Origin of the sequence: Mailhella massiliensis (assembly GCF_900155525.1) — a bacterium.
Classification (GTDB): Bacteria; Desulfobacterota; Desulfovibrionia; order Desulfovibrionales; family Desulfovibrionaceae; genus Mailhella; species Mailhella massiliensis.
In genome coordinates this window covers 112,726-169,613 of sequence record NZ_LT706940.1, presented here as the reverse complement: position 1 = coordinate 169,613, position 56,888 = coordinate 112,726, and the positions used below count along the sequence as shown (strand labels likewise).

Here is a 56,888-nt window from a genome sequence, read left to right as displayed (position 1 = left end):
GGCGGCGAGGTCGAGATGCGTGTAGCGCTGCGTGGTGGAAATGCGGCTGTGCCCCAGAAGTTCCTGTACGGCGCGCAGATCCGCCCCGCCTTCCAGAAGATGCGTGGCGAAGGAATGCCGCAGGTCGTGGGGGGAGACGTGCTGCGGAATGCCCGCCTCCTTCGCTCTTTCCTCCAGAATGCGCGCGGCCTGACGGCGGTCCAGCCTTTTGCCGCGCCTGCCGAGAAAAAGCGCCCTTTCTCCGTGTTCGGGCGGAACCTCGCTTCGCGCCGAAAGCCATTTTTCCAGCGCGGCGATGCTGGTATCGCTGAGGGGAACCTGCCGCTGTTTGCCGCCCTTGCCCATGACGATGACATGTCCCGTCTGCGGCCGCATGTCGTTCACGTTCAGGCCCAGCGCCTCGGAAATACGCAGGCCCGAACCGTAGAGCAGTTCCAGAAGCGCCGTGTCCCTGAGGTGGAAAATGTCTTTGCCGGGCGTTTCCGCAGGAGGGGCAATGTCTTTTTCTGCGGGCGGCTCCTCAAGCAGCGCGAAGGTCTGGTCCACGTTGAGCATGGCCGGATGCCGCTGATCCTGCTTCGGGTTGCGTACCCCGGCGCAGGGATCGGATTCTATTTTGTGCAGTCTGTGCAGGTGCCGGAACAGGCTGCGCAGGGCGGAGAGCTTGCGCGCCATGGAGGAGCGGGCCATGTTTCTGCGGAAAAGGGAGGCGGAAAAGCCCTGCACCATCTGCCTTGTGATTTCCGAAGGACGCGCCAGAGTGGCCCCCATGCCGTGCAGGTAGGTTTCAAATTCCAGAATGTCCAGAGCATAGGCCCGCACCGTGGCTTCGGAGGCGCCTTTCTGAAATTCCAGCCAGGCCAGGAAGGCGGCCGGGCCGGGCGGCAGGGAAGCGGTGATTTCGGCAATGCGGTTCATGGGGCGGCCTCGTAGCGGCCGTCGGAAAGACGGCGTACCAGCTGTTTTACTTCCAGTATCATGAGCGCGGCACTGACGGCTGCGCTGGTCCATGTCCCTCTTTTTTCCTGTGCGGCATACAGAAGCTCATCCTGAAGAAGCGGCCCCCTGCGCAGAAGGGCAAGGAGTGTTTCCTCCTCTTCCGTAAGGGAGGACGCGGGAGATGTTTCCGTACGGGCGACGGGCCGCACGGTTCCGGGGCGGAGAGCCTGCGGCGCAGCCGGGCAAGGAGCTGCGCCATGCGCGGCGGCTCTTGTGTTTTTCCGTGTATCCGGCAGCGGTTTTTCTTCTGAAGGAAGGAGCTTTGGGGGCGATGACCTCTGCAGGGAATCTTTCAGGTGCGGAAAAAGATCGGCCAGAATGTCCGCCGCATGGAAAACGGGGCGAGCGCCTTCCAGCAGCAGTTTCTTCGTTCCTTCGCGGTACGGACCGCGGAAGGTGTCCGGCGAAGGAACGTAGACGTTTCTGCCCTGTTCCGCTGCAAGACGCGCCGTGATGGTGCTGCCGCTTGCAGGATGAACGGCCTCCACCATGAGCACCCCGAGGGAAAGGCCGCTGATGATGCGGTTTCGTACCGGAAAGGCTCCCGGTCCGGGCGAAGTTCCGGGAGGCATTTCACTGATGATGAGACCCCGTTCTGCAATGTGCCGGTACAGTTCTCTGTGCCTTGCGGGAAAGACCATGTCCACGCCGCCGGGCATGACGGCTATGGTGCGGCCCGGCCCGGAAAGGGCTGCTCTGTGGGCACGACCGTCCACCCCGAAGGCGAGACCCGAAACCACGGTGACGCCGGAGCGGGAAAGCTCCCCGGCCACGGCCGCGGCGGTATCGAGCGCGGCGGCGGAACTTTCCCTTGAACCGACGACGGCTACGCATGGCCCGGCCAGCAGGGAAAGGTCGCCTCTGGCGTAGAAAAGGGCCGGAGCGTCGGGCAGTTCCTTCAAAAGCGCGGGATAGCGCGCATCCGTCCAGAGGATGATGGAAGCGTCGAGCGTGCGCGCATTCTCCCATTCCGGTCTTGCCCGTTCCCGCCATGCGTTGCGCGCAAGCGTTTCCGCCTTCTGCGGGGGGATGCCCGCCTCCGGCCAGCGGGGCAGATTGCTCACCGCCGCGTAGGCCGAACCGAAATGCCGGAGCAGAAGGCAGGTGCCGCGGCTGCCGAGCCCCGCGCAGCAGCGCAGGGCCAGGGCGGCCCAGTATTCCCGCCGTCCGTCTTCGTCAAGAGCGGCGAGCCCGGAAGGCCGGTCCCGTCCGCCCGTCATGCGCCGCTGCTCCCTTCGGCCCGGAAGAGCCGCGCGGCCCGGGTCATGGCCTCCTGCGTCGCCAGCAGGTACACCACGTCTCCGGCGAGAAGAAGCGTCTGCGCGCTGGGATTGTTGTTGATTTCCTCTCCCCGCCGGATGCCTGCGGCCGTAACGTCGTGTTCCTTGCGCAGCGCGGCTTCCGCAATGGTTCTGCCCGCCAGGGGAGAGCCTTCCTCCACGGTATAGGCCTGAAGCTGAAGGTCGGGCAGGCTTTCCATGATGGAGCCGCCCATGTCCAGCCTGCGCTGCATACCGTAGTTTTCGCGGCGTATGGCAAAGACGTATTCGTCAATGGTCTGGCGCGGAACGAGATAGTGGTTGAGCACGCGGGCGAACACCTCCAGCGAGGTCTCGAATTCTTCGGGAATGACCTCGTTGGCTCCCACTTCCTTGTAGGAATTCAGATTGCCCAGAAAGCGCGTGCGCACGATGATGTGCAGCGAAGGATTCATGGCCCGAGCGTTGGCGATGATGGCGCGGCTTCCCGCCGGGTCGGAGGTGAGAATGGCGAGCGTTCTTGCCGTGGCCGCGCCGAGATGTGCGAGCACCAGGGGGAAGGAGGCGTCGCCGTGTCGTATGGGTTCCGTGTCGCGGAAGCGAGCCACGGTGTCGGGGTTCATTTCGGAAATGATGTAGGGAATGCCGCAACGCTTTGCGCCGTGCGCCATGATCTGCCCGCCGATGCCGAAGCCGATGATGATGAGGTGATCCTTGAGAAGCCTTCCGTCGCGGATGATGCCGGGGGCTGCCGCAGTTTCGTTTTCCGCTTCTTCTCCGGCAACCTCCGTCGTCTGCACGTCGGGTCTTTTCAGAATGATGCCCGCAGCCCGCGGTGCGATGCCGATGAGCAGGGGCGTGAGCACCATGGTCAGAATGCTGGCGGCGAGGAAGATCTGATAGGCGTCGTTGCCGATGAGTTCGAGTCCGAGGGCCGACTTGGCCAGAACGAAGGAGAATTCCCCCACCTGTGCAAGACTGAATGCCGCAAGCAGCGCCGTGCGCAGGGAGTATTTCAGCACGAGCACGGAGGGGACGGCCATGAGTATCTTGGCCGCGATGATCCCCGCCGCGCACAGGGCGATGACGGGCAGGTGGGAGAGGAAGAAGTTCACGTTGAGCAGCATCCCCACGGAAATGAAGAATATGCTGGAAAAGACTTCCTTGAAGGGCATGATGCTTTCCAGCGTGTTGAGGCTGTACTCCGACTCCGCCATCATGAGACCGGCCAGAAACGCCCCCAGCGCCAGGGAAAGCCCCAGCCATGAGGTCATAAGCGCCACGGCGAGGCAGAGGCCCAGCGTGGCCATGAGCATGAGTTCGCGGCTGCGCGTGCGCACGATGCTGAACATGAGGCGGTGCAGGATGAACTTGCCGAAGAGCAGAATGCCGCCGATGACGAAAAGCCCCTTGCCTGCGGCAAAGAGCATGGAATTCATGTCGAGCTCCAGGCCGCCTGCGAGCAGGGGAAAGATGAGCACCATGGGCACGATGGCGAGATCCTGAAAGATGAGCACCGCAAGGCAGACCTGCCCCTGAGGAGATTCGGTGAGCGCCTTCTGCTGCAGTATGCTCAGCACTATGGCCGTGGAGGAAAGCGTGACCATGCATCCGTACACGATGCCGAGCCGCGGCCCGCACCACCAGAAGGTGAGGGCGAAGACGAAGGCCGTGGTCAGAAGCACCTGGGAGGAGCCGCCGAGAAAGAGAGGCTTTTTCAGGCGTACCAGTTCCTTGCCCGAAAGCTCCATGCCTATGGTGAACATGAGGAAGGCCACCCCCACTTCCGCCATCATGTCCACGGCTTCCGGGCTGGGAATGAGCCCGAGGGCCGAAGGGCCGCACAGAACGCCGGTGAGCAGAAAGCCTACAATGGAGGGCAGGCGGAAACGGAGACAGGCGAGGACGACGATGATGGAAAGAATAAACAGTACGACGATTTCGTGGAGGATCAGTTCTTCCATGGGAATTCCATCCTGCGGGCCCTTCTTCGGAAAGGGGGAAAACGGCGGAAATTTTTCCTGCCGGAACCGGTATGATATATAGCGTTTTTTCAAAAGCCGCAACGGAGTGCGGCAAAGTGCGCTTCCGGGAGAGCTTTGGGGCGGCATGTACGGAACGCTTCATCCCGGCGGAGTATTTTTCCTCAGGAGGGAGTCTGCCGGTCTCTCTTGGTTTTGCCCGGAAACGGGAATGCGGAAGGGACAGGGTCTTTTAAGCGCGACGCGCGGTGGCATTTGTGCAGGAAGGAACATCCCGGAGGATTCGCGCAGGGGAAAAGGAAAAGAAGACGATGATTGAGCTTTTTTTATCATTTCATGTAACGGTATATTAATTTATGATAAAAATGTTTTTTACCAATGCAGTTTTTTTTATATTTTAATTTGTATGAAAACATCATCAGCCTGTACTGATAATTTTTTTTGTTGAAAAGTGGTAAAAAATATTGTTGTATTTATTGTTTTTGATATCGATATTTTTTATAATAAAAAATATATAGTTGTAAATGTATGGTTTATTGTGGCCTGTTGTTGACATGGTTCACCGGCGTGCTATGCTGAAAAGGCTTTTTCACATATTGTATTTTTTTATGATTCATTTTTTTAATGAGAAGTCGATGAAAAGGGTCCGAAGTGCCGCAAATTGTTGCGGCACAGGAAAATATCGTCATGCGGGGGCCTTCGGTTCATGTACGTTTTGAATATGGCGGACGTACATTTTTGTGAAAACGCAAACAATAATCGAAGGCTTGTCGCCGGGCAGGGACGGCGCGGGTTTCAAGCCCCCGCGGCGATCCGGCAGGGCATGGCGGCGGACGGGAAGCCCCTCACGGGGAGAGTACCTGAAACATGTAATTCTTGGAGGAGAAGATGATGCAGACGCAAGGTGCCATCGGGAACCTGCTGAACAGGTACAGGTCGGTTCTTAAAAAGTGTATCAGTTTTAACTTATTAAGCGCAATTCTCTCTCTCTCTCTCTCTCTCTCTCTCTCTCTCTCTCTCTCTCTCTTTCTCTCTCTCTTGGTAGGAACGGCGCAGGCTTCGCTGAACATTGATGACGGCGCAGACCTCGTTACCGTGAGCGGCGGCACGCTGGAAAGCGGAACGTACGCCACCGATAAGGATATGGTCATATCCTCCGGCAAGCTGGTGCTCGGCAGCGAAGACGATACCTCCGCCACCGTTTCCACAAAAGGCGACATGTCCATTACCGGCGGCGACCTGTCCGTACTCGCCAGCGGCACCAAGGTGAGCGGCGCGCTCCAGATGCGGCCGGACAATACCCGGGTGCCCGAGGTCGTTCCCGGCACCAACAATACCTTCATCCCCGACGACAATCCCGACCTTGTGCCCGGCGTGCAGACCGTCAGCGCCGGCGGCGCCATGAACATCAGCGATGTGAGCGTCAACGTGGGCGCCCCCCGCTACGGAGCGGACGGGCCCGCGCCGGCCGACATTGAAAAGAGCTGGGAAGGTTCCCGCCTCGATTTCAAGAGCGGCGGCGACATGACCATTACCGGCGGCGACTTCCGCGCGGCCAACATCACCTTCCCCATCAAGGATGAGGGCAAGGCGGCCCTGCGCTTCGAGTCCGCAGGCACGCTTACGCTGGAAGGCGGCACCTACACCTTTGAAGGCGCGCCCATGGGCAACCCCGCGCGCAAGAACTACGACGCTCCTTCTCTTGCCAGCTTCCAGGGCGCCGACAACCTCGTGGTCAACGGCGGCACCTTCGATCTGCGCACCGCCCGCGTGCACATGGGTTCGGAAAACGGCAAGGTCGTCATCAACGACGGTGATTTCAATATTCAGAACGACAGCGCCTACCCCGGCTGGACCACCTTCGACAAGGTCGGCACCGATGTCGTCATCAGGGACGAGGCCGACAACACGCATGACAAGTACGGGGTGTTCGCCTCTCTCGACCTGAGCGACAGCGAAGTGGAAATCAACGGCGGCACCTTCAACATCGGCAGGGAAGACAGCCCCTATTCCAGCGCCAACTACATCAATCTTGCCGGTAAGGAAGCCGTGTTCAACGGCGGCACCTTCAATGTTTACGGCGGCGCCAACTTCGGCAACAACAAGGCCGGGCTCACCATCAACGGCGGCACCTACAACATGATCAACGGCGGCTACTTCGGCGGCCGCAACACCGACGGCGCTTCCGTAACGGTCAACAGCGGCACGTTCAATTTCATAGGCAACGGCATGGCCTCGGTCATCACCGAAGCCGCCTACCTGGACAAGGATGCCTACAACAAGACCAGCCTCGACATCAACGGCGGTACCTTCAACTTTGAAAAGTACGACGACAGCACGCAGGAAACCGTATCGTTCGGCGGCTCCTATGCGCTGAACATTTCCGGCGGCGACTTCGTGCGCAAGGCCGACGGCGTGAATTCCGTCACCGCTTCCTTCGCCTCTTCCGGTCAGACCGGCGTGACGGCGGATGCCTCCGGCGACATCAACATCTCCGGCGGCACCTTCCGTACCGAGAACCCCGTCAACTACACGGCCGGCGTGGAGCTGGGACGTGACGACAACATCCGCCTGTACAATGCCAACGACGTGGTGGACGGCCTGTATCAGCTGCATACCGACGAGAGCGTGGAAGCCATCTTCGCCACCGGCGACGAAGCGAAGATAAAGGAAGCCTTTGCTCCCGCCCACAATCCCGACTACCTGCCCACCAAGGAAGAAGTGCTCACCGCTCTGCACGCGGCCCAGAACATCAAGGTGGCCATGACGCAGAAGGCCTGGGACTTCGCCGCTGCGGGCGACCTCAACGTGACCGGCGGCACCTTCGACTTCAACACGGTGAACCAGTCCTCCATGAGCGCGCAGGGCACCCTGAACTGGGACGGCGGCACCCTGATAGCTCAGGGCGGCGGCGGTTCCACCACGCTGGAAGGCAAGGAAGGCATCGTCATCAAGAGCGGTACCATCAGGAGCCTCGGCTATACGGAAGACGGCCCCTCCGCCCTGCAGTATGACTACCGCGGCCGTCTCGACCGCGACCGCTGGACCCTCGGCAAGTACCTGGTCCTGAAGACCGACGGCGACATCATCATCGGTGAAAAGGGCACGGCCGGGCCGGACGTCTACTACAGTGAAGGTATGCTCCAGTTCGCCAAGTCCTCGTCGGAATCCAAGGACCCCGGCACGCTGTACCTGAACAGCGGTACCCTTACGCTGGACGGCCAGTATCGTTCCACCCTGACCTCGGGCAACATGAACAGCGTCATCGACGGCGGTACGCTGAACATCATCACCGGCGATGCCATCAACCGCAACGGTCTGGACAGCGCCTCCATGTGGACGCTGCCCCTCGTCATGAAGAGCGGCGCCATCAATCTGTATAATGCGCAGATATTCTCCACCGGTACGGATATTGAAGGCGGCACCGTGACCATGCTGGGCGACAGCGCCCTTACCAGCAATACCGGCGTTCTCAACATCACCGGCGGCACCATCAACGTGGGCGAACGCTCCTACATCGGCGCCATCAAGGGCGACAGCAAGGAACTTTCTCCCTATCCCACCGCGAACGGCGCCATCAATATCAATAATGCGGCGTTGAACTTTACCGTGGCGCAGCCTGCCGAAGGCACGCTCCTTGCCGTGGGTACCGATATCGGCGGCATCTACAACACGGAAGCCGGCGCCGACATCACCATCGGCAACGGTACCACGTTCTCCTTCTCGGATGCGGCCATACTCGACGCCGGTACCTACACGGCCGAAGGCTTTGTGGAATCCGAAGCCGGCGCCGTGAACATGGAAGACTTCGCCGGTGAAAGCCTGTTCTACACCTACAACATCAACAAGATCGACGATTCCCACGCCACCTTGTCCCTGAACGTCAAGGATACGCGCGACGCCCTCGCCGCCGTTACCCGTAACAGCAACGTGCTCGACAACGCCCAGAACTTCCGCATGATGCTGCGCGAAGCTCAGGATGTGGCCAACGGCGCGCTTGCCGCGGCGTTCGCTTCCGAAAGCAAGGCGCTCGTTTCCGACACCCTGCAGCAGATGGCCAATGAAAGCGCCCTCGGCGGCATGTACGCGGCCCGCAATACCATGGACATGTTCCGCGGTCAGCTCGGTGCGGCGGGAAGCCTCGGCGCCGGTCTGAACAAGGTGGACCTCGACCACGGCAACAGGCTGTGGGTGAACGGCATGGGCAACTGGGCCAGCGTGAACAACAGCAAGGGCGTCCAGGGCTTCGACATCAGCGCCGGCGGCCTCGCTGCCGGTTACGACAGGCTGTTCTTCAACGACAGGGTGCGCCTCGGCGCGGCCATCGGCGGAGTGCACAGCAAGGCCCAGACCAAGGACGTGCAGAGCAAGACCGACGGCAACACCTTCCTTGCCGGCGTCTACTCCTCCATCAACTTCAATCCCTTCTTCGTCGACATGAATCTGGCCTACGGCCGCACCTCCAACGACATCGTCAGCAAGATCAACATGGCGGGCGTGAGCGGAAGCAACTCCGGCTCGTTCGACACCGATTCGCTGATGGCATCGGTGCTGGCCAGCTACCACCTGACCTTCAACGACGGCGCGACCGTCATGGCTCCCTACCTGGGCCTGGAATACTTCTATGCCCATCAGGACGGCTACACGGAACACGGCGCTCTCGACCGCCATGTGGACAGCCTGCATGACGACGTGCTGACTCTGCCCGTGGGTGTGACGTTGAAGCATACCTTTACCGGCGACAACTTCACCGTGACGCCGGAAATCGGTATCGCCTACGCGCGCGATCTGAACGAGTTCGATCCTTCGGTGCGCACCGGCTACGGCACGGCGACCAGACTCTCCGCCCACGGTGTGGATGTCGGCCGCGACGCGCTGCGCGTGAACGCCGGCGTGACCACCGCCATCGGCAACGATCTTGAAGTGTTCGCCCGTTACGGTCTGGAAAAGAGAGAAAACTACACCAACAACCAGGTCATGTTCGGCCTGCAGTTCAAGTTCTAGGGCTTTTTCCGCCTGAAGGCGGAGAAACGGTTCAACATCCGGCGGCGGCCGGCTCCGAAAGGGGCCGGCCGCTTTGCATGACGGAGCGTGTTGCCTGCAAAGCGAAGGGGCTCCCCTGTCATATCTTGTACGTCTTTTGAAGAGAAAAAGACGTATTTTCGTTATAGTCTTCTCTTTCTATTTACGAAAAAGACGCCTCTTCGTCGTGAGTAGAGTCACTTTGTTGCTCTCTTTCTCCTTTTTGACTAGAATGCGCCCCTGTTGCAACGTGTTCCGCCTTTTTGTCTGAACCGTGAAGGCTGTTTCAGACGGCATGAACATGGTTAAAATATTCGTCCGTGAGCCTGTAGAAGTCATGGCCCATGGCAAGGAGCGACAGTCATGAACATTGTTTCTTCCGTGGATGAGGTGCGTGCCCGGGTAAAGGCCTGGCGGCGCGAGGGGCTGAGCGTGGGGCTCGTGCCGACCATGGGATACCTGCATGAAGGGCATAAGAGCCTCATCGTGCGCGCCGTTGCGGAAAACGACCGCGTGGTGGTCAGCGATTTCGTGAATCCCACCCAGTTCGGCCCCGGAGAGGATCTGGCAAGCTACCCGCGCGACATCGAGGCCGACGCGCGTCTTTGTGAAGAGGCCGGAGCACATCTGATTTTTCATCCCCGGCCCGAAGACATGTACGCGCCGGATTTCTGCACCTGGGTGGACATGCGTTCGCTCAGCGAAACGCTCTGCGGCAGAACGCGTCCCATTCACTTCCGCGGGGTGTGTACGGTGGTGAGCAAGCTTTTCCACATCGTTTCCCCCGACAGAGCCTATTTCGGACAGAAGGACGCGCAGCAGCTCGCCGTCATCCGCCGCATGGTGCGCGATCTCAATTTCGATGTGGAAATCGTAGGCTGCCCCATCGTGCGCGAGGCGGACGGTCTGGCAAAAAGCTCCCGCAATACCTACCTGAGCGCGGAGGAGCGCAAGGCGGCCCTGGTGCTGAGCCGTGCGGTGTTCCTCGGCCGGGAGATGATGGAAAAAGGCGAGAGGGATGCCTCGGCCGTAGTTTCGGCCATGAAGGCCTGCATAGAAAAGGAATCTCTGGCCCGCATCGACTATGTGGATATGGTGGACGCCTTTTCCATGCAGCCCGTGACGCGTGCGGAAGGCCCGGTGCTCTGCGCCATGGCCGTGTATATCGGCAAAACGCGCCTTATCGACAACTTTTCCTTTGAAGGGTAGCCCATGCTTCTCAACATGCTGAAGGGCAAGATACACCGCGCCGTGGTCACGCAGGCCGAGCTGGATTATGTGGGCAGCATCACCATCGATGAACGTCTCATGGAGGAAGCCTGCATTCATGAATATGAGCAGGTGCAGGTGGTGGACGTGAACAACGGGCTCCGTCTGGAGACCTATGCCATCACCGGGAAAAGAGACAGCGGCGTGATATGCCTGAACGGCGCCGCCGCGCGCCCTTGCTGCAGGCTGTGCGGCGCAGTTCACCGTCATGCCGCTTCTGGCCTATGCCCTGGCCCGGTTCTTCGACCTGCCCGCCGATCTTGCGCTCGGCGTCATTCTGGTGGGGTGCTGCCCGGGGGGTACGGCCAGCAACGTGATCACCTACCTCGCCTGCGGCGATGTGGCGCTTTCCGTGGGCATGACCGCAGCTTCCACGCTCATTGCGCCTCTTCTTACGCCCATGCTCGTGTATGTTCTTGCGGGAAGCTGGGTGCAGGTTTCCTTCTGGGCCATGGTGCTTTCGGTGGTGAAGATCGTGCTTCTGCCCGTGGCCGCAGGCATTGCGCTGCGCCGCAGCGCAGGCAGGGCGGTGGATGCCGTGGCCGACGTATGCCCGCTTGTCTCCGTGGCGGGAATCGTGCTCATCGTGAGCGGCATCATTGCCGTGAATGCGGAAAAAATTGCGGGCAGCGGGGCGCTTGTGCTGCTTCTTGTATTTCTGCACAACGGAGCGGGACTTTTTCTCGGCCTTGCGGCGGCAAGACTGCTCGGCCTGGATTATGCGAAGGCCACGGCCGTTTCCATAGAAGTGGGCATGCAGAACAGCGGCCTTGCCGTGGCGCTGGCTGCCGCCAACTTTGCCGCCAATCCCCTCGCCACGCTCCCCGGCGCGCTCTTCAGCGCATGGCAGAACATTACGGGCTCGCTCTTTGCCTCCTGGCGGCGGAAGGGGCGGCAGAAAGAAGTTGAGGCCCCGCGCGCTTGAGGGTTATATTGACCGGAAAGGGAATTGCAGGCTGCTTCACGATGCGGGGCGGCCGTTTCGTCGTTACGGCGTGCTTTTGCGGTCCCGCGGGGGGGGGGCGGCGCTCCCGGCGTCACCGGGAAACGGCCGTGCCTCGGAAAGCGGGGAAAACTCCGCGTCGAACATTCAGGGGGAATATATGCGAAAGGCTTTCAGACAGGCCGACCGTGAGGCTCTCATCACGCTGGGTCTTTATGTGTTCTTTTTCGTATGGTGGACGGCGTTCGCCTTCGGCCTCGGCTCCGGCGACGTGGAGGACTACGGGTATGTGTTCGGACTGCCGGAGTGGTTTTTCTACAGCTGCGTGCTGGGGTACCCCGTCATGACCCTCATTCTGTGGGGGGTGGTGCGGCGCTTTTTTGCCGACATTCCTCTGGATGAGCCTGAGGACGGCCGAGACGGGGAGAAATCATGAACATCGCGCTCATACCCCTCATAGGCTACCTTGCGCTCACGCTTCTGCTCGCGCTCTGGGCGCAGCGCCAGTCGAAAAAGGGCGCGGGCCGGGGCTTCATCGAGGAATATTTCATCGGCGGCCGCACCATGGGCGGCTTTGTGCTCGCCATGACCATCATTGCCAGCTACACGAGCGCGAGCAGCTTCGTGGGCGGCCCGGGCGTGGCCTACAAGCTGGGCCTCGGCTGGGTGCTTCTGGCCATGATACAGGTGCCCACCACCTTTCTCACCCTCGGGGTGCTCGGCAAACGCTTCGCCATTCTCGGCAGGCGCGTCCGCGCCGTCACCATCACGGATTTTCTTTACGCAAGGTACAGAAGCGATGCGGTGGTCGTGCTCTGCTCCGCGGCCATCCTGCTTTTCTTCGCCGCTTCCATGGTGGCCCAGTTCATCGGCGGGGCGCGCGTGTTTCAGGCCGTGACGGGATATCCCTATGAAGCGGGGCTCATCCTTTTCGGCGTGACCGTGGTGCTCTATACGGCGGTGGGCGGCTTCCGCGCCGTGGCCGTCACCGATGCGTTGCAGGGCGTGGTCATGCTCATCGCATCCGTGGTCATACTTCTTGCCGTGGTACGGGCGGGGGGCGGCATGGAACAGTGCATCCAGACGCTGAAAGGCATGGACCCGGGCCTCATTTCCCCTTCCGGCGCGGGAGGCGCCATTCCCGCGCCCATGCTCTTTTCCTTCTGGATACTGGTGGGACTCGGCATTCTCGGCCTGCCCCAGACCACGCAGCGCTGCTTCGGCTACAAGAATTCCAAGTCCATGCACGACGCCATGGTCATGGGTACGCTCATCATCGGCTTCCTGCTTCTTTTCATGCATCTTGCGGGCGTGCTGGGCCGCGCCGTCATGCCCGGCCTCACCTCCGGCGACCTCATCATCCCCTCGCTTATTCTGGAATTTCTGCCGCCGTTCTGGGCGGGCGTGTTCGTGGCAGGTCCCCTTGCCGCCATCATGTCCACGGTGGATACCATGCTGCTTCTGGTTTCCGCCTCCATCATCAAGGACCTGTACGTCCGTTACCGCCTGAAGAACGACGTTTCCGGCATTTCGGCAAAAAAGATAGGCCGCATGAGCTTCTGCTGCACCCTTGCCGCGGGGGTGCTGGTGTTCTGCGCCTCGTTCAATCCCCCGGATCTTCTGGTGTGGATCAATCTTTTCGCCTTCGGCGGGCTGGAAGCCGTATTCCTCTGGCCCGTGGTGCTCGGCATGTACTGGAGACGGGCCAACGCCACGGGAGCCGTATGGTCCATGGCGGCGGGCGTGGCGGCCTTCATGCTGCTTTCCGTGTTCAAGGTTCCCATGGGCGGCGTGCATCCCATCGTACCGACCTGTGTGATATCGCTTTTCGCCTTCTGGCTGGGCAGCCTCCGCGGTGCTCCCGTGCCGCCGGAGGTGACGAAGCTTTTCTGGGGCGAAGAGGACTAGCGTCCTCGAGGCATGACAGCGGCCCCGACGCTGTCAGAAGACGGATGGTTCCGCAGAGTTCATTTTTTTGAAACACCAGGAAAAAGCCCGGCACCGCCGGGCTTTTTCTCATGCAGGCAGGGGACGGAGCCTGATCAGGAAGGGAAGACCACGGGGCCGAATCCCATGCCGATGACCCATGCCAGCAGTACGCATACGGTCACCATGGGGAAGGAGAAGCGGAAAAAGTCCTTCGGCGAGGCATAGTCGTCCGAACCGAGAATGCTGGCCGCAATGGGCGGGGAGGAGAAGGGAAACATGATGGCGAGGTTGGCCACCATGCCCACGGTGAAGCAGGCCACGATGGGGTTTATGCCCTTCTGGGCGGCAATGAGCGCCGTGGTGGGCACCAGCAGCGAAATGACGGTGGCGGGATTGGCCCACTGGCAGAGAATGCCGCTGACGGCAAGCAGCACCAGCCAGGTGAGGGAAGGCGAAAGCCCTTCGAGCATGGGGGAGACCAGCCCGGCAAGCCACTTGTCTATGCCGCCTTCGATGCATACCTGCCCGAAGGCGAGAACGCCGGAAACGAAGATGAGAATTTCCCAGTTGATGGAGGCAAGGGCGGTTTTCCAGTCCAGCACGAAGGTGATTCTGCCCGTATCGTCGCGCCCTGTGGGAATGAAGAGCAGGCAGACGCCGCAGAGCACGGCGATGGTGGACACGTCGAGAAGCCTTGCCAGAGCGGGTATGCCGAAGCGGTTCGCCATGGGCTGCCCCAGACACCAGAGCAGGAGCGCGGCGATGAGCACGCCGAGGGAGGCCTTTTCGCGTATCGTCACCGGACCGAGACTTTCCAGTCTTTCGCTGATGACGTCCACACTGAAGCAGGAATCGCCTGTGGAACAGCCTCTGAGGAAGAAGATGTGGCAGAAGAGCACCATGGCTGCCAGCCACGCGATGCAGAGCGCCATGCCGAAGGCGGACCATTCCCAGAACTGTACCTGATAGTTCAGGGAAGAGGCGATGATGCCTATGACGAGAAGATTGGGTACGCCCCCCACGGGAGTTCCCGTGCCGCCTACGGAAGCGCCGACGCCGCTTGCGACCACCATGGCGCGGATGAGCGGGTGTCCGGGCCGGGCCCTCATGCTTTTCCCCAGCGCGACGGCGATGGACGTGAAGAGAATGGCCACGGGAATGTTCGGCATGATGGCGGAAAGAAGGCCGGCGGCCATGCCGAACAGAACCATCAGCCTTGTGGGGCTGTGAGCCACGAAGGCGGAGGTCACCACTTTGTAGGTGTAGCGTTCGATGAGGTTGCTGTCCTTCAGCGCGCCGAGCAGCAGCATGGAGCCGAGCAGCAACATGCAGGTGGGGCTGCTGAGGAAGGCGAAGCCTCTGGAGAGGGGCAGAACGCCCATGATTCCGTAGAGTACGATGCCGAAAAGAGCGGTGAAGGAAAGGGGAAAGGCCTCGGTCATCCACCACATGATGATCCAGGCGATGGCGGCGAGGCTTTTCATGCCCTGTTCGCCGAGCGATGCGGGGGCGGGGCAGGCAAGAAGGATGAAACACAGGAGCGGCCCGGACAGAATGCCGGAAAGATGCGGGCGTATGGAGGCGGTGTTTGCTTTCATGGGCTGGTCTTCCTGGTGCGGAGGCTCGGGAAGGGCCGCGCCGCCTTTTCGGCGGACGCGGCCCGGCCGGGGAACTACTTTCTCATCTCGCGCCACGAGGTCACGACGCTGCCGTCGTCCTGCTTCGTTACGTCGAGCATTTTGTCGGCGAGGAGCGGATTGGTGAACGTGAAGTCGGAGCGCCTGTGGTTGCCGCGCGTTTCCCTGCGTTCCAGCGCGGAACGCAGAATGCATTCGGCACAGTCGAACAGGTCGAGCACTTCCGCCGCCCGCATGAGGGTGTGGGAACAGGATGCCTTCATGCCGGCGTTCGTTTCCGCACGAAGCTGGGCCAGATAGGCGAGGCCCGCGTTGAGCAGCGATTCCGAGCGTACCTTGTAGGGGCCGATGTTGGCGTAGTCGCTCATGATCTGCGTGAGGGCGATGTTCGCCTCCTGCCATTCGGCGCCTTCCTCCCGCTCCATGAAGGAGGAAAGAAGCTCCATTTTGGCCCGGATGGCGGGGTTTTGTTCAAGATCGCCGGAGGCGGGGGCGGAGGAAGCCGAAGCCGCGGCGGCGTGGCCTGCCCTCCAGCCCATCCATGCGGCGAGGCCGAGGCCGCAGCCTGCGTTGCCCACCATGTCGCCGGCGGCGTAGAGGCCGGGAACCGTGGTCTGTCCGTTTTTGTCCACGTCCAGCCCGCGACCGTGCAGGATGGGTTCGTAGCGGGTGAATTCCACGGCGTGCTTTGCAGGATCAATGCCCTTGGCATCCATGTAGCCGATGAGCGCGGAAAGGCCTTCATCGAACATGGCGCGTCTCATGTAGGCCAGCGTTTCAGGCGTGTTTTCCGAGCAGTCGAGGTAGGCGGGACCCGAGCCGTTCTGCATGACGTCGATGAAGGCGGAATTCCAGATGTCGGAGGTCACGTCGCCGTATTCAGGGTCGGGTTTGGTGACGAAGGGGCCGAGCGGCCTGCCGTCGGGGTAGCGGTACACGCCTATCCATGTGGCCTTGCCTGCGCGCTGCAGATATTTGATGCCTGCATGGGTATAGGGAATTTCCATGTTCACCATGCTCGCGCCGATACGCCAGCCGAGGGCCTGACCGCCGGCATCGTTGGGACAGTGGGCGGTGTTGAACAGGTAGTTGGGTGTGGAGGCGTTGACGTACAGCCTGTGGGTGAGCCCTGTGGAGAGAACGACGCAGGGCGCCTTGACGAGCACGAAGGACGGTTCGGGGGTGGAAGCGTCGATGGCGAGCGCACCGCATACCCGGCCGTTTTCCTTGGCAAGCTCAACCACGGGATGATGGTTCAGCACGGTGACGCCGCGCTTTTTCATCTGTTCGGCAAGCACGGCCTTCTGCTTGCGGCCGTCGAACTTCAAAAAGGCGCGAGGCCTGCCGGGAAGGGCGTGCCCCTGGAAGTTCCAGCGGCCGAGAGGACGCATGTTGATGCCCCACTCCTCCCACATCTTCACGATGCCGAAGCTTTCCTGAAGATGCAGGCGCATGAGTTCCACATCCTTGGCCTGGCCTATGAGGCTGCCCATGAGTTCTCTGAGCACGGGTTCCATGTCGTCGCCGTGCACTTCGGGACAGTAGCAGCTGAAATGGTCGTTGCCCGTCGCGCCGGAACCGGAACGCTTCACATGGCATTTTTCCAGCACGACCACACGCTGTGCGCCGCCGTCCGCTGCGGCGATGGCCGCCATGGCTCCGCCGATACCTCCGCCCACGATGACCACATCGGCTTCAATCTTTCTGGAAACGGCGATCATTATTTCACCTCCGTGTGGCTGATGGTGTCGGCATTGACGTGCAGGAGCGTGTAGGAAAGCGGTATGCGGAGCGTGATGGCCCCCTTCGGGCAGTCGATCACGCAGGAATCGCAGTGCCAGCATTCTTCGGGAAATCTGACCTGGGGAACCCTGTCCACGGCGCGGTCGAAGACGAAAATATTGGAGTTGCAGATATCGGCGCAGGTGCCGCAGCCCACGCATTTGTTTCTGTCGATGACGGGAGGCATACTGTTCTCCTTGAAAAGTGTGTTCGGTGATTCCCGTCGCCCCGGCCTGATGGGAATCGACGGACACACGCTCAGGAGCAAAAAACGTGCCAGAGAGAAATATGCTTGTTTATGAAGGCGTTGGCATATGCTTTTTATTGCGGTATATTGAGTGTTTTTCAAAGATATGATAAAAATACTTCTTAAAAATCAAAGAAAGGACGAAAAATGAAGAACAGTTCTTCTTTCAGGCCGGAACCTGTGGCGCTGTCTCTTCAGGTCATGTACCGGATGGGCGGGCTGCGCAACGCGCTGGTGTATCTTCTCGACATCACGAGACCCATGATGCCCGTGACCCGGATAAATACGATTTTCGCCTACAGCGACGCATCCACGGTGATAAGCGTGGCCGATACCAGCACCGTGAGCGTATCGAACAAATACAGCGGGGGCGGTCGTTCCCGGCCGCTGATTCTGAGCGCAAGAACGGGGGAGACGCTCATCATCGGCGATCTTTCGGCCTATCAGCACGACCCCGAGGTACTCAGCGAACCTTCCTGGCGGGACATGCCCTATCTGCATTACCGTTCGCTTCTGCGGCTGCCGCTTTTTTCCAGCCGGGGCAATACGTTCCTCATCAATTTCTGGTCGGAGGAAAAGGACGGCTTCGACGATGAGGACGCCGTCTTTCTGCAGAAGCTGCTCGAACCTCTTGCCGAAGAGCTGCGCGGCAATTTTTCGGATATTGCGCTTCAGGGAACAGGGCCGTCCCCGCAGACGCTGTCCGGCATGGAGAAGCTGGCCCTCTGTCCGGGCATGATGCAGGTTCGGCAGCTTGTGGAAAGCGTGGCGAGGTGCGACAGCATGGTGCTCATTCTCGGGGAAACGGGGGTGGGCAAGGAATCCGTGGCCGAATCCATCCATCAGCTTTCCGCCCGTAGGGAGCGGCCCGTCATCAAGGTGAACTGCGGGGCCATTCCCCGCGATCTCATCGACAGCGAGCTTTTCGGGCACGAGAAGGGGGCGTTTACCGGCGCTTCGGCCTCGCGTCCGGGATACTTTGAGATGGCGGACGGCGGAACGCTGTTTCTGGATGAGATAGGAGAGATGTCCCCGGAGTCGCAGGTCAGGCTGCTCCGCGTGCTGGACTGCGGCGCGGTGCGCCGCGTGGGCGGGGTACGGGAGTTTCACGTCGACGTGCGCATCATTGCGGCCACCCATGAGGATCTGCCGGAAAAGGTCAGGGACGGGCGTTTCCGTCTCGACCTGTGGTATCGTCTTTCCGTCTTTCCTCTGCGCATCCCTCCTCTTCGGGAAAGGCTCGGCGATATTCCCGTACTGGTGCGTCATTTCGTGCGTACGAAGGCGCACAAGCTCGGTCTTGCCGCGCTGCCGGATATTCCCGAGGAGGAGCTGTTGAAGCTGCTCCATCACCGCTGGCCCGGCAATGTGCGCGAGCTTGAGCATGTGGTGGAGCGCGCCCTCATTACGCGGCACGTCGGCCCGGACGACGGCAGGCTGCGCTTCGACGTGACGCCCGTGCCGGGACGGGATGTTTCTTTGGCAGGAGAAGACGGCGTGCTGGCGCTTCATCTGCGCAGGCCGGAAGAGTGGCCGACCCTGAGGGAGGTGGAGGACCGCTATATCCGCGAGGTGGTGCGGCACTGCGGGGGCAAACTGACGGGAACAGGTTCCGCCACCAGCATTCTGGACATTCACTACTCCACGCTGCGCGCCCGTATGCGCTCCGAATAGGCCGGAAAAACTTCAGCCGTAACGGCAGGCGGAAAAGGGGCGCGGCTTTCGCCGCGCCCCTTTCATGCCCTGACGCGTTTCTCAGGGCCTAGAATGCCGGAAGCGGAAAGACTACAGCGCTTCCACGTCGGCAATGAGCCGGTTCACCGCGTCTTCCGTGGTGGCCCAGCTCGTGCAGAAGCGCACCGCGCTCCGCTTTTCATCCACCTTCTGCCAGAAGCTGAAGGCGTATGTTCTGCCGAGTTTTTCCAGCGCTTCGTCGGGCACGACGGGGAACTGCTGATTGGTGAAGGAGTCGAAAAGCAGGTCCCAGCCCTTGTCGAGGAAGGCACGGCGCAGGCGCATGGCAAGCATGTCGGCCTGTTCCGCCATCTTGAAGTAAAGGTCGTCCCGGAAAAGAGCCGTGAACTGCACGCCCAGGAGCCGCCCCTTGGCCAGCATGGCGCCGCGCTGCTTCATGAGGTAGCGGAAATCCTTTTTCAGCAGCGGAGAGCTGATGACCACGGCTTCGCCGAACAGCGCGCCCACCTTGGTGCCGCCTATGGTGAACACGTCGCAGAGCCGCGCGTAGTCGGCGAGCGTCAGGTCGTTTTTTTCGGACATGAGTCCGTAGCCCATGCGCGCGCCGTCTACGAACAGGGCGAGGGAAAGCTCGCGGCAGGCGAGGCTGATGTCCTCAAGTTCCGCCTTCGTATATAACGTGCCGAATTCCGTGGGCGCGGAAAGATAGACCATGCCCGGCTGCACCATGTGTTCGTGGGAGGCGTCGGCGGCGTGTTCGGCGCAGGCCCTGCGTATCTGAGAAGCGGAAATTTTTCCTTCCCGGGCGGGCAGGGCAAGCACCTTGTGCCCCGTGGCTTCCACCGCTCCGGTTTCATGAACGTTGATGTGCCCGTTTTCCGCGCAGAGCACGCCCTGCCACGGCCTGAGCGCGGATTCTATGACCACGAAGTTGGCCTGCGTGCCGCCCACCAGAAAGTGTACGTCGGCCTCCGGGGCATGGCAGGCTTCGCGGATGAGGGCGCGGGCCGTGTCGCAGTAATGGTCTTCTCCGTAGCCGGGGGTCTGTTCCAGATTGCTTTTTACAAGAAGTTCCATGACGCGCGGATGCGCGCCTTCGCCGTAATCGCATTCGAAACGCAGCATGTTTATCTCCTGATTTCCAGTTTTTTCCAGCGGCAGCACAGTTTTTCGATGATGTGGCAGCTTTCGTAGACCATGATGCCGAGCAGGCTCATGGAAAGAATGCCGCAGAACATTTCCAGCTGGTCGCCCCTGCCCCATGCATCCATGATGAGAAAGCCGAGTCCCTTCTGCGTGGCGAAGGATTCGGCCATGAACAGCACCGCCACGGCCGTGCCGCTGCCGACCTTGAGCGCCGTCATGGAACTGGGAAGAGCTGCGGGGACGAGCACGTGGCGCACGAGCTGTGCGGAGGTGCCGCCCAGACTGCGGAAGGCTTCGAGATAGCGCATGTCCAGCCTTCGTATGCCGTCGCGGGTGACCACGAGAATCTGGTAGCCGCAGGTAAGGGCGATGAGCAGTATCTTGGGCGCGTCTCCCAGCCCGAGAAGGGTGAGAAACACCGGCAGCAGCACGATCTTGGGCAGGGGGTAGGTAAGAAAGACCATGGGCGACACGTAGCGGTCGATGCGCTTTTTGTAGCCCAGCAGTATGCCCAGGGGAAAGGCCGTGACCCAGGCCAGAACCATGGCCGAAACCACGCGCACGGCGCTGCTTTTGATGTGCCCGGGCATGTCCGGCCCCATGAGGGCGTCGCACCATGCCGAAAGCACGTCCAGAGGCGCGGGAAGAAGGTAGGGCCCGAGAGCCGTCGCTCCGGCCTGCCAGAGGAGCAGAATGGCGAGAAAGGCCACGAGATAGCGCAGAAGTATGTCCAGCGCCTTCATGGGAGATTCTCCTTTGACGTTTCTTCGTCGGCGCCCTTCAGGGCCTGGCGCACCTGCCGCACGAGAGCGAAGTATTCGTCGCTGTTGCGGCAGGAGGCATTGCCGAAACAGGGGTTGTCCAGCCACAGCCTCAGATTTTCGGGGCTTTTGCCCATGACCATGACGTGGCGGCCGAGGAAGACGGCTTCCTCCACGTTGTGCGTGACCAGCATGAAGCTCATGCGGCGGCGCTGCCAGATGTCGAGCAGAAGATTCTGCAGGTGTTCGCGGGTAATGGCGTCGAGGGCGGCGAAGGGTTCGTCCATGAGCAGAAGATCCGGCCGGGAAATGAGGGCGCGCCCTATGGCCACGCGCTGCCGCTGACCGCCGGAAAGCTGCATGGGAAAGCGTTTTTCCAGGCCTTCCATGCCCAGTTCCTTCAGCATGGAGCGGGCTTCTTCATGCCGGGCGGCGCGGGAAACGCCCCTGAGCTGCAGAGGCAGCGCCAGATTGTCGCGCACGTTTTTCCAGGGAAAAAGCCCGTAGTCCTGCATGATGAAGGCCGTGCGGCAGGTTTCGGGAAAGAGCACCTCGCCGCGGGAAGGCGCGGTCAGCCCCGCCACCACGGAAAGCAGCGTGCTCTTGCCGCAACCGGAAGGCCCGATGACGGCAAGGGTGGAACCTGCGGGGAGGGTGAAGCTCACATCCGACAGCACGCAGGTTTCCCCGAAGTTTCTGCCGAGGCGGGAGACACGCAGAACGGGAGTTTCTTCGCTCATTGTTCTTCCTGAAAAACGATGTCGGCCAGGGGGGGCAGGCCTTTTTTCAGCATACGCCCCTGTTCCATCCATCCGGCATAACGGCGCAATTCCTCTTTCGAAGGCAGCCCCAGGGGAGTGAGGGGAGCTTCAAAGCGCAGCATGGCGTAACGCTCCTCGGCCTGCGGGGCGAGAAGCCTGAATTTCTTCATCATGGCCTTGTAGGTTTCGGGAGAGGCGTTGATGCGTTCCGCTTCCTCGGCAAGGGCGGCGCGGAAGCGCCGGACACGGTCGCGGAAGGCGTCCTCGTCGCCGCTTTGCGGCTTTTTCAGCGCGATGACGGCAAGGGGCAGGTCGAGTCCCCTGTCGTCGATGAGCACGCGGGCGCCCTGCGCCTCCACCAGGGAAAGCAGGGGTTCGGGCAGCAGGGCCGATTCCATGCGGCCGGAAAGCAGCATCTGAAGGCGCACCGGTATCTGCCGGATATCGCTTTTTTCCAGCGTTCCCGCCGCGTTTTCCCGCTCGAGCATGGCGTCGAGCACGAATTCCACGATGGTGGCCCGGCCTATGGCGCAGCTTCTGCCTTTAAGGTCGCTTACGCTCTTTGCGGAAGAGGAGGGGCTGACCGCAAGACCGAAGAAGCGCGCCCCGGGAACGGAATGGGAGGTGGTGGCCACAATGACCTGCGGCGCGCCGCTTTCATTCTGCATGAGAACATTGATGATGTCGCCGAAGTGTCCGTCGAGCGAGCCCGAGCGCATGGCCGCGCCGAGTTCCAGCGCGCTCTGGAAGGGCACGACGTTCACCTCGAGCCCGTGGGCGGCGAAGGCTCCGTCTTCCTTCGCGGCGTAGAGCAGCAGAGAATCCGCAGCGGGCAGCGCGCCTATGTTCAGCGTGTCTGCGGCAAGGGCGCCGCCCCGGAAGAGGAAGAGGGAAAGAAAAAGAGCGAGAATACGGTATCTGAGCATGAATGTTCTCCTGAAAAAGTCGTCACACGCGCCAGGAACGGGCCTTTGCGGCATTCAGATACCCCAGCGCGAAGGATACGGCGCGCACGGTAAGTTCTTCGCAGGCATGGGGCGGATCGGAAGGCTGAAAGCCCCCCGGCCTCAGGTCGCGGCAGAGCAGGGAACCGAAACTCTCCGTGAAGTCGCGGGCGAAAAGACGGCACAGCTCGGCGCTGTGCCTGTCCGTAAGGCCCAGCTTTGCGCCGAGAATGCCGGTGAACATGAGCGCGCCTTCCACCAGGCCGCACTGGGCGCGGAAGCGTCCTGCGCCGTGCATCCCCGTGGCGGCCTGCAGCGTCTGCGGCAGAATGGGCACGTTGAAGGCTTCTCCGAGGCAGAGAAGCATGGTTCTGGCGCAGTTGAAGTTCTTGTCCCAGTAAAGCCCGTGTACCTGCCGCGCGATGTCGTTCATGCCGTCGTCCTTTTGCTGCGGATGTTTTCCTGTGTTTTTCCGCGCGGACGCAGGCGCGGGCCGCAAGGCTCCGTGAAAGGCGCTGCGTCGTGCGGCACGGTGTTATTTTTCTTCCTTTTCCGGCCGGAAAGGAGCCGTGGAGCGGTTTTCTCTGAGGTGATGGGAAAACTCCACGCGGGTGATGTTGTTCGGAGCGCTGCCGCCCGTCATGCGCTCATAGAGAATATGGAAGGCGTTTCTGCCTTTTTCCTCGATGTGATGCTCAACGGAGGTGAGCCCGATATGCTGCATGTGGGAGGCGGAAAGATTGTCGAAGCCGCACACGCTGTAATCTTCCGGCACGCGCAGGCCCTTTTCGGCCAGAGCGTCCAGCACGCCGTAGGCCACGGAATCGTTGACCGCCACAATGCCGGAAACGGGAGATCCGCGCTTCAGGCATTCCATGGTCAGCTCGTAGCCTACACGGTGCTCTATGCTGGTTTCGTTGAGTTCCTCAAGGGGAGTGATGTCCCGCGAGAAAACCTGCACGGAGGTGCCTTCCTCCTGCGCGTACACGGCGCGCACGCCGTCGAGTCTGCGCGTACGCATGGCGTTTACGCTGTTGAGCGTGGTGGATATGAAGGCGATGTGCCTGTGGCCGAGGCCGAGCATGTGGCGCCCCACCAGCATACCCGCGCTGTAGTTGTCGAGTTCCACAGTATCCACGTTCAGGCTGGTGTTCCTGTCGCCTATGACCACGATGGGAATGCTGCGGTTGACTTTTTCCAGCAGCGGACTCTGGGGCATCATGGTGAAGATGATGCCGGAAACGCCCATGTCCACGGCCATGTCGAGAAGCTCGTTTTCCTTTTCGGCTTCACGGTAGGTGGTGAAGATGATGGTGGAAACGCCGTGCTGTTCTGCGGCCTGCTGTATGGCCTGCACCATGCTGGAGTAATAGGCGTTGCCGATGTTGGGGCTGACGATGAGCACGAGTTTTCTGGCGGAAAGGGGCCTGGCCCTGTGCCTTGCGGGGGAACGGTAGCCCAGAACTTCCGCCGTATGGCGTACGTTCCGCACCGTGTCCGGGGAAAAGGAAACGTCGGGCCGTCCGTTCAGAATCATGGAGGCGGTGCTCAGCGAAACTCCCGCCGCCCGGCTTACGTCTTCCAGAGTGATTCGTTTTTTCGTCGTCATGGCAGCATCTCCGAGAGAAGGCTAACGACAAGGCCCGCTTTCGTCAAACAACGGGTGCGGAAAGGCTATTAAAATTTTAAAAATAAAAATCATATTGTCGAAGATGGCGAATTCAAATGCTAAATTTTTAAAAAAGAAAAAATATCGCAGATTATCTTGATTAATAACAATAATACCCGTAGAACAAAAATCGTTAGACATGTGGATGGAGAAGATTTTATTAAAATTTTAATGAAAAAGTTTCCTACATTTTAATTAAAATTTTAATAACCTCTTTCAGGAGTACGGGTTTCCCCCTTTAACATCACAGGAGCTTTTCATGAGCGCGCCCAGCAAAAAAGAAATCCGCAAGGTAGTACTGGCCAGTCTGCTCGGAGCAACCATCGAATGGTATGACTTCTTCCTCTACGGCGTGGTGGCGGGCATCGTCTTCAACAAGCTGTACTTTCCTACGGATGACCCGTTCATCGGCACCCTTCTGGCCTACAGCACCTTTGCCATCGGCTATCTGGCCCGTCCTTTCGGCGGCTTCGTGTTCGGTCACTTCGGCGACAGGCTGGGCCGCAAGAGCATGCTGGTGCTCACCATGCTCATCATGGGCCTTGCCACCATCGGCATAGGCCTTGTTCCCACCTATGCGCAGATAGGCATCGCCGCTCCCATCATCCTTCAGACGCTGCGCCTGTGTCAGGGGCTGGGGCTCGGCGGCGAATGGGGCGGTGCCGTGCTCATGACCTATGAATACGCCAGCAAGAAGGAACGCGCCTTCTACGCCAGCATTCCCCAGATGGGGCTGGCCACGGGGCTGTGTCTTTCCTCCGGCGTGGTAGCCCTGCTTTCCTGGGCGCTGACCAACGAACAGTTCCTTGCCTGGGGCTGGAGACTCGCCTTCCTCGTGAGCGTGGTGCTCGTGTGCATCGCCCTTTACATCCGTATGCACATCCTTGAAACTCCCGACTTCCAGAAGGCCCAGGAAAAGGCCCGTCAGGAGAAGGAGAAGAAGACTCTGCCCATCGTGAAGGTGTGCAGGGAACATCCCGGCAACATCGCCCTCGGCGTGGGCGCGCGCTGGATCGACGGCGTGTTCTTCAACGTGCTTGCCGTGTTCGTCATCACCTATCTCGTGCAGTATGTGAACGTGCCGCGCACCGAGGCTCTTTCGCTGGTCATGGTGTCCGCGCTCGTCATGTGCCCCTTCATCCTCATTGCCGGACGCCTTGCCGACCGCTACGGCCGCGGCCGTGTGTACGGCATCGCCAGTATGCTGTGCGGCCTCTCCATCTTCCCCTCCTTCTGGCTCATGGGCGCGAGCGAGGGCAATCTCTTCATGATCGGCCTTGCCATCATCATTCCGCTCAGCGTATTCTACGCGGGTGTGTTCGGCCCCGAAGCGGCGCTGTTCTCCGATCTCTTCCCGGCCGACGTGCGCTATACCGGCATTTCCATAGTGTATCAGTTCCCCGGCTTCCTTGTGGCGGGCATTGTGCCCGGTCTGTGCACCTACTTCATGAAGGTGGCCGACGGCGACCCCATCTATGTCTGCCTGTACACCATGCTGGCCGCCGCCACGAGCGCGGTTTCCGCCTTCATCGTGCAGCGCAAGCACAACGCCGCCGTGCGTCGCCTGGGCGACGATGTGGAACACATCTGACAAAGGACGCGGGAGAGATTCCCTCTCCCGCAAGGAATACCTATGCAAGTACTTCAGATTTCCGATTTTCATCTTCGCGGCGACGGCAGATTGTCGTTTCGTGTGGTGGACACCCCGAAGTGCCTGGAAACCGCGGCAAAGCATCTTCTCAGCCTCGCCCGGAAGCCGGACATGATGGTCATTACCGGCGATCTTGCCGACAGCGGCGACGAACACGCCTATCACATGCTGTATGAAGCGCTTTCGCCCCTGAACATTCCCGTGTACGCCGTGCCCGGCAATCACGACAGGCGCGACAGGATGCGTTCCATCCTCAAGGGCTGGTGCCCGGAAAACGAACAGACGGCGCCCTGGCTGTGCTATAGCGTGGAAAAGGACGACGTGCGTTTTCTGATGATGGACAGCATGAGCCCGGGTTCTCATTCCGGGCATGTGCCGGAAGCGTGCGCCGCGTGGCTGGAAAGGGAGCTTGCCCGCCGCCCCGGCGTGCCTGCGCTTCTTTTCATGCATCATCCGCCCTTCATCACGGGCATGGGCGCCATGGACGAGCCTTATGAAAACGTGGAGCGCCTGCGCGCCATTCTGGAAAAGGCACCGTGGGTGCGGCTCTGCTGCGGCCACATGCACAGGCCCATCTTCACGCAGTGGGCCGGGGTGGCGGCCGTTACCGCCCCCGCCGCCTCCATGCAGATAGATCTCGATCTTTCCCCGGAAGGCGGCGACACCTTCGTGATGGAAGCTCCGGGCTATCTTCTGCACGACTGGCGCGACGGCGCATGGAACACCCACGTCTGCCAGATTTACGGCACGCCCACCTATGCGGGGCCTTATCGCTTTCTTGATTCCGTGAATCCCACGGAAGAGTAGAGATTCCAATGATTCCTGCCCCGGCCGGAGCCTGAGCCGTACAGGGGCGCAGGCTCCGGCACGGGGAAAAAGGGGTTCCCCTGCCCCTGTTCCTCCTCGGAAAAAGGCCGTCGCCCTGCGGGCGGCGGCCTTCCGTTTTAAACGACAGCGCTCCGCCGTGCGGAGCGCTGTCGAAACTGTCCTGCCGGAAGAGGCCCGTCAGCGGCAGAGATTGCCCGTTTTTGCCGTTTCCCACGGATTGCAGCGTCCGAGAGAACAGGCGTGTTCCAGGTCCCGGCAGGCATCCTTGTCGCGGCCCTCCATGAAGGCACCGGCGGCCCGGTACACATAGATGAGCGGTTCGTCGGGATTGATTTTTTCCGCGTATTCGAAGTCGCGCTGCGCGCCTTTGGCATGGCGCTGCTTCAGGCAGATGAAGCCGCGCGTGGCGTAGGCTTCCGCCGTGGGGGAAAGGCGTATGGCTCTGGTGGCGTCGTCGAATGCCTCGTTCATGTAGCCGAGATCGCTCAGGGCAAGGGAGCGCAGAAGATAGGGCGCAGGGTCCAGCGGATCGGCCGCCACGGCCTTGTCCAGAAGCGCCGCCGCCCTTTCGGGATTGGTGCATTCCCCGGAATCGGTCCAGTATTCCAGCGCCTCGGCGACGAGTTTCTGCACTTCGGGCGAAACGCTGCGGCTCGGAGCGGGTTCTTTGACGTTTACCGGAGCTGCGGGGCTGTCCGCCTTCTCCGGGTCGCCCGAGAAGGGCAGGTGGAACATGCTGCAGCCGGAAAGCAGAAGCAGAAGCGGGAGGCAGAAAAGGCCTTTCATGGTTTCTCCTGTGTCTGGCGGAACGGAGCCGTGGAACGGCGTTCCAGCAGGCGGTGGGTGTAGGCTACGCGGGTAATGTCGCTTACGGCGTTGCCGCCCCTGATGCGTTCGTAAAGGATGTCTACGGCGTTGCGTGCCCATGCCTCCGTCTGATGCTCCACGGTGGTGAGTCCCACGCGGGAAATGCGGGAAGAGGAAAGGTTGTTGAATCCGCAGACGCTGTAGTCTTCGGGCACGCGCAGGCCGCTGTCGGCCAGGGCGTCGAGCACGCCGTAGGCGATGAAGTCGTTGACGGCCACGAAACCGGAAACACGGCTTTTTTTCTTCAGGCACTGCATGGTGAGCTCGTAGCCGATGCACTGTTCCAGATCCGTGTTGCCGAGTTCCTCGCGGGGGGTGTAGTCGCGGGTGAACACCTGAACGGAGCAGCCGGGTTTTTCCGCGTAGGTGTCGCGCACGCCCTGAAGTCTGCGCAGGCGTATGGCGTTGGCGGTGTTGGTCATGGCGGAAATGAAGGCGATGTGCCTGTGGCCGAGCTCCAGCATGTGCCGCCCGATGAGCACGCCTGCGCTGTAGTTGTCGAGCTCCACGGTATCCACCTTGGGGCTGGAGTTGCCGTCGCCCATGAGCACGATGGGAATTTTGCCGTTCACCTTTTCCACCTTGCGGATGCTCCGGGGCGTGAGGGTGAAGATCATGCCTGCCGCGCCCAGCGCGAGAGCCATGTCCAGCACTTCCTCTTCCTTGCTTTCCGCCCGGTAGGTGGTGAAGATGAGCGTGGAGAAGCCGCGTTCCTCCGCAGCCTGCTGTATGGCCTGCACCAGGCCGGAATAATAGGCGTTGGCAATGTTGGGCGTGACGATGAACACGACGTTTCTGCCGGGAAGCCGCCCCTTGCCGAGTCTTGCCGGGGCGCGGTAACCGAGGCTTTCCGCCGCACTGCGTACCTTGCGTACCGTTTCGGGGGAAAAGGATACGTCCGCCCGGGCGTTGAGAATCATGGAAACCGAACTCAGCGACACTCCCGCAGCCTGGCTTACATCTTCCAGCGTCACTTTTTTTCTGCTATGCACGGCTTTTCTCCAGAAAGGCAGGCTAGCGGGAAGGCGCGTTTTCGTCAAATGGGGAAGCCTGCTTCATGCCCGCGGAAGCATTGCGGTTTGCTGCGGCATGGGGCTGAAGATCCGCGGCCGCACGGAAGGCGGTGCGGGCGCTGCCCCGGAAAACCGGGCGGCTGTCCGGGGAGAGGAAAATCCGAGGGTTCCCGGAATCGTCCGGGAACCCGCACGGAACAGAATGGTTTGTGATTGAGGAAAAGGGCATGTCTGGGTCGGCGCAGCCCGGCCGCTGCGGAAAAGCGGCGTCCTGCCGGTCAGGTATGCGCTACTTGTTCATGGCTTCCGCCACGGCGACGGCCACGGCAACGGTGGCGCCCACCATGGGGTTGTTGCCCATGCCCAGGAAGCCCATCATTTCCACATGGGCGGGCACGGAGCTCGAGCCTGCGAACTGCGCGTCGGAATGCATACGGCCCATGGTGTCCGTCATGCCGTAGGAGGCGGGACCGGCAGCCATGTTGTCGGGATGGAGCGTACGGCCGGTGCCGCCGCCGGAAGCCACGGAGAAGTACTTCTTCCCCTGTTCCACGCATTCCTTCTTGTAGGTGCCCGCCACGGGATGCTGGAAGCGGGTGGGGTTGGTGGAGTTGCCGGTGATGGACACGTCGACCTTTTCCCTGTGCATGATGGCCACGCCCTCGCGTACGTCGTCGGCGCCGTAGCAGCGCACGGAAGCACGTTCGTTCTTGGAATAGGGGATTTCCCTCACGATGGAGAGCTTGCCCGTGGCGTAGTCGAACTGCGTCTGCACATAGGTGAAGCCGTTGATGCGGGAGATGATCTGCGCGGCGTCCTTTCCGAGACCGTTGAGAATGACCCGCAGGGGCTTCTTTCTGGACTTGTTGGCGTTCTTCACGATGCCGATGGCGCCTTCGGCGGCGGCGAAGGATTCATGCCCGGCGAGGAAGGCGAAACATTCGGTTTCGTCGCACAGCAGCATGGCCGCGAGGTTGCCGTGCCCGAGGCCGACCTTTCTGTCTTCCGCCACGGAACCGGGAATGCAGAAGGACTGAAGGCCGATGCCGATGGCTTCGGCGGCTTCGGGAGCCGTGGCGCAGCCTTTCCTGATGGCGATGGCCGCGCCGACGGTATAGGCCCAGCAGGCGTTTTCAAAGGCGATGGGCTGAATTTCCTTCACGATGCGGTAAGGATCGACGCCCCTGGCGGCGCAGATGTCCCGCGCCTCTTCCAGGGAGGCGATGCCGTTTTCCTTGAGAACCGCATTGATGCGTTCGATGCGGCGTTCGTAACTTTCAAACAGTGCCATGATTTCCCCCTCCCTTATTCCTTTCTCGGATCGATATATTTCACGGCGTCTGCGAACTGCCCGTAACGGCCCTTGGCCTTTTCCAGCGCGGCGGCGGGGTCTTCTCCCTTCTTGAGCGCGTCGGTGAACTTGCCGAGGTTGAGGAATTCATAGCCGATGATTTCGTTGTCGGCGTTCAGCGCAAGCTGCGTGACATAGCCTTCGGCCATTTCCAGATAGCGCGCGCCCTTGAGCTTGGTGCCGAACATGGTGCCTACCTGGCTGCGCATACCCTTGCCGAGGTCTTCGAGGCTGGCGCCGATGGGGAGCCCGCCTTCCGAGAAGGCCGTCTGGCTGCGGCCGTAGACGATCTGCAGGAACAGTTCGCGCATGGCCACGTTGATGGCGTCGCAGACAAGGTCGGTGTTCAGCGCTTCCAGGATGGTCTTGCCCGGAAGTATTTCGGAGGCCATGGCCGCCGAATGGGTCATGCCGGAGCAGCCCAGGGTTTCCACCAGCGCTTCTTCAATGATGCCGTTCTTGACGTTGAGGGTAAGCTTGCACGCGCCCTGCTGCGGCGCGCACCAGCCGATGCCGTGGGTCAGGCCGGAAATGTCGCCGATCTGCTTCGCCTGCACCCATTTGCCTTCCTCCGGGATGGGCGCGGGGCCGTGATACGCCCCTTTCGCCACCGGACACATGTGTTCGACTTCCGAGGAATAGATCATCTTCGACTCCTGTTTTTGCATACCTTCACACGCCCATAAAGAAAGAAGCCGACAATTCCTGCCCGGGAGGCAGAAGCCGTCAGCTCGACGAACGGTTCAGGCATGACGCCTTGGGACATTTTTCCCGCAGGCATCGTCGCACAAAGGGCGCTTCTGTGCAACTGCCGCATAAGGCGGCGGGCGGCGCACCCGTAAGATGCGCCGCCCGCCCGGAGAGAGTGACGAAAGATGAAGTACGGCCTAGAGCGTTCTTTCCAGCCGGTAGCTCGGCTGACGGCCGTAGCCTTCGAAGCTGAGGGTATAGGTCTTGCCCTTCTTCTGAACGTCGAGCACGCAGAACTGATTGTCGTTGTGAACGCCGCGGCCCTTTTCAAGGCTGGTGGCTTCCCAGGTGCGGGTATCGTTGACGCCCACGTTGCCGTTGAGCACCACATAGTGAATGCCCTTGATGTTGGAGTAGCCGCCCTGATGGTCGTGCCCGGAAATGACGGCGAGCACCTTTCCGCTTTCCTCCAGCAGCCTGCGCACGGCGGAGGCGTTCTTGATGTTGTGGTCCTGTTCGTCCACGCGGTCCAGGGTCTGATGGCTGAACACCAGCACGGGCTTGTCGGTGCTCTTGAGGTCCTTTTCCAGCCATTCCATTTCCTGAGGCGGGATGATGGTGTCCACCCACGTCCAGAACGTGTCTTCGGGGGTGTTCATGTCGTAGGGGCGGAAGTTTTTCGGCGTATAGTCGGCGTCGAGCACGATGCAGTGCACGCCTTCGGCTTCGAAGGAGTAGTAGGTTCTGCCCTTTTCAATGCCGGTGTTGACGACGCCGGAGAGGAAGGCTTCGCGCTTCAGATTGTCGAAGTCGTGATTGCCCAGCACATGGTAGGCGGGACCGGCAAAGGAGGTGAACAGCGCTTCGATGTCGCGCAGGTTGGCGGCGGGATCGGAGCCGGGGGCCAGCGTATCCACGAAGTCTCCGAGTTCGATGATGAAGGCGGGCTTTTCCTTCTTCATGGCGTCGATGAAGACCTTCATCTTGTCCATGGAGGCGGAGTAGATGCGGGTGCTGCTGTCGGCCTTGCTGGTTTTGTGCATGTCGGTGATGATGCCGGCCCTGAGCAGGCTCTTCGTATCCCCGGCTTCGGCGGTGCTGCTTTTTGCAAGAACGCCGGCGGCGGCGCAGAGAGTGGCGGCCGCACTCATTTTCAAGATGTCGCGTCGGGCGATGGTCTTTGCCATGACAGACTCCGTATTCATGCCGCCGTTGCAGTACGGCGGGCGGTGGTAAAGGGGAAAAAGGCGGCCTCCGGGCGGGGCTTCGGCCGTTCATGTGCTGTCGGATGAGTTCCGGCTCGGCGTGTCATGCGGCGTGCGGCGGTGGTATACTACATGGAACATCCGCCCGCAGGGGTATTGCCTTCGCGTCCTATAAGGCGCGTAAAGCATGAAGCCTTGATGTCGGCAGTATGGATATATGATGAAGATGCCCTTTTCAGCGATGGGCGCACGAAAAGGCGCAAAGTCCTGCGTCCCTGCCGGACTGTACGAAGCGCCCCCGCCTTCTGCCGGCAGGGAACGGCAGAGCGCGGGGGCGCCGGGCCTGAGCGTCCGCCGGGAGACGCCGTTATTGCAGCCCGTACTGGTATTTCACCTGAAGGGAAACGTGGATGGGGGCCGAGCCCAGAATTTCCGGCCGGGGCACGACGCCGCTTGCGGCGCGTACCGCACGCAGGGCCGAGGCGTCCAGTTCCGGCCTGCCGGAGCCGGTGACGATGCGGGCATCGCTGAAGGTGCCGTCGGGCGCGATGGTGAAGGCGCAGAGCGCCACGCCGATGAGCGAGGTCTCGCCGAAATCGAGCCTGCGCGCATGGATGGCGTCGTCCACATCGTCAAGGTAGCGCAGGTAGGCGCGGCGTTTCCGGTCGAGCTTTTCCGCTTCCTCTCTGTCCTGAGCGGAGGAGGATTGAATTCCCGTGCCCTGCCGTGCGCCGCTCTGGGAGAGGGTGGATTCCTCGTCCATGTCCAGCACGGCGCGGAAAAGGGGCGCCTGCTCCGGTTCCGGGGCGTCGCAGAGGAGCAGGGTGAAGTGCAGAAACAGCGACAGCGCGATGCCTGTCCAGAGTCGTTCGCCGTCCGTCATGCCTTGTTACCTTTCTTCCGGGCGGGAGGTGGCGACCATGAGCTTTTCACCGCCGAGCATACGCACCTCGTCCACAACGAAAATAAGCGCTTCCACGGGGGCCCGGGGGCTGGCCTTCAGCACGAGCTGACCGGGTTCCTTTCGGAAATTGCGCACGATGTCCTGCAGCCTGTAGCGGAGAAATTCCCGTTCCACGGGCACGCCGTCGCACAGAAAGCTTCCGTCCTCCTCAAGGCGCACTTCCACCACGCGGCCGGAAAGGGCCTGACTGGAATGCGCGGCGGGCAGGTCGATATCCAGCCCGCGCACGGCAAAGGCCGAGGCCACGATGAAGAAGATGAGCAGGATGAAGATGACGTCCATGACGGGCGTGAGATCCAGCTCCGTGCTGCGCGTTCTGCGGGGGCGCAGGCTGATCACGGCTTTTCCTCCTCCGCGGCCAGCACGGCGTTGGCCGCCTCCGAAAGGGCCGAGGCCACATCGTCTGTTCTTGTCTGGAAGTAATGCAGGAAGAACAGCGCCGGAATGGCGATGAACAGGCCCGCCGCCGTGGTGATGAGAGCCTGCCAGATACCCCCTGCAAGCTGATTCATGTTGATGCCCGCCTGGGCGTTCGCTATTTCGGAAAAGGTGGAGATCATGCCGAGTACCGTGCCGAGAAGTCCCATGAGCGGGGCGAGCTTCGCAAGAATGGACAACAGAGGGAGCCTTGCCTCAAGGCTTTTTACCACGGCTTCGCCTTCGATGCGCAGCGCGGCTTCTCTGCCCGGGCCTTCTTCGTCCAGCAGGGCGGCGAAGCGGCGCAGCATTCCCACGCGTTCCACCGCTTCCACCAGAGGCCCGGCATCGCCCCGTACGGCATCCTCCAGAAGGGCGGCAAAGCCTTTTGCCGGGAAGCGGCAGGTGGAGAACAGGAGAAGGCGTTCCACCACGATGGCCGTGACCATGATGGAAATGAGCGCCAGAGGCCACATCATCCAGCCGCCCATCAGAAATATGTTCATGTACCTCTCCGTGCTGTTTGACGTTGGCCCGCGCCCTGCGAATACGTCCGGGGCGGGAGTTTTCCGGCTTCCTCATACGGTCAGGCCCGTGCCGATGAGCACGAGGTCGATGGGAGTTTCGTCCGGGGCGGGCGTGATGTCGAGCCGCCCTGCGGCGTACTGCACCACGCAGGGGCCTTCCCCTTCCATGTTGATGATGCCCTTGGCCCGGCACAGGCCCGGGCCCGCGCTCTGGAGAAGACGTTCCAGTTCCGGTACGGAAAGAGCATGGTCGAAGCTTACGGCCTTTGCCACATAGCCTTCTTCGGCATGGGTTGCGGCGTGTTCCCCCATACGCATGAGCCGCGGGCTGTGGGAAGGCAGGCGCGTGTCGGCATGGGCGTCTATCCAGGCGTCCAGTTCGCCGAAGGGGATGTTGCCGAAGCGCGAATGCAGGATGAGCGCCTTTGCGTTGAGACTCTGCAGATGATTGGTGAGTTTTTCCAGCGCGTCGGCGTCCACGGCGTCGCATTTGTTCAGGATGATGACGTCGGCCTTCTGCAGCTGGGCGAGGCGTATGCCCGTATCTTCCTTGCCCTGTCCGTCCTGCCGTCCGCACAGATCCAGCGCGTCCGCCACGGTGATGACGAGCCCGGGAGTGACGAGGTCGCGCAGGTTGCCGAGTTCCTCCATGATGTTGGCGGGGTTGGCAAGGCCCGTGGTTTCCAGCACGAACTGCTCGGCGGGCATGGCGGAGATGATGCGTTCCAGCCCCGGGCGCAGGCTGTCCGCGAGGGAACAGCATACGCAGCCTTCGTCCAGCGCTTCCACGATGGTGTCGCCCTTCATAAGCGTGGCGTCGAGTTCCACCTTGCCGAATTCGTTCTGAATGACGCCGGTGAAGCGTTCGCGGCCGTGCAGAAAGTCCAGCCAGCGGCGCAGGAAGGTGGTTTTGCCCGCGCCGAGAAAGCCCGTGAGCACATGCAGCACGGGGCGGAGGTGCCGCTCCATGTCGTCCGGCCTGTGCCTTGCGGGAATGTCCCGCAGGGGGCGGAGCGAGTTTTCTTCCGGGGCGGGGCCGAAGGCGGCGGAGAGCGAAAGCAGAGTCTCCTTTTCCTCTTCGCACTCGTCCAGAGTGCTGTCGGCATGGAAAAGAAGGCGGGGAACGGTGCGCATCCCCCGGAAGACGGAGGCCTTTTCTCCGAGTTCCTGTTCCGCCGTGGCGGCGATGACGGCGAAAAGCCGCAGGAAGAGGCTGAAGGCGGGCACGTCGCATTCCGGCGCGCCGGGTTCTATGAGCCACCCGTCCTGGGCTCGCAGCCCGTCGGCGCAGATGACGCGGTGCCTTGCCGGTGCTTCCAGCGTAAGGGCGAGGGCGTTGCCGGCAAAGGAAACGTCCATGCGCATATCCCCGAGCAGGAAGGGCTGAAGTTTGGGTTCGCCGCCGGAAAATTCCCGGATGGCGTTGCCGTATTCGGGCAGAAGGGCGAAGCGCAGGGCGTCCAGGGGAAAAATGTCCAGAAGGGGAGACTGTGCGTCGGGGAAGACATAGAGGCTGAAGTGCCCGCGCAGCCAGCGCGTACCGCCGGGAAAGTCCTTGATGTGTTCTCCGTCGAAGCGGATGCCGAACACATGGTCGCTTCCGGCCACGCGGCAGGTCCATGCAGGATGGCTGGAGGCGCAGGGGCGCACCCCCCGCCAGCCGAGCGCCCGTGCCCGGCTGCGCTCGAAATGGGCGGCCATGACGAGGGAAGTGAAGATGCTCGCGCAGTCGGAATCGCTGTCGCCGAGAGAGCGAGGAAGAATTTTTTCCAGTTTCATGGCCGCTCCGTAAGCCGGGGCGCGCCGGAGCGCGCCCCGGAATGATGGTCGTTATCCGGGGAAGGTGATGATGTCGCCGTTACCCAGATAGTTGGTGGTCTTGGAGCGGAAGCGGGCCGTGCCCTTCACCACGGGGTAACCCACGTCGACGAATTTCTGCGCCGTGATGAGACCCGTGCAGTGGTTGCAGCCTACGCGCTGCAGATCCCACTTCTTCAGGCCGATGACGAGGTCGTCGTACTTGGGGTCCCAGTCGTCGAAGGGGGAGATGTGCAGGCCGCCGTAAAGGCCGTAGAACTTGTCCTTTTCGTACTTGAGTTCCTTGTAGGCCGTATCCGCGAAGAGGATGATGCCCTGATGGCAGCAGCCCGTGATGCTCACAAGGCCCACGTCCTTCACGTTGCAGTACAGGGACATTTCGCCGAACACGCGGAAGATGATGGGGCACTCGAACTGGTACAGCGCCACGCCCGGCTGAAGGGGATAGAGGCCCTTCTTCACTTCCGTCCATTCACCCACATGCCCGGATTCCTTGAGGTAGTTCTTGCCTTCCTCATAGAAGGTGTTCGGGGTGTAGACATGGATGTTGGGGGCGTACTTGGCCACCACGGGGAAGGCCCAGTAATGGTCCATGTGTTCGTGAGTCTGGATGAAGCCCGCGATTTCGCCGTTGGCGAGCATGTTGTCGATGCCTTCGCGCTTGAAGCTTTCCTCCATCCAGTCGTAGTTCCAGCCGCAGTCGAACAGGTACTTGGTCTTGGTGCCGTCCATGGCCTCGATTTCCACGAGGCAGGAGAAGCCGCCCGCGTTGTCGGCATCCACGGAATTTTCCTTGGCAATGGCCCAGGCTTCGTGCAGATCGCCCTTCTGGATGTAGGGCTTGATTTTCGCCAGGCCTTCCTTGTAGGTACCCTTGCCTATGCCCTTGCCGTTGCCGAAAGGCGCCCAGTTGTAGGTGTACTGGTCCACAAGCAGGCCGCCCGCGCCGGTCACGTTCTTCATGAACACGCCGTTGTCGAACCAGCTGGTTTCCGAGATGTTCGTCACCTTGACGGATTTGCAGACGCCGAAGTCGGTCAGCTGACGGTGTACTTCGGGCAGGAAGGCCTTGCGCATGGGCGTATAGGAATAAAGGCCCATGGCGCCGATCGCGCCGGCGCCGATGCCGAGAGATGCGCCTTTCAGAAATTCACGTCTGTTCATAAGGACTCCTACTTCACCAGAGTGAAGGTTGCGCTACAGATGGGCAGCAGCCAAACGATGAGGAAGTACAGCGCCACGCCGCCGATGATGCCGGCCACAAGGCCGCCCTTCATGGCAGGGTTCCAGGCATGGTCGACTTCGATATGGCGCTTTTCGGCTGCAAGCTCTTCGGCGGTCTTGAATTCACGTCTCCAGCCGGGCCAGCCGTCCATGAACCACCAGTTGATGAGCCAGATGTCGATGAGCCAGATGGTGGGAATCATGGGGAACTGCTGCGGATGGGAGAAGCCCTTCTGCGTGCCGAGGATGAAGTGGGCGTACTGGTAGTACAGGCAGTAAAGGATGATGCCGCCCACGATGACGAGGCCGGTACGGATGAGAATGTTCACGGGAGTGCTGAACTTCGTAGGCCAGTTTTCGCAGTAGAACTGCACGAAGAGCGCGGGCACGAGGAAGAAGATGGCGGTTTCGCCCACGTGCAGCCAGCGCCAGTCGGGAGCCGCGTCGCGGCGATGACCGCGGATGGCGTCGCCCCATACGAGTTCCTGCATGTACCAGAAGAACAGGCACAGAGCCCAGGCGATGACAATGATGCCGATGAACAGGGCGATGCGGCGGGGCCAGTCGCGCTTGATCATGGTGAAGGGATAGCGTTCCCAGATGCCTTCCACGAACCACACCACCACGGTGCAGCACATGATCCACGCCACATGGAAGTTGGCCGACACGGTTTCGGCGAACTGTTCCCAGTAGGGCGGGCAGATGGCGGTGAAGTACTGCCAGGGGTAGTACAGGATGCCCATGTGGTTGTGCATGGTCATGAGGTAGATGACGAGGCTGAGGCAGAAGGTGCCGAGCCAGATGCTGAAGCCGCGCACGGGCTGCGAGGCGTTGGCCCAGGGCTGACCTTCGAGGGCGACCACCCAGGCGGGGCTGATCCAGGAGGCGATGACGGCGAACATCATGCAGGCCTGAGCCGCGTATTCGGTGGAATAGAATTCCGTGAGGCCGAGCTTCTGGAGCTGATCGGGATTGAAGTAGGCGAAGGCGAAGTTGCCGAGCACGCCTTCAAAGAAGCCGTGGATGAAGAAGATCATGGTACCCACGGAAATGAGGGCCAGCACGAGGCCTTTCTGCAGAGGATGGGCGTTGCGTATCCAGTCCTTTTTGAAGGGCCAGAAGTCGAAGGTGTAGGCCATCCAGATGAGGATGATGAGCCACCAGCGGCAGTAGTTGTAGCCTACATAGGGAGTGTAGAAGCGCATGATGCCGCGCGGATCCTGGAAAATCCACCAGGTCACCGCGAAGATGAGCAGCGTGAACGCCAGGTTCATGAGCGCGGGGATGGGGCCTCTCCATCTTTTAACGAGCTTGCGCTCTTCAAGATAAGGAAGCTGTTCCTGAGACATACGGTTCCTCCTTTGTTCAGTCGAGGGGCGTCCGCTCTTGCTCCTGAGCGGGGCCGGGACTCTGTTGCCTTTCTTCCGTCCGGCTCGCTTCGCCGTACATGGCACGTACGACCAGAGCGGCCATCTCATTGCGCGTCATCGTTGCGGTATCACCTCCAAGGCGTGCGGCCTCCATTTCCAGCATGACGCCCGAAAATTCGGGGGGCAGCATGGCAAGGTAGTCCGGTTCGGGAGTTTCGGGCCGCGTATCCCGGTCGTTTCCGGTGCGATGCCGAAATATTCCGTGCAGAAATTCCTTTCTGGTGATGGTTCTGCCTTCGCTCATTTTTTTTCCGCCAGCGTCTGCAGGGTGGAGAAATAGGCCTGCGCCGCGGCCGAAGCGTCGGCTGCATCGGCGTGGCGCATGGCGCTGAGTATCCTTGCCAGGTGTGCGAAGAGCATTTCGTTCTGCTGCAGCCCGCAGGAGTGGAAAAGGCGTACCAGACTTTTGCCGTCGGGCAGGCAGGAGGCGAGCGCCGCGCTTATGCTGGTGTTGTTGATGAAGCGGGCCGCTTCCATGAAAAACTGGATGTGCGCCTGAACAAAGGCCTTGGTATCGTCATTGCGCAGGGCCGTCCCGGCTACGGGCAGCAGCCTTTCGAGACTGAGAATCTGCGAGGGGCGTATGATGAGGGATGAGGCATGGATGATGGGGGGCACGATGAGCAGGCTTGCGTATATCTTGTCGGTCAGAACGCACTGGGCGGGGTGCTCGGAGGGCAGAGCGCGCACGCGTGTGCCGCTGCCGTGGGTGGTTTCCAGTATGCCGCGCCCGGCAAGAGCGCTCAGGGCGGCCCGCAGCGTGGTTCGGTTGACGTTCAGTTCCTCGGCCAGCTGGCGTTCGGCAGGCAGGCGTTCGAACAGCTTCCAGCGCCCCTCCATAAGAGCCTGCTCCAGCTGCTGTTCAATCAGTTTCTGCTTGCTCATAAAGGAACCTCCGCGCGCGTTTACCCTTTATCCATAGTTACTATTCTTGCGCTGTTACACGAAAAGACTCAAGCGTTTTTAAAAAAAATGAAAAAAGAAGATAATTATTTGATTTTATATATAAAAAAATAATAAAATGGTTCATCCACAAGTGTTGTTCCCGCATTTTTTCATTTGTGGACACTCGTTTTTTCAGGAATGGAGCAAGAGTTTCCGGTAATGAGATAATTTTGGTTTAACCAATTTACAATCTCTTCGTTTTCTCATAAATTAGACAAAATATGGCACTACAGCGCGGAGGCGGGCTATGGATTTCTCTCTTTGGGCGTCAGGCTTTCCCGGCTTGTTGTGGGAGATAGAGCATCGCCGTTCGCGCATACGGCTGCTGAACGGCTGGACACTGCCTTCTCTGGGGGAAAATACCTCCCGCCTGCTCAAGGATGCGCAGTTCAGGCGCAGGGTGGTGATGAAGTCGGACCATACCCTGCTTTGCGAGTTCTGGGAGATGGTGACGAGCCGCCAGTCGGCCATGGTGTCGTTCCGGCTCAGCGATAATCCGCATCAGGCCTATCTTCTCCAGGGGTGGCCCGACCCCGCCGACCCGGAAAAATATTTCGGCATGCTTAAAGAAGCGGTGCTTCCGGCCACGTTCGTGGCCAACGGCACGGCGGGGACATGCCAGCTTGCCCTGGGGCATGCCCAGTATCCCGTGCTGGTGCTCAGCCTGGACGAGAAGGAGATCGTCACCTGCAACGAGGCGGCGCAGGCTCTTTTTGCAGGCGCGGCCAGGGGCGGGGGCGACTTCATGCTGGAAGATATCGCCCCCGGAGAGATGGGGGAAACGCTGCTTGGTTCCTGCCGTCATGCACTGGAAAAGGAAATATGGGCGGGCACGCTCATGCTCCGCAGCGGTTCGGGCAGCATTCTCGGTTCCAAGGTGCGTATTTCTCCCTGTTCCACGGGCACGGATATCGTGCGTATAGCCCTTCTGAATATTCCTGAAACGCCGGCCTCCTGTTCTCTGGTTTCCTGCCCTGAAGGGGAAGAGGAGATCCCTTCTCTGAAGGAAGGGCTGGAAAGGCTGCTCGCCCGCTGCCCGGGCGTGGAAGGACTCATGTTTTCCGACATTCAGTCCATACGGGGCATGGTGGAAGTGTACGGAGTGGGCCGACTCTTTTCCTCGCTTTCCTGGGGGGCTTCCCATGCGTACGAGGGCACCATTGCGCAGGATATCGAGAGGTTCAGTCTGGATTCGCTCACCGTGGAGGATACGCTCGACAGCATCAAGTCCATCGACTGGGCCATGTTCATTCCCTGCGGAGTGCGCTCCTACTTCGCCAAGCCTTTTTATTCCGCCGAGGGGCTGCATGCGGTGCTCATCTTCGCATTTGCCGCTCCTTCGCCCGGAGGGTTCGGCGAAGCGGCCTTCCGGCCTCTGTACGAATCTTTTGCCCGCCTTGTATCCAGCTGGCGGGCAAAAAGGTAGTCCTCCGGCGGAGCCGTACCCAAGCGGAGAAACAAGGGGAATTTTCCCTTCTCCCGGGGGAGAAGCGGGTATTCACGAAAAGATGCGTTTTTTTTCTTGACTATGTCGGGCCATTCTGGCATGAATGACTCCGCAACGGGGATGTAGCTCAGTTGGGAGAGCGCTTGAATGGCATTCAAGAGGCCAAGAGTTCAATTCTCTTCATCTCCACCAGAATTTCAGGGTCTGCGGATAAAACGCAGACCCTTTTTCTTTATCCAGGAATCCCCGGCGGCATGTTTACCGGGCCTGGATTTTTCCGTACGACAACGTAATGTTTTACCGGTCGTGCCCGCAGCCCTGTGCTGTACGGGCTGTATGACGCCAATCTTCCATCTTCCTCCATAGTTGCGGAGAAAAGCCGTGATAGATCCCGCTTTTAAAGAATGCCTTCTTCGTTACATCTCTTCCCGAGGAGAGGATTTTCAGCGTGCGGAACTTCCGGGTACGGATACTCTTCTGCACCTGGAACCGGAGATCTGCTTCGAGCGTGTCCATACCTGTTTCCAGAAGGCAGTATCCCCGAAGGGCAGGGTACTTGACGCGCTGAAGAAGGCCGTGCGCTTCCGTGATGAAAGCTTTACGGAGGCTCTTATCCGGCTGATCCGGGAAAAAGGCATGAGTCATGCCGAATGCTACCGTCGCGCGGGTATCGACAGAAAGCTCTTTTCCAAAATTCAGAAAGACGTGCATTACCGCCCCAGCAGGAAAACGGCCTTCGCCTTTGTTTTGGCCCTTGAGCTGAACGAGAAGGAAGCGCGGGAATTTCTGGCCAGAGCGGGCTATGCCCTGTCGAAGAGCGACGCCTTCGACCTTGCCATAGAATACTGCATCCGGGCGAAGATATACGACGTTATGCTCATCAACGAATATCTGCTGGAACTCGACCTTCCTCTCCTTGGAGCCTGAAGTTCCGCATATTGTCGCCGCAGCGGCGACCTGATGCCGTGAAAGTTTTCCTATAAGGCGGTTAACACAACAAAAGCCTTGAGGAGGACTTATGAACGGCACAACGGAACTCGTCTTCATTCTCGACCGCAGCGGCTCCATGTACGGGCTGGAATCCGACACCATCGGCGGCTTCAACGCCGTACTCGAAAAACAGAAGAAGGCAGAAGGAAAGGTGCTTCTTTCCACGGTACTGTTCAATCAGGAAACCGCAATCCTGCATGACCGCAGGGATATCCGCGAGATTCCTGCGCTCACGGCGGAAGACTACTCCGTTTCCGGCTGTACGGCGCTGTACGACGCCGTGGGCGGGGCCATACGGCATATACGCAACGTGCACCGCTACATCCGGCCGGAAGACGTGCCGGATCACACCCTTTTCGTCATCACCACGGACGGACTGGAAAACGCCAGCAGCCGTTTTTCCGCCGGAGAGGTGCGCAAAATGATCGAAGAGCAGAAGGAAAAGGGCTGGGAGTTCCTTTTTCTCGGCGCAAACATCGACGCGGAGTCCACGGCGCGGGATTTCGGTCTTTCCGAAAAGAATGCCGCAGATTTCATCTGCGACGGCGCGGGCATACGCACCATGTACGAGTCTCTTTCCCATGTCTGTTCCTGTTTTGCCCGGACCGGCGTCATAGAGGGAGACTGGAAGAGCCGCATCAGGGAAGACTATGAACGCCGGGGAGGAAAGGACGGCAGGCGCTTCGGGCGGAAGGATTCTTTTTCCCTGCGCGATATGCTGCGTACCATGCGGGGAGGCTCCTTCATTCTGTAAGCCGGCAGCCGGCGGCGTTTTGGAGCGAAGGTGAATCTGTACCGGTGAACAGCCGGATAACGCAAAGGCTCCCCGCCTGTGGGCGGGGAGCCTTCATGGATGAGGATACGCGGCGGACAGGACGCCGCATATCACAGTATTATTTCAGGATCATGGTTTCGCGTTCGGTCTTCCACGGGTCGGAGACTTCCGCGCTTTCGGTGTTGAAGCGCATGGTCATGCGTTTTTCGGTATCGAAGGGCGTCCAGCCGGGGTTGCCTTCCTTGGCAAAGCGCACCCAGGCACTGTGCATGGCTTCGGCCAGAGAATCCGGGGGATTGATTCCCACGGAGTTCTTCACGCGGGAGGAATCCTTATGCAGCGTTTTGAAAACGAAGGGCAGATCCACGCTGTGGGCCGCGCCCAGGCGTCCGTTTGCCGCGTCGCTCTTCCAGGCGAAGGAGTAGGCCCAGGCGTTGCCGCCGGCCTTTTTCTGGCTTTCCAGCACCTTGTTGGCGGGCATACGGAATATGAAATCGGACTGAAGGGCGGTGAACAGTTCGCCGGGGGTATTGCCGCGTCCGGCCTTGCGGTAGCTTTCCACGATATCGGAGGAAAAGCCCGTGGAGTCCACAAATCCTTTGACCGCGCCTTCGCCTATCTTGTCGATGGCTCCGTTCGGCACGGTGTACCAGCGCCATTCTTCTTCCGCCGTTCCCACCATGATGTCCACGCCGCGCGCAGCGCCTTCCGCAATGGCGTCCACAGGGCGTTTTTTCAGCACTTCGCCGTCATAGTAGGGCTTGAACAGGGCGATGTTGCCGCCCAGCATACGGCACCATTCGGGCTTTTTGTTCTGTGCGGAAAGGAAGGCGGGGAAGGAGAGCAGCTTTTCCGGGGAAAGGGCGGCCACGGCGTCACGGCTGTTTTCCACACCGTAGAAGGCCAGCAGGCTTTCCGCAACCTTTGAGGCGAGGTCGGCGTCGTACTGGGCAAGCGCCGCGGGGCTCTGGAGGATGGCGCGCCGGAAGAGACCTTTCGCCATGGGAGAAGACAGCAGTGAGGTGATGTGCGTGGCGCCGGCGGACTGGCCGAACACCGTGACGTTGTCGGGGTTGCCGCCGAAGGCGGCGATGTTGTCCTGCACCCAGCGCAGGCCGAACATCATGTCGCGCAGGGCGATGTTGGCCGGAACGCCCTTGATCTTCAAGAAGCCGTCCACGTTCACGCGGTAGTTGATGGTGACGAGAATCACGCCGTCCCCGGCAAAGGCCGTACCGTCGAAACGTATGTCGTTGTTGTCGCAGGTGGTGCTGCCGCCGCCGGGAATGTAAACCATGACGGGGCAGTTGCTTTTGCCGGGGGCGGGCGTCCAGATATTCACGCGCAGGCAGTCGCCTCCGCCCACAGGCTTCGACGTGCCCCTGCCGAGCTGAAGAGGAATGTCTCCGAAGGCGGCGGCGTCCAGCACGCCTTTCCAGGGAGCGACGGGTTCCGGCAGGGCGAGGCGGTATTTGCCTTCAAAGGGAGGCATTCCGCAGGGGACGCCCCGGAAAACATGCACCCCGTCGATCACGAGGCCGCGCAGGTCTCCCTTCGGAGTATGGACAATGGGCCCTTCCGTCGCACGGGCACGGAAAGGCAGGGCAGTCATAAGCGCCGCAGCGGCGCCGGAATAGAGAAACTGGCGTCTGTTCATGAGAAGGCTCCTGTGTATGGCAGAAAAAGGAAGCCGGAGATTGGCGGCTTCCTTGTTCAGAAAAAAACAAAAGCCCGTATAAGGTAAAGCTCAAAATTTTTTCCTGTTGTTCTATAAAAGGCAACATGTTTCCGATTGTTTTTGAAAAGGTGCGCGTCGGCGGCATGGCTATGGGAGGCGTATGCGCACAGGTGCGGACGAGAGCTCCGTATGCCGGAAATATTGCGTTATTTCTTCTTTCCTGAGCCGTTATGACGGCATGATTTTTGAGAAAAAAGAAACATGTTGAACGCCGTATGCCTCCGTCGTGCTCCGGGAGTCCGAAAAACGCGATAAAAAAGGGAGACGGCGGAACCGTCTCCCTTTTTTATCGCGGTAAGGAAGAAGAACTACATGTCGGGCGTGATGACCTCAAGGCCGCCCATGTAGGGACGAAGCACCCTGGGGATGACGATGGAGCCGTCTTCCTGCTGGTAGTTTTCAATCACGGCCACCATGGAACGGCCGGTGGGCAGGCCGGAGCCGTTGAGGGTGTGCACGAATTCAGGCTTGCCGCCGCCCTTGGGACGGAAGCGGATGTTGGCGCGACGGGCCTGGAAGTCCACGCAGTTGGAGCAGGAGGAAATTTCGCGGTAGGTGTTCTGACCGGGCAGCCACACTTCCACATCGTAGGTCTTGGCGGAACCGAAGCCCATGTCGCCGGTGCAGAGGGTGATGGTGCGGTAGGGCAGCTCCAGCTTTTCCAGCAGGATTTCCGCGCAGCGGCGCATGTTTTCCAGCTCTTCCCAGGACTTGTCGGGATGGGCGAAGCGCACCATTTCCACCTTGATGAACTGATGCTGGCGGATGAGTCCGCGCACGTCCTTGCCGGCGGAACCGGCTTCGGAGCGGAAGCAGGGCGTGCCCGCGGTATAGCGCAGAGGAAGCTGGTCTTCCTCAAGAATTTCTCCGGCGTGCAGGTTGGTGACGGGCACTTCGGCCGTGGGGATGAGGTAGTAGCCCCATGCGGGCATCTTGAACAGGTCTTCCTCGAACTTGGGCAGCTGCCCCGTGCCCAGCATGGTGGCGGCGTTGACCATGAAGGGGGGCAGAATTTCGGTGGCGCCGAATTCCGTGGTCTGCGTGTCGAGGTAGAAGTTCATGAGCGCGCGTTCCAGGCGGGCGAACACGCCGTGGGATACGCAGAAGCGGGAACCGGCGAGCTTGGCGCCGCGTTCGAAGTCCAGTCCTTTCCGGGCGGCGCCCACTTCAAAGTGCTGCCTGGGCGGGAACGGGAATTCGCGGGGCGTGCCCCAGCGGTGCAGTTCGGGGTTGTCGTTCTCATCGAGGCCTACGGGCACGGAGGCATCGGGGATGTTGGGCACGCTGAGCATCCACTGATACACCTTTTCCTTGATGTCGGAAACTTCGGCGTCCAGTTCCTTGATGTGATCGGAAAGCTTGCCGAGTTCGGCAACGAGTTCGGAGGCGTCTTCCCCGGCGCGCTTTTTGCGGGCAACTTCGGCCGATTCGGCGTTGCGGCGGCTCTTGAGCGTTTCCACCTCGGTGAGGGCGGCGCGGCGGCGGGCGTCGAGTTCTAGGAATTCATCGACGGAAATGCTGGAATGGCGGTCGGCCAGGGCCTTGGCCACCACTTCGGGCTGTTTCTGAAGCAGTTTGAGATCAAGCATGGGTAACTTCCTTGAATCTGCGTGTGGGCGATATGATGCAGGCGTGAAGCCCGGGTATTTGAAAGGAACGGATATTCTAGCCCGACAGTGTCGCAGCGTCAATGTTGCGGAAAGCGGGAACGAAAGGGCCCTCGTCCGCCGGGGATGAGGGCCCTTCCATGTCATGGAAAACGTATGCCTACAGGATGCCTACGAAATTCCACCACGGAATGGCCACGCAGGCGAGGAGCACGCCGCACAGAAGCGCACGCAGGGCGAGCGCGGGAATGACGTGGGAGAGCGTGACGCGGCCGGTGATGAAGATGTAGAGGAAGTACACGGCCTCATAGGGCAGGATGTACTGATCCAAGCCGTACTGGAAGGCGTAGAACAGGGGCAGAGGGTTCATGTTGAGCGCCTGCCCGAGGTCGCCGATGGCGGGGGTGAAAGCCGCCGTGGCCGCCAGAGGCGTAAGCAGGAAGTTGACGGCCACGCCGGAAATATAGGCGATGATGACCGACATGGTTTCTCCCCAGCCCTGAAGCAGGGGAAGAATCTGCTGCACGGCCCAGGCATTGAAGCCCACGGCTCCGCCCACGAAGCCGATGGACATGCAGCCAGTGATGAAGACAAGGAACATGATCTCCACCTTGCCGATGCTTTCCTCGGAAAGGATGCTTATGCCGGGCATATAGCAGAGCAGGGCCAGCACGGCGAAGATGAATACGGGGTCGACCCCGGTCCAGGGCTGAACCATGAAGGCGAGCACCATGCCGAGAACGATGACCATGAGCTTCTTTTCCTTGGGGCTCACGGGGCCGAGTTCCTTGCGGCTGGAGGCGATGAAGGCCTGCGCGTTGCCCATGGTGGTGAGGTTTTCCTTCCCCTTCACGACCAGAATGACGGCCATGGAAGCCAGCGTGTAGACGATGGAGAAGAAGGAACCGTGCCAGGCGTACTGCCAGAAGTCCACGGTGCTGCCGTCCTTGAAGAGCATGGTGAAGGCCCAGATGAAGCTTTCGGACGTGTGCAGGAACAGGAACTGGGGCGCGGCTGCCGCCATAAAGGCCATGAGAATGATGGCGGAGGACATGCGCGACTTGTGATTGAGCCGCAGCGTGTCGACGATGCCGGAGGCGATGGCGCAAAGCACCACCATACGGGCGAGAATGGAGGGCAGAACAAGGGCAAGGACAAGCCCGCCGAGGAAGAAGCCCCACAGAAGGCCCAGGAAACTGCCGCCTGCAAGCGTGAGGCAGGCAAGGGCCAGGCGCCGCGCAAGGCCCGTCTGATCCATGGCTTCACCGATGATGACGGCGGCGAAGGATATCCACGGCAGTACCGTGGTCCACGGGCCGAAAACCACTTCCGCAGGAGCCACGCCGCCCAGCATGTAGCCGAAGGTGAGCAGGGCCGCCACACCTATGGCCGGGAAGACGTTGAAGGCCCATGCCAGTATGGCCATACTGGTCATGGCCATGAACAGGGGCGCCTTGGGAGAGATGTCCGTCGGGGCTGCGAAGTAGACGATGAGGGGCAGCACCAGAGTCAGCGGCCATCGGAGCATGGATAGAGTTTTCATTTTTCCTCCCTGATAAGACGGATATCCGGTCCCTTGCCGGAATGATGTGCCTTTATGAGCGCGTCGCGACACGTTTCAGGACTGTGCTGAAGTGGTTCCCCTGCCTGTCCGTAAAAGGCATGCCTGCGGAGAGTGCGGTATTACCGCGCCATCGTAGGATTCTTCATCGGTCTGCGCAAGCCGCTCTGCCGCATGAAAGTTACTTCGTCTTTTTTCTTTCATGACGGGAATGCCCCGGTTTCCGAAAGGAAACCGGGGCGGTGTGTCAGATGAGGCGGTCGCGCCAGGCCGTTTTCACTTCATCGCCTTCCTTCCATACCCGCAGGAACTTGTCGCGGAGCAGGGGGTTGGTGAAGGTGTAGTCGGAACGGATGTGGCGTCCGCGGCTTTCCTTGCGCTCCCGGGCCGAGATCATGAGCGCCTGGCCGAGATCGAGCAGGTTGATGACTTCGGCGGCCCGCATGAGTTCGTGCGCGTCGGAGGCATACAGTTCTTTTTCTATCTTCATGCGCAGATCGCCCAGGTACTTGATGCCGGCGGTGAGCATGGAGTCGGAACGAACGCGGTGCGGGCCGCAGTCGGCGTATTCGGTCATGATCTGCTGCAGGGCGAAGTTGGCTTCCTGCCAGGACGCGCCGACCTTGCGTTCGTATATGGCGCTGTAGAAGGCCATGCGTTCTTCAGCCTGTTCCGTCGCTTCCGCGGCGAGGGCGCGGGTCTGGTAATCGGCGGCGTGATGTCCGGCAATCCAGCCGTAGACGGCCGCGGCGCCGATATCGCCGCTGATGTTGCCCATCATGTCGCCTGCGGCGAAGAGGCCGCGTACGTTGCTTTCGCCGTTGATGTCGATTTCTATGCCGTTGGTCACGAGGTTGGCTTCATACTGGCCGAATTCCACGGCGTGTTTGCCGGGGTCGATGCCTTCCTTGTCCATATAGTCCAGAAGGGCGGTGAGACCTTCGCACTTCATGGCCCAGCGCATGTGTTCCAGGTCTTCCTTGCTTGCACCGGAGCAGTCCATGTAGGCGGGGCCGCGGCCGCTCAGCTTGAGATCGGTGAAGGCCGAGGACCACACATCGCTCGTCATGTCGCCGGTTTCCACATTGGGCCTGGTGATGAAGGGGCCCACGGGCCTTCCGTCGGGGTAGCGGTACACGCCTATCCAGGTGGCCTTGCCGCAGCGGGCGAGGAAGCGCGGCCCGGCATGGCGGTAGGTCTTTTCCATGTTCACAAGGTAGGTGCCGATGCGCCAGGCCTGAGCGATGGAGTCGCCGGTGCCGGAAGGGCACATGTTGGTGTTGAACATCTGGCTCGGCGTGGGATCGGTGGTGAAAAGGCGGCTCACATAGCCCGTGGCGGCCACCACGGCCTTGGCCCGGACCATGATGAAGGAAGGTTCGTCACCGGAAACATCCAGCGCAAGCACGCCGCTCACTCCTTCCTTGTCGCGGAACATTTCAAGCACGGGAGCGTGGTTCAGAATCTTCACGCCGCGCTTTTTCGCCTGTTCAGTGAGCACCTTCTTCTGGTTGTGGCCGTCGTATTTCAGGAAGATGCGCGGGCGGCCCGGGTAGGCATGGCCTTCGAAGTGGTAGTCGCCCGTGGGCTTCATGTTGATGCCCCAGTCGTTCCACATGTTCACGATCTTCGGGCTGGTTTCCAGAAAGCGCATGACGAGAGGCGTGTCGTTGCTCGTGGCGTTCTGGCTGTCCATGAATTCGTTGTAGACCACGCTGATATCGCCGTGCTTTTCGGGAATCCAGCACAGGAAGTGGTCGTTGCCCGTGGCGCCTGCGCCGCTGCGCTTGGTATTGGCCTTGTCCAGAAGAACCACCTGGGCGCCCTTGTCCGCCGCGGCGATGGCGGCCATAAGTCCGGCTATGCCGCCGCCGATGACGGCGACGTCGGCTTCATACTGCTTTTTGAGAGGGATCATGGATGACCTCCGAAGAAAATGTGGGTGGGGAAAGGGATGCCCCGGAAGGGCCGTCGCCCGGATTCGTCGTTATGGAGAGGAAAGCCCGGGCGGGCATGAAGCATGGGGAAAAGATTTTTCCGGGGCTCTTTCAGGGAAACCTTTGCGGAAAGCTCAGCGTACGGGCAGGTCTTTGGGCTTCAGGGTGTCGGCGTCCACATAAAGCAGCATGTGCGTGAGCGGCAGGCGCAGTTCTATGGCGTGGGCCGGGCAATCCAGCACGCAGGCGTTGCAGTGCCAGCATTCGTAGGGGCGTTTTACTTCGGGAACCTTGTCCGTGTCCTTGTTGTGACGGAATACCTGCAGGGGGCACACATCGGCGCAGATGCCGCAGCCAAGGCAAGCTTCTCTGTTGATGACCGGGGGCATATTTCTTCTCCTTTGCAGAAATGGACATTCGCATGGCGGCTTCGCCAACTGGCGACGAGTACAGAATTTCACAAAGGAAAAAAGGAAAATATCGCATGTGCGACATTTTTATATTTTTTGTGCGGAACACTGAAAAAAACAGGGAGAAGAAGCCGTGATGAAGCGGTGGAAAAGGCAGCGGGCAAAGGGATGCGAAAAGCCCCTTGCTCATAAATATTGTGTCTTTTCAGTATGTTTTACTTTTGATAGAGGATAGAAACGGCGTTTTGGGACTGATGGGAAAAACGGAACAAGGTTTTTCTGTCTGCTGACGGGGGAGGAAACGTCGGATATGCGGTGCTGCGATGAGAAGCAGTTCCTGCCGGCAGGGCCGGAAACTAGGCTCAGGACTCATTAATTGCCAAAAGGGTAAAAAGTTCTTATTGTCGGCATAGGGAGGATGCCATGAAGGAACTTTTTTATCTTTCTCATGAACAGATTGCTCGTATCAAACGCTACTTTCCTCNTAGGCTCAGGACTCATTAATTGCCAAAAGGGTAAAAAGTTCTTATTGTCGGCATAGGGAGGATGCCATGAAGGAACTTTTTTATCTTTCTCATGAACAGATTGCTCGTATCAAACGCTACTTTCCTCGTTCCCATGGCATTCCGAGAGTCGATGACAGGCGTGTCGTCAGCGGCATTATCTATGTCATCAAGCACGGCCTGCAATGGAAAGATGCTCCGCGCGAGTATGGACCATACAAAACTCTCTACAATCGTTTTATCCGCTGGAGCCGATTGGGTGTCTTTAACAGGATTTTTGCGGAGCTTGTTGAGCAAAACGGCTCCACAACACGCTTGATGATTGATGCCACACATCTCAAGGCACACAGGACAGCAGCAAGTTTGCTGAAAAAAGGGGCCTTTCCCGATGTATCGGACGCACAAAAGGCGGCCTGAATTCAAAACTCCACGCTGTCTGTAATGCCTTCGGTCAACCGTTGGCCTTCCATCTGTCCGGCGGTCAGGTGAGCGACTACAAAGGCGCTGCTGTCCTGCTTGATACTCTGCCGCAGGCCGGGGAGCTTCTGGCGGATAGAGGCTATGATGCCGACTGGTTTCGTCATGCCTTGTCCCGTAAAGGAATCACGCCGTGTATTCCCGGCAGACACAGCCGGAAAACTCCGGTGGCCTATGACAAGGAGGTTTATAAGCAGCGGCACAAGATAGAAATCATGTTCGGCCGACTCAAGGATTGGCGCAGAATAGCCATGCGTTATGACCGTTGTGCCCACACGTTCTTTTCGGCTATTTGTCTCGCTGCCATTGTCATCTTTTATATTTAATGAGTCCTGAACCTAGGCTCCCGCCATGCGGCGGAGTCTTTCCATGTCGAGGATGCGAACCTTTCCGCGCCGGAAGCTTTCCAGCACTCCCTGAGCTTTCAGGTACTGTATGGCTCTGCTCAGGGTGGCCCTGTGCACGCCGAGCATGGCGGCGCAGCGTTCCTGCGTGAGGCCGAGGGGAAACTCCGTGCCGCCGTGCCGTACGGAAAGGGAGACGAGGTAGCGGCAGAAACGGATGGAGAAGTCGTCCATGAGCATGTCGGAAAGAAAGGTGCTGTGGATGAGCGCCACGGTGCCCATCTGGCGCAGGGCGTAGGCGGCGAGAGCAGGACTGGAGGTGACGGCCTGTTCGTTCCGAAGGACGGCTCCGGGAATCCTCCAGACGGTGCTTTCCTCCACGCAGTGATACAGACCGGAGGCATTCTGGTGCGTCAGGGCGCAGGCAAGGTTGAAGATGCCGCCGGGTTCGAAGGTCATGAGGGCCCGGTGCCTGCCGTCGAGCGTATCGAAGAGAATGCGCACGCTTCCCTTTTCCAGAAAATACATGTCGAAGAGCCGTTCGCCGGAAAGATCGATGAGGCTTCCCGCGGGACAGACGAACCTTGTACCTTCGCGCTGAATTTCCTTCCATACGGAGGAAGACGCGTCCACTTTCCCCTGTACCACGGGCACGGCGAAGGGCATGTAGTCAGCCTGGGGAGAGACGTTTTTCTTGAGGGAGGCAGAAGGAGAGGGCATGGGATATCCTTGCGGTGTCGGACCGGCGCAGCCGGAGAAGACGGGCCTTTTGACGCCCGTTGATGGTAGCAGGGATGTCCCGGCCGGGCAAGAAAGGGAGGGAAGAGAAAGCGCTCCGTTTCGCGGGGGCGAAGCGGAGCGCTCTGAAGCGTGGAGAGGAGGCAGTTCTCCGCGCTGAAGATCCGTAGGCTCTGAGAGACTCTTTTGGAGCGGGAGAATCAGAAGAGCACGGAGCCGAGAATGGCGGTGACGGCGCTTATCAGTATCCAGGAGAGCAGGATGACGATGGGAGAGGATTTCCAGATGCTTCTGGAGCTGGCCCATTCGTTGCCGTGCAGCAGTGCGGCGCTGGAGCTGGCGGCAGGAGTGAGGAAGGCCAGATGCACGCCCATGACCACCATGATGACAGGCAGCTCCGGCCCGACATTCATATTGGAACAATAGCTGAAGATGACGGGCATAAGGGCCACGCCCACGGCGCCGTTATTGATGAACTGAGTGAGAATGGTAGCCAGAAGGCCCATGCACACGGCAAAGAACAGCGGGGAGCCGGAACCGAACAGAGGTTCGAGCATGGTCATGAGGAAGGAGGTGATGCCGCTTTCAGGCTTGGCCATGACGCCGGAGAGGGGCTGAACCAGAGCGAGAATGAAGATGATGCCCCAGGCCACACCGTCGTCCACCATGGCCTTGAAGCGGAGCAGAGGTTTGCCGTCAACCCTGATGAAGCACATGAGGCCCACGAGGAACATGCAGATGCCGGTGTTGCCTATGCTCTTGAGGAAGCGGACAACGGCCAGATCCTTGGGCAGGAAGGCGGGGATGAGCAGCAGGGCCACCAGGGCGAAGAGAAATCCGAGCACCAGTTTCTGTACGGAAGAGAGACTCAGGCTCTGTTCCGTGTCGAGCTTTCCGGCGTCGAGGTTGGCCAGCTTACTCACGTCGGGACGGAAGATGTACTTGCCGATGAGCAGAAACAGCAGGGAGCACAGGGCGCAGGCGACCAGGGCGATAAGCATGTACTTGGCGTAGTCGATATGCGTTCCCGCCATGGTTTCGTAAGCACCCATCACGGTAAGAGCTGTTTGCTTGAAGGGAATGAGAGACATGCCCACCTGTGCGGCGTAGACGATGCCGAACACCATCATGGTGGGGTAGCCGTCGCCTTTCTTATAACCGCATACGTCGCAGACGCCGTACAGGATGCTCCAGCCGATGACCGCCGCAGGGGAGGCGCTGGTCAGGCCGCCGAGCAGCATGATGGAGCCGAGAAAAGTATAGGTGAACAGCCATGGTCTTCCGGTCACAGCCTTGCGGGTGATGAACCACAGCGAGATGAACCTAGGTTCAGGACTCATTAAATATAAAAGATGACAATGGCAGCGAGACAAATAGCCGAAAAGAACGTGTGGGCACAACGGTCATAACGCATGGCTATTCTGCGCCAATCCTTGAGTCGGCCGAACATGATTTCTATCTTGTGCCGCTGCTTATAAACCTCCTTGTCATAGGCCACCGGAGTTTTCCGGCTGTGTCTGCCGGGAATACACGGCGTGATTCCTTTACGGGACAAGGCATGACGAAACCAGTCGGCATCATAGCCTCTATCCGCCAGAAGCTCCCCGGCCTGCGGCAGAGTATCAAGCAGGACAGCAGCGCCTTTGTAGTCGCTCACCTGACCGCCGGACAGATGGAAGGCCAACGGTTGACCGAAGGCATTACAGACAGCGTGGAGTTTTGAATTCAGGCCGCCTTTTGTGCGTCCGATACATCGGGAAAGGCCCCTTTTTTCAGCAAACTTGCTGCTGTCCTGTGTGCCTTGAGATGTGTGGCATCAATCATCAAGCGTGTTGTGGAGCCGTTTTGCTCAACAAGCTCCGCAAAAATCCTGTTAAAGACACCCAATCGGCTCCAGCGGATAAAACGATTGTAGAGAGTTTTGTATGGTCCATACTCGCGCGGAGCATCTTTCCATTGCAGGCCGTGCTTGATGACATAGATAATGCCGCTGACGACACGCCTGTCATCGACTCTCGGAATGCCATGGGAACGAGGAAAGTAGCGTTTGATACGAGCAATCTGTTCATGAGAAAGATAAAAAAGTTCCTTCATGGCATCCTCCCTATGCCGACAATAAGAACTTTTTACCCTTTTGGCAATTAATGAGTCCTGAGCCTAGACAGACCATAGTGATTGATGGTGGCGCAGAACACGAAGATGAAGAACATCATGGCCACGATGGGATCGCCGAAACTCTTGTTGAGCAGGCTGACGGGCTTCATTCCGCCGACGAGCATGAGGGCGAGCAGGCCTGCGATGCTGGGCCAGATGATATCGATGAAGATCCAGCCGTAGAGCACGCCGAGAAAAATGCCGATGAGGTTCATCCCCAGCGGGGTAAGAGGTTCAAGCGGGGGAAGCTGGCCGAAGCCGAACATGATGGCGAGGCAGAGGGCGGAGTGCGCGAGATATTTGATGTGCGGCTTTTTCGATGCGCCGGAAACAGAGCTGGCGGTCATGATGGTTCTCCTGAGAGAAAGAGGCGGGAAATGTTTTGCGGAAAGGGGAAATTTTTCGGAGGCACTCGATGAGGGAAATTCGTATTCCGGGGTATGGGAAAGAGACCCCCGTCCGGCCGGAGGCCGGACGGGGGAAGGAACGGTATCGGAAGAAGAGCGTCACACCTGCATACGCAGGGGGAAGCGGAAGCCTATGGCGCCGGTAGGGCAGCTGGTACGGCAGTTGGCGCAGTGCCAGCATTCGTCGCCGTGGGCGACTTCAGGTCTGTCGCTGCCGTTGTCCAGATGCTTGAGTTCCAGCACATAGCCGGGGCAGTCGTCCACGCAGGTGCCGCAGCCCTTGCAGTGACCGCAGTGCATGCAGCGGGCGGCTTCGATCATGGCCTGTTCGGCGGTGTAACCGGCGTTGTTTTCAGTGAAGTCCATGTGGTTGACGCAGGCGGGCTTCTGCGGCTCGGTCTTCTCGTACTGGAGAATGCCGTAGATTTCTTCCATGGGAACCACATAGGGTTCCTTGGTACCGGCCAGATCGTCGCGGGCCACGATGGTGTTGTCGTCGCCGATGACGTAGACACGGGATTTTTCACCGGTGAGCCAGGCATGAACACCGAAGGCGGCGCGGCGGCCGTCGCCGATGGCTCCGGCAATGGAGGTGGGACCGGCGGACACGTCGCCGGCGGCGAAGATGCCTTCGGCGGAGCTGGCCTGCTGCCTGTTCACCACGATCCAGTTGCGGGGGGTGAGTTCCACATTCGCTTCAGCCATGAAGCCGAGGTCGGTCTTCATGCCCACGGCGAAGATGACGGTATCGCAGTCGAGGCTGTGTTCGCCGCCTTCCACGGGAACCAGGGTCAGATGACCCTTTTCGTCGAAGCGGCATTCCTTCACTTCGAAGTAATCCACGCCTGCGGCCTTGCCGTCGCTGGTACGGATGGCGGACATGGTGCAGGAATTGTGAATCTGGATGCCTTCTTCCTTCGCCTGAATGAGGTCTTCTTCAGGAGCGCGCATTTCACCGGCCTTTTCCAGGCAGATGACATGCACTTCTTCCGCGCCGAGGCGACGGGCCACGAACGCGGCGTCGAAGCCGACACCGCCGCCGCCCATGACGACCACGCGCTTACCCACTTCGGGGCGCAGACCGAGGGAGGCCGCACGCAGAAATTCCACGGCCTTCACGGCGCATTCCGCACCGGGGATGGGAAGGCTGTTTTCCCTGGGAGTCCCGGTGGCCACGATGACGGCGTCGTGCGCGGCGCGCACGTCGGCAAAGGAGATGTCGCGGCCGACCTGGGTGTTGACGCGGGCGCGCACGCCGGCTTCAAGCACCCAGCCGAGTTCGCGGTCCACTACGTCGCGGGGCAGACGGAAGTCCGGCACGCCGTAGCGGGTCATGCCGCCGAGAACGGGGTTGGCTTCATACACGGTGACGTCGTGGCCGAGAAGGGCCAGGAAGTAGGCGGCCGTCAGACCGGCGGGACCGCCGCCGATGACGCCCACGCTCTTGCCCGTGGAGGGACGGCGCTTGAACTGCGCGGTGCCGAGGGAGGAATGGTCGTAGACGGCGCGTTCCAGAGCACGGGTATTCACACAGGCATCGTAGCCTGCACGGTTGCAGTTGGACTGGCAGAAGTGGGGGCAGACGCGGCCGGTCACGCCGGGGAAGGGATTCTTGGCGCGCAGGTAGCGCAGGGCTTCGTCGAATTCGCCCTTTTCCACAAGAGCCTGCATCTTCTGGATGGAATTGCCCGCGGGGCAGAAGTGTTCGCACGGCGAGGTGCGGAACTGCTCCTTGAGGCTGTCGCCCATGACGATGGGCATGGTGATTTCACGACTATATCTAGGCGGCATGATAATACTCCTTGAGTGACTGATCCGCTCCCTTTTCAGGGAGAGGGGGCGGCCGGAAGCCGGTTCCGGCGCCGGGAAACCGCGAGGGACTTCTGCCCCTCGAAACGGTTTCAGACGGAAAGGGCTCTACAGAAGAGGGGCCTTGCCCCAGTGGTACTCGGTGCCGTTTTCGCCCTTGATGAGAAGCAGGGGCTTTGCCATGTCGGGATTGAGCTTGGGGTAGTCGGTGATCTTGTACACGCAACGGCCCGTTTCCTTGCGTTCCATGGTGGCCTTGATGGCCAGTTCGCACACCTTGAGCACTTCGCACGATTCATGGCAGCGCATGAGGTCGCGCAGGCTGTCTGCATGGAGCTGGGGAATCTGATCTTCCAGGAAGGTGATCTTTTCCAGAGCGCGTTCCATGCCGGCCATGGAGCGGCGGAAGCCCATATAGTACATCATGACGTTGCGGGCGGCTTCTTCCAGTTCTTGATAGGTCAGTTCCTGGTCGTTGCCGAGGGGAGCGAAGATGTCGGATTTCATCTTGGCGGCGAGGTCTTCGTCGATCTTGCCGGCCTGCTCCATGCCGGAAGCCTTGAGAGCAGCCTGACGGCCGGCTTCGAAGCCGCCGCACATGGCGCCGGAGCAATACAGGAAGATGCTGCCGCAGAACAGACCGGGAATGGTGGTTTCGAACTGGTCGTTCACCGCGATGGTACCGCCGAAGATGAGTTCGCCGATTTCCACTTCCAGAAGCTTGTGCTGGAAGTCGGTGCCGGTGCAGTCCGCCCAGTCGCCGAAGGTGGCCTTGTCGCCGGGCATGAGGATGTATTGCAGTTCATGCACGATTTCAGGGTCGACATGGCGCATGTCCATGTAGAAGGGCGGGCCATTGCCCTCGAGCTGTTCCTGGTAGGTACCCTGAATCTGGTTGTTGCGTACGCCGTTTTCGCCCATGGGATCGTACTTGAACATGAAGCGTTCGCCCACGGCGCTGATTTCATGAGCACCGGAGCTGTTGATGCCGTTCATGCCGGGGCAGCCGTAGCCCT

Annotated in this window: 48 protein-coding genes, 1 tRNA gene and 2 pseudogenes (2 of these 51 only partly in view); 14 read left to right on the top strand and 37 right to left on the bottom strand. The window is 60.2% G+C overall.

Annotation, left to right across the window (positions count from 1 at the left end; genetic code table 11):
* The 4 genes from CZ345_RS02240 to CZ345_RS16460 form a co-directional block, all read right to left on the bottom strand.
* A protein-coding gene (locus tag CZ345_RS02240; RefSeq protein ID WP_077071565.1) for a tyrosine recombinase XerC crosses the window boundary here: on the bottom strand, positions 1–918 show its 5' portion. Its footprint begins 72 nt before the window's first position; only the first 918 of its 990 coding nucleotides appear in the window; its start codon is at positions 916–918; the stop codon falls past the left edge of the window.
* Positions 915–2,219: a DNA-processing protein DprA gene (dprA, locus tag CZ345_RS02235; protein ID WP_077071564.1), complete on the bottom strand. Its 1,305-nt coding sequence runs from the start codon at positions 2,217–2,219 to the stop codon at positions 915–917. Before dprA ends, CZ345_RS02240 begins: the two co-directional genes overlap by 4 nt.
* The gene (locus CZ345_RS02230) at positions 2,216–4,222 is read right to left on the bottom strand and encodes a monovalent cation:proton antiporter family protein (protein WP_077071563.1); all 2,007 of its coding nucleotides are present in this window, start codon (positions 4,220–4,222) and stop codon (positions 2,216–2,218) included. The genes dprA and CZ345_RS02230 overlap by 4 nt, the downstream gene beginning before the upstream one ends.
* A gap of 863 nt (positions 4,223–5,085) precedes the next feature.
* The gene (locus CZ345_RS16460; RefSeq protein ID WP_144277208.1) at positions 5,086–5,391 is read right to left on the bottom strand and encodes a hypothetical protein; all 306 of its coding nucleotides are present in this window, start codon (positions 5,389–5,391) and stop codon (positions 5,086–5,088) included.
* Between CZ345_RS16460 and CZ345_RS02225 the strand changes: the two genes are divergently transcribed.
* From CZ345_RS02225 to panF, 6 genes and pseudogenes are all read left to right on the top strand, one after another.
* The gene (locus CZ345_RS02225; protein WP_144277207.1) at positions 5,384–9,244 is read left to right on the top strand and encodes an autotransporter domain-containing protein; all 3,861 of its coding nucleotides are present in this window, start codon (positions 5,384–5,386) and stop codon (positions 9,242–9,244) included. The two genes, CZ345_RS16460 and CZ345_RS02225, sit on opposite strands and share 8 nt — an antisense overlap.
* A gap of 381 nt (positions 9,245–9,625) precedes the next feature.
* Positions 9,626–10,471 (top strand): pantoate--beta-alanine ligase, encoded by an 846-nt coding sequence (panC, locus tag CZ345_RS02220; RefSeq protein ID WP_077071561.1) that lies wholly within the window; start codon positions 9,626–9,628, stop codon positions 10,469–10,471.
* Positions 10,472–10,474: 3 nt separating this feature from the next.
* Positions 10,475–10,699 (top strand): annotated as a pseudogene (panD, locus tag CZ345_RS17645) (aspartate 1-decarboxylase); the annotation flags it as partial.
* Positions 10,700–10,709: 10 nt separating this feature from the next.
* Positions 10,710–11,456, top strand: a pseudogene (locus tag CZ345_RS02210) (bile acid:sodium symporter family protein); the annotation flags it as partial.
* Between the two features lie 178 nt (positions 11,457–11,634).
* Positions 11,635–11,910, top strand: coding sequence for a YhdT family protein (locus CZ345_RS02205; RefSeq protein WP_077071559.1), 276 nt, complete (start codon positions 11,635–11,637; stop codon positions 11,908–11,910).
* Complete coding sequence (panF, locus tag CZ345_RS02200; RefSeq protein WP_077071558.1) at positions 11,907–13,382, top strand: sodium/pantothenate symporter; 1,476 nt, start codon at positions 11,907–11,909, stop codon at positions 13,380–13,382. The genes CZ345_RS02205 and panF overlap by 4 nt, the downstream gene beginning before the upstream one ends.
* Positions 13,383–13,516: 134 nt before the next feature.
* Here the strand turns inward: panF and CZ345_RS02195 are convergent, their stop codons facing one another.
* From CZ345_RS02195 to CZ345_RS02185, 3 genes are all read right to left on the bottom strand, one after another.
* Entirely contained in the window at positions 13,517–15,001 is a 1,485-nt protein-coding gene (locus tag CZ345_RS02195) for an SLC13 family permease (RefSeq protein WP_077071557.1), read from the bottom strand.
* A gap of 74 nt (positions 15,002–15,075) precedes the next feature.
* A complete protein-coding gene (locus tag CZ345_RS02190) occupies positions 15,076–16,761 on the bottom strand; it encodes an FAD-binding protein (protein WP_077071556.1) in 1,686 nt (561 codons plus the stop codon).
* Positions 16,761–17,009, bottom strand: coding sequence for a 4Fe-4S dicluster domain-containing protein (locus CZ345_RS02185; RefSeq protein ID WP_077071555.1), 249 nt, complete (start codon positions 17,007–17,009; stop codon positions 16,761–16,763). Before CZ345_RS02185 ends, CZ345_RS02190 begins: the two co-directional genes overlap by 1 nt.
* 207 nt (positions 17,010–17,216) lie before the next feature.
* Between CZ345_RS02185 and CZ345_RS02180 the strand changes: the two genes are divergently transcribed.
* On the top strand, positions 17,217–18,743 hold the full coding sequence (locus CZ345_RS02180; RefSeq protein ID WP_077071554.1) for a sigma-54 interaction domain-containing protein: 1,527 nt from the start codon (positions 17,217–17,219) through the stop codon (positions 18,741–18,743).
* A 111-nt stretch (positions 18,744–18,854) separates the two neighbouring features.
* Here the strand turns inward: CZ345_RS02180 and CZ345_RS02175 are convergent, their stop codons facing one another.
* From CZ345_RS02175 to CZ345_RS02150, 6 genes are all read right to left on the bottom strand, one after another.
* Complete coding sequence (locus CZ345_RS02175) at positions 18,855–19,889, bottom strand: threonine aldolase family protein (RefSeq protein ID WP_077071553.1); 1,035 nt, start codon at positions 19,887–19,889, stop codon at positions 18,855–18,857.
* Between the two features lie 2 nt (positions 19,890–19,891).
* On the bottom strand, positions 19,892–20,653 hold the full coding sequence (locus CZ345_RS02170; protein WP_077071552.1) for an ABC transporter permease: 762 nt from the start codon (positions 20,651–20,653) through the stop codon (positions 19,892–19,894).
* A complete protein-coding gene (locus CZ345_RS02165) occupies positions 20,650–21,411 on the bottom strand; it encodes an ABC transporter ATP-binding protein (protein ID WP_077071551.1) in 762 nt (253 codons plus the stop codon). Before CZ345_RS02165 ends, CZ345_RS02170 begins: the two co-directional genes overlap by 4 nt.
* Positions 21,408–22,358, bottom strand: a complete 951-nt coding sequence (locus tag CZ345_RS02160; RefSeq protein ID WP_077071550.1) for an ABC transporter substrate-binding protein — start codon at positions 22,356–22,358, stop codon at positions 21,408–21,410. Before CZ345_RS02160 ends, CZ345_RS02165 begins: the two co-directional genes overlap by 4 nt.
* Before the next feature lie 22 nt (positions 22,359–22,380).
* Positions 22,381–22,809 carry a C-GCAxxG-C-C family protein gene (locus CZ345_RS02155; protein WP_077071549.1) on the bottom strand — a complete coding sequence of 143 codons (429 nt, stop codon included), beginning with the start codon at positions 22,807–22,809 and terminating at the stop codon, positions 22,381–22,383.
* Between the two features lie 102 nt (positions 22,810–22,911).
* Positions 22,912–23,985 carry a LacI family DNA-binding transcriptional regulator gene (locus CZ345_RS02150; protein WP_077071548.1) on the bottom strand — a complete coding sequence of 358 codons (1,074 nt, stop codon included), beginning with the start codon at positions 23,983–23,985 and terminating at the stop codon, positions 22,912–22,914.
* A 319-nt stretch (positions 23,986–24,304) separates the two neighbouring features.
* On the opposite strand from CZ345_RS02150, the gene CZ345_RS02145 reads away from it, so the two are divergent.
* A complete protein-coding gene (locus tag CZ345_RS02145; protein ID WP_077071547.1) occupies positions 24,305–25,636 on the top strand; it encodes an MFS transporter in 1,332 nt (443 codons plus the stop codon).
* 42 nt (positions 25,637–25,678) lie between these two features.
* On the top strand, positions 25,679–26,503 hold the full coding sequence (locus CZ345_RS02140) for a phosphodiesterase (RefSeq protein ID WP_077071546.1): 825 nt from the start codon (positions 25,679–25,681) through the stop codon (positions 26,501–26,503).
* Between the two features lie 198 nt (positions 26,504–26,701).
* Here CZ345_RS02140 and CZ345_RS02135 read toward each other — a convergent pair whose 3' ends face one another.
* The 13 genes from CZ345_RS02135 to CZ345_RS02070 form a co-directional block, all read right to left on the bottom strand.
* Complete coding sequence (locus tag CZ345_RS02135) at positions 26,702–27,310, bottom strand: tetratricopeptide repeat protein (protein WP_077071545.1); 609 nt, start codon at positions 27,308–27,310, stop codon at positions 26,702–26,704.
* Complete coding sequence (locus tag CZ345_RS02130) at positions 27,307–28,383, bottom strand: LacI family DNA-binding transcriptional regulator (protein ID WP_077071544.1); 1,077 nt, start codon at positions 28,381–28,383, stop codon at positions 27,307–27,309. The genes CZ345_RS02135 and CZ345_RS02130 overlap by 4 nt, the downstream gene beginning before the upstream one ends.
* Before the next feature lie 310 nt (positions 28,384–28,693).
* Positions 28,694–29,695 carry a GGGtGRT protein gene (locus CZ345_RS02120; protein ID WP_077071542.1) on the bottom strand — a complete coding sequence of 334 codons (1,002 nt, stop codon included), beginning with the start codon at positions 29,693–29,695 and terminating at the stop codon, positions 28,694–28,696.
* A gap of 14 nt (positions 29,696–29,709) precedes the next feature.
* Entirely contained in the window at positions 29,710–30,402 is a 693-nt protein-coding gene (locus tag CZ345_RS02115) for an iron-sulfur cluster assembly scaffold protein (protein WP_077071541.1), read from the bottom strand.
* Positions 30,403–30,642: 240 nt separating this feature from the next.
* On the bottom strand, positions 30,643–31,632 hold the full coding sequence (locus tag CZ345_RS02110; protein WP_077071540.1) for a metallophosphoesterase: 990 nt from the start codon (positions 31,630–31,632) through the stop codon (positions 30,643–30,645).
* 385 nt (positions 31,633–32,017) lie between these two features.
* The gene (tolA, locus tag CZ345_RS02105; protein ID WP_077071539.1) at positions 32,018–32,533 is read right to left on the bottom strand and encodes a cell envelope integrity protein TolA; all 516 of its coding nucleotides are present in this window, start codon (positions 32,531–32,533) and stop codon (positions 32,018–32,020) included.
* Between the two features lie 6 nt (positions 32,534–32,539).
* On the bottom strand, positions 32,540–32,953 hold the full coding sequence (locus CZ345_RS02100; RefSeq protein ID WP_077071538.1) for an ExbD/TolR family protein: 414 nt from the start codon (positions 32,951–32,953) through the stop codon (positions 32,540–32,542).
* The gene (locus CZ345_RS02095; protein ID WP_077071537.1) at positions 32,950–33,537 is read right to left on the bottom strand and encodes a MotA/TolQ/ExbB proton channel family protein; all 588 of its coding nucleotides are present in this window, start codon (positions 33,535–33,537) and stop codon (positions 32,950–32,952) included. The genes CZ345_RS02100 and CZ345_RS02095 overlap by 4 nt, the downstream gene beginning before the upstream one ends.
* Positions 33,538–33,609: 72 nt before the next feature.
* The gene (locus CZ345_RS02090) at positions 33,610–35,337 is read right to left on the bottom strand and encodes a CobW family GTP-binding protein (protein ID WP_077071536.1); all 1,728 of its coding nucleotides are present in this window, start codon (positions 35,335–35,337) and stop codon (positions 33,610–33,612) included.
* Between the two features lie 51 nt (positions 35,338–35,388).
* A complete protein-coding gene (locus CZ345_RS02085; RefSeq protein WP_077071535.1) occupies positions 35,389–36,540 on the bottom strand; it encodes a twin-arginine translocation signal domain-containing protein in 1,152 nt (383 codons plus the stop codon).
* 8 nt (positions 36,541–36,548) lie between these two features.
* A complete protein-coding gene (locus CZ345_RS02080) occupies positions 36,549–37,949 on the bottom strand; it encodes a hypothetical protein (RefSeq protein WP_077071534.1) in 1,401 nt (466 codons plus the stop codon).
* Between the two features lie 16 nt (positions 37,950–37,965).
* Positions 37,966–38,274: a hypothetical protein gene (locus tag CZ345_RS02075; RefSeq protein WP_077071533.1), complete on the bottom strand. Its 309-nt coding sequence runs from the start codon at positions 38,272–38,274 to the stop codon at positions 37,966–37,968.
* Positions 38,271–38,915: a GntR family transcriptional regulator gene (locus CZ345_RS02070; RefSeq protein ID WP_077071532.1), complete on the bottom strand. Its 645-nt coding sequence runs from the start codon at positions 38,913–38,915 to the stop codon at positions 38,271–38,273. Before CZ345_RS02070 ends, CZ345_RS02075 begins: the two co-directional genes overlap by 4 nt.
* Positions 38,916–39,222: 307 nt before the next feature.
* Between CZ345_RS02070 and CZ345_RS02065 the strand changes: the two genes are divergently transcribed.
* The 4 genes from CZ345_RS02065 (at position 39,223) to CZ345_RS02050 (ending at position 42,166) form a co-directional block, all read left to right on the top strand.
* On the top strand, positions 39,223–40,401 hold the full coding sequence (locus CZ345_RS02065; RefSeq protein WP_077071531.1) for a hypothetical protein: 1,179 nt from the start codon (positions 39,223–39,225) through the stop codon (positions 40,399–40,401).
* A 137-nt stretch (positions 40,402–40,538) separates the two neighbouring features.
* Positions 40,539–40,614, top strand: a tRNA-Ala gene (locus CZ345_RS02060).
* Between the two features lie 189 nt (positions 40,615–40,803).
* Positions 40,804–41,349, top strand: a complete 546-nt coding sequence (locus CZ345_RS02055) for a hypothetical protein (RefSeq protein ID WP_077071530.1) — start codon at positions 40,804–40,806, stop codon at positions 41,347–41,349.
* 91 nt (positions 41,350–41,440) lie between these two features.
* Positions 41,441–42,166, top strand: a complete 726-nt coding sequence (locus CZ345_RS02050) for a vWA domain-containing protein (RefSeq protein WP_077071529.1) — start codon at positions 41,441–41,443, stop codon at positions 42,164–42,166.
* 139 nt (positions 42,167–42,305) lie between these two features.
* On the opposite strand, the gene CZ345_RS02045 is transcribed toward CZ345_RS02050, so the two are convergent.
* From CZ345_RS02045 to CZ345_RS02025, 5 genes are all read right to left on the bottom strand, one after another.
* Positions 42,306–43,844 (bottom strand): carboxylesterase/lipase family protein, encoded by a 1,539-nt coding sequence (locus tag CZ345_RS02045; protein ID WP_083717064.1) that lies wholly within the window; start codon positions 43,842–43,844, stop codon positions 42,306–42,308.
* A 389-nt stretch (positions 43,845–44,233) separates the two neighbouring features.
* Positions 44,234–45,514 (bottom strand): serine--tRNA ligase, encoded by a 1,281-nt coding sequence (gene serS, locus CZ345_RS02040; RefSeq protein ID WP_077071528.1) that lies wholly within the window; start codon positions 45,512–45,514, stop codon positions 44,234–44,236.
* 178 nt (positions 45,515–45,692) lie between these two features.
* Positions 45,693–47,075 (bottom strand): SLC13 family permease, encoded by a 1,383-nt coding sequence (locus CZ345_RS02035; protein WP_077071527.1) that lies wholly within the window; start codon positions 47,073–47,075, stop codon positions 45,693–45,695.
* 265 nt (positions 47,076–47,340) lie between these two features.
* Positions 47,341–49,011 carry an FAD-dependent oxidoreductase gene (locus CZ345_RS02030; RefSeq protein WP_077071526.1) on the bottom strand — a complete coding sequence of 557 codons (1,671 nt, stop codon included), beginning with the start codon at positions 49,009–49,011 and terminating at the stop codon, positions 47,341–47,343.
* A gap of 153 nt (positions 49,012–49,164) precedes the next feature.
* Entirely contained in the window at positions 49,165–49,419 is a 255-nt protein-coding gene (locus CZ345_RS02025) for a 4Fe-4S dicluster domain-containing protein (protein WP_077071525.1), read from the bottom strand.
* 572 nt (positions 49,420–49,991) lie between these two features.
* Here CZ345_RS02025 and CZ345_RS16105 point away from each other — a divergent pair.
* A protein-coding gene (locus tag CZ345_RS16105; protein ID WP_204224230.1) for an IS5 family transposase occupies positions 49,992–50,746 on the top strand; the annotation gives its coding sequence in 2 pieces (ribosomal slippage) (positions 49,992–50,325 and positions 50,325–50,746; 756 coding nt in all).
* Positions 50,747–50,758: 12 nt separating this feature from the next.
* On the opposite strand, the gene CZ345_RS16095 is transcribed toward CZ345_RS16105, so the two are convergent.
* The 6 genes from CZ345_RS16095 to CZ345_RS01980 all read right to left on the bottom strand — a co-directional run.
* Complete coding sequence (locus tag CZ345_RS16095) at positions 50,759–51,484, bottom strand: Crp/Fnr family transcriptional regulator (RefSeq protein WP_077071524.1); 726 nt, start codon at positions 51,482–51,484, stop codon at positions 50,759–50,761.
* 218 nt (positions 51,485–51,702) lie between these two features.
* Positions 51,703–52,842: an SLC13 family permease gene (locus tag CZ345_RS02005; RefSeq protein WP_239446584.1), complete on the bottom strand. Its 1,140-nt coding sequence runs from the start codon at positions 52,840–52,842 to the stop codon at positions 51,703–51,705.
* Positions 52,842–53,596, bottom strand: a protein-coding gene (locus CZ345_RS16090) for an IS5 family transposase (protein WP_204224230.1) whose coding sequence is annotated in 2 segments (ribosomal slippage) — positions 52,842–53,263 and positions 53,263–53,596 — 756 coding nt in all. Because the reading frame shifts where the segments join, the coding sequence is not laid out codon by codon here. Before CZ345_RS16090 ends, CZ345_RS02005 begins: the two co-directional genes overlap by 1 nt.
* 47 nt (positions 53,597–53,643) lie before the next feature.
* Positions 53,644–54,003: a hypothetical protein gene (locus CZ345_RS01990; protein WP_077071523.1), complete on the bottom strand. Its 360-nt coding sequence runs from the start codon at positions 54,001–54,003 to the stop codon at positions 53,644–53,646.
* 159 nt (positions 54,004–54,162) lie between these two features.
* Positions 54,163–55,854, bottom strand: coding sequence for an FAD-dependent oxidoreductase (locus CZ345_RS01985; RefSeq protein ID WP_077071522.1), 1,692 nt, complete (start codon positions 55,852–55,854; stop codon positions 54,163–54,165).
* Between the two features lie 126 nt (positions 55,855–55,980).
* Positions 55,981–56,888: the 3' portion of an FAD-binding protein gene (locus CZ345_RS01980; protein ID WP_077071521.1), read on the bottom strand. Its footprint extends 760 nt past the window's final position; only the last 908 of its 1,668 coding nucleotides appear in the window; the start codon falls outside the window, past its right edge; it ends in the stop codon at positions 55,981–55,983.

Bases quoted from the DNA above. Each gene is read 5' to 3' on its own strand.
- dprA (WP_077071564.1), bottom strand. From the start codon at position 2,219: ATGACGGGCGGACGGGACCGGCCTTCCGGGCTCGCCGCTCTTGACGAA.
- CZ345_RS02230 (WP_077071563.1), bottom strand. From the start codon at position 4,222: ATGGAAGAACTGATCCTCCACGAAATCGTCGTACTGTTTATTCTTTCC.
- CZ345_RS02225 (WP_144277207.1), top strand. From the start codon at position 5,384: ATGGTCATATCCTCCGGCAAGCTGGTGCTCGGCAGCGAAGACGATACC.
- CZ345_RS16460 (WP_144277208.1), bottom strand. From the start codon at position 5,391: ATGACCATATCCTTATCGGTGGCGTACGTTCCGCTTTCCAGCGTGCCG.
- panC (WP_077071561.1), top strand. From the start codon at position 9,626: ATGAACATTGTTTCTTCCGTGGATGAGGTGCGTGCCCGGGTAAAGGCC.
- CZ345_RS02205 (WP_077071559.1), top strand. From the start codon at position 11,635: ATGCGAAAGGCTTTCAGACAGGCCGACCGTGAGGCTCTCATCACGCTG.
- panF (WP_077071558.1), top strand. From the start codon at position 11,907: ATGAACATCGCGCTCATACCCCTCATAGGCTACCTTGCGCTCACGCTT.
- CZ345_RS02195 (WP_077071557.1), bottom strand. From the start codon at position 15,001: ATGAAAGCAAACACCGCCTCCATACGCCCGCATCTTTCCGGCATTCTG.
- CZ345_RS02190 (WP_077071556.1), bottom strand. From the start codon at position 16,761: ATGATCGCCGTTTCCAGAAAGATTGAAGCCGATGTGGTCATCGTGGGC.
- CZ345_RS02185 (WP_077071555.1), bottom strand. From the start codon at position 17,009: ATGCCTCCCGTCATCGACAGAAACAAATGCGTGGGCTGCGGCACCTGC.
- CZ345_RS02180 (WP_077071554.1), top strand. From the start codon at position 17,217: ATGAAGAACAGTTCTTCTTTCAGGCCGGAACCTGTGGCGCTGTCTCTT.
- CZ345_RS02175 (WP_077071553.1), bottom strand. From the start codon at position 19,889: ATGCTGCGTTTCGAATGCGATTACGGCGAAGGCGCGCATCCGCGCGTC.
- CZ345_RS02170 (WP_077071552.1), bottom strand. From the start codon at position 20,653: ATGAAGGCGCTGGACATACTTCTGCGCTATCTCGTGGCCTTTCTCGCC.
- CZ345_RS02165 (WP_077071551.1), bottom strand. From the start codon at position 21,411: ATGAGCGAAGAAACTCCCGTTCTGCGTGTCTCCCGCCTCGGCAGAAAC.
- CZ345_RS02160 (WP_077071550.1), bottom strand. From the start codon at position 22,358: ATGCTCAGATACCGTATTCTCGCTCTTTTTCTTTCCCTCTTCCTCTTC.
- CZ345_RS02155 (WP_077071549.1), bottom strand. From the start codon at position 22,809: ATGAACGACATCGCGCGGCAGGTACACGGGCTTTACTGGGACAAGAAC.
- CZ345_RS02150 (WP_077071548.1), bottom strand. From the start codon at position 23,985: ATGACGACGAAAAAACGAATCACTCTGGAAGACGTAAGCCGGGCGGCG.
- CZ345_RS02145 (WP_077071547.1), top strand. From the start codon at position 24,305: ATGAGCGCGCCCAGCAAAAAAGAAATCCGCAAGGTAGTACTGGCCAGT.
- CZ345_RS02140 (WP_077071546.1), top strand. From the start codon at position 25,679: ATGCAAGTACTTCAGATTTCCGATTTTCATCTTCGCGGCGACGGCAGA.
- CZ345_RS02135 (WP_077071545.1), bottom strand. From the start codon at position 27,310: ATGAAAGGCCTTTTCTGCCTCCCGCTTCTGCTTCTGCTTTCCGGCTGC.
- CZ345_RS02120 (WP_077071542.1), bottom strand. From the start codon at position 29,695: ATGGCACTGTTTGAAAGTTACGAACGCCGCATCGAACGCATCAATGCG.
- CZ345_RS02115 (WP_077071541.1), bottom strand. From the start codon at position 30,402: ATGATCTATTCCTCGGAAGTCGAACACATGTGTCCGGTGGCGAAAGGG.
- CZ345_RS02110 (WP_077071540.1), bottom strand. From the start codon at position 31,632: ATGGCAAAGACCATCGCCCGACGCGACATCTTGAAAATGAGTGCGGCC.
- tolA (WP_077071539.1), bottom strand. From the start codon at position 32,533: ATGACGGACGGCGAACGACTCTGGACAGGCATCGCGCTGTCGCTGTTT.
- CZ345_RS02095 (WP_077071537.1), bottom strand. From the start codon at position 33,537: ATGAACATATTTCTGATGGGCGGCTGGATGATGTGGCCTCTGGCGCTC.
- CZ345_RS02090 (WP_077071536.1), bottom strand. From the start codon at position 35,337: ATGAAACTGGAAAAAATTCTTCCTCGCTCTCTCGGCGACAGCGATTCC.
- CZ345_RS02085 (WP_077071535.1), bottom strand. From the start codon at position 36,540: ATGAACAGACGTGAATTTCTGAAAGGCGCATCTCTCGGCATCGGCGCC.
- CZ345_RS02080 (WP_077071534.1), bottom strand. From the start codon at position 37,949: ATGTCTCAGGAACAGCTTCCTTATCTTGAAGAGCGCAAGCTCGTTAAA.
- CZ345_RS02075 (WP_077071533.1), bottom strand. From the start codon at position 38,274: ATGAGCGAAGGCAGAACCATCACCAGAAAGGAATTTCTGCACGGAATA.
- CZ345_RS02070 (WP_077071532.1), bottom strand. From the start codon at position 38,915: ATGAGCAAGCAGAAACTGATTGAACAGCAGCTGGAGCAGGCTCTTATG.
- CZ345_RS02065 (WP_077071531.1), top strand. From the start codon at position 39,223: ATGGATTTCTCTCTTTGGGCGTCAGGCTTTCCCGGCTTGTTGTGGGAG.
- CZ345_RS02050 (WP_077071529.1), top strand. From the start codon at position 41,441: ATGAACGGCACAACGGAACTCGTCTTCATTCTCGACCGCAGCGGCTCC.
- CZ345_RS02045 (WP_083717064.1), bottom strand. From the start codon at position 43,844: ATGAACAGACGCCAGTTTCTCTATTCCGGCGCCGCTGCGGCGCTTATG.
- serS (WP_077071528.1), bottom strand. From the start codon at position 45,514: ATGCTTGATCTCAAACTGCTTCAGAAACAGCCCGAAGTGGTGGCCAAG.
- CZ345_RS02035 (WP_077071527.1), bottom strand. From the start codon at position 47,075: ATGAAAACTCTATCCATGCTCCGATGGCCGCTGACTCTGGTGCTGCCC.
- CZ345_RS02030 (WP_077071526.1), bottom strand. From the start codon at position 49,011: ATGATCCCTCTCAAAAAGCAGTATGAAGCCGACGTCGCCGTCATCGGC.
- CZ345_RS02025 (WP_077071525.1), bottom strand. From the start codon at position 49,419: ATGCCCCCGGTCATCAACAGAGAAGCTTGCCTTGGCTGCGGCATCTGC.
- CZ345_RS16095 (WP_077071524.1), bottom strand. From the start codon at position 51,484: ATGCCCTCTCCTTCTGCCTCCCTCAAGAAAAACGTCTCTCCCCAGGCT.
- CZ345_RS02005 (WP_239446584.1), bottom strand. From the start codon at position 52,842: ATGAGTCCTGAACCTAGGTTCATCTCGCTGTGGTTCATCACCCGCAAG.
- CZ345_RS01990 (WP_077071523.1), bottom strand. From the start codon at position 54,003: ATGACCGCCAGCTCTGTTTCCGGCGCATCGAAAAAGCCGCACATCAAA.
- CZ345_RS01985 (WP_077071522.1), bottom strand. From the start codon at position 55,854: ATGCCGCCTAGATATAGTCGTGAAATCACCATGCCCATCGTCATGGGC.